The 57,410-nt window shown below is 65.4% G+C and carries 48 protein-coding genes and 2 tRNA genes (2 of these 50 running past the window's edge); 24 read left to right on the top strand and 26 right to left on the bottom strand.

Annotation, left to right across the window (positions count from 1 at the left end):
- From rsxE to nifJ, 5 genes are all read left to right on the top strand, one after another.
- Positions 1-190 carry the end of an electron transport complex subunit RsxE gene (gene rsxE, locus DND132_RS14470; RefSeq protein WP_014323497.1) on the top strand. Its footprint begins 488 nt before the window's first position, so the window shows 190 of its 678 coding nt (coding positions 489-678); its start codon lies beyond the left edge, outside the window; the stop codon is at positions 188-190.
- A gap of 165 nt (positions 191-355) precedes the next feature.
- Positions 356-931, top strand: a complete 576-nt coding sequence (locus DND132_RS14465) for an electron transport complex protein RnfA (RefSeq protein ID WP_014323496.1) — start codon at positions 356-358, stop codon at positions 929-931.
- Positions 932-953: 22 nt separating this feature from the next.
- Positions 954-3,068, top strand: a complete 2,115-nt coding sequence (locus DND132_RS14460; protein WP_014323495.1) for an FAD-dependent oxidoreductase — start codon at positions 954-956, stop codon at positions 3,066-3,068.
- A gap of 147 nt (positions 3,069-3,215) precedes the next feature.
- Positions 3,216-5,336, top strand: coding sequence for a phosphate acetyltransferase (gene pta / locus DND132_RS14455; protein WP_014323494.1), 2,121 nt, complete (start codon positions 3,216-3,218; stop codon positions 5,334-5,336).
- 108 nt (positions 5,337-5,444) lie between these two features.
- The gene (gene nifJ, locus DND132_RS14450; protein ID WP_014323493.1) at positions 5,445-9,035 is read left to right on the top strand and encodes a pyruvate:ferredoxin (flavodoxin) oxidoreductase; all 3,591 of its coding nucleotides are present in this window, start codon (positions 5,445-5,447) and stop codon (positions 9,033-9,035) included.
- A 461-nt stretch (positions 9,036-9,496) separates the two neighbouring features.
- Here the strand turns inward: nifJ and DND132_RS17810 are convergent, their stop codons facing one another.
- The 5 genes from DND132_RS17810 to DND132_RS14425 all read right to left on the bottom strand — a co-directional run bounded on the left by DND132_RS17810 (position 9,497) and on the right by DND132_RS14425 (position 14,870).
- A complete protein-coding gene (locus DND132_RS17810) occupies positions 9,497-9,856 on the bottom strand; it encodes a NirD/YgiW/YdeI family stress tolerance protein (RefSeq protein WP_014323492.1) in 360 nt (119 codons plus the stop codon).
- A gap of 548 nt (positions 9,857-10,404) precedes the next feature.
- The gene (locus DND132_RS17805; RefSeq protein ID WP_014321949.1) at positions 10,405-11,349 is read right to left on the bottom strand and encodes a hypothetical protein; all 945 of its coding nucleotides are present in this window, start codon (positions 11,347-11,349) and stop codon (positions 10,405-10,407) included.
- A gap of 77 nt (positions 11,350-11,426) precedes the next feature.
- Positions 11,427-12,473, bottom strand: coding sequence for an IS1595 family transposase (locus DND132_RS14435; protein WP_014321948.1), 1,047 nt, complete (start codon positions 12,471-12,473; stop codon positions 11,427-11,429).
- A gap of 135 nt (positions 12,474-12,608) precedes the next feature.
- Positions 12,609-14,090: a helicase HerA-like domain-containing protein gene (locus DND132_RS14430; protein ID WP_014323491.1), complete on the bottom strand. Its 1,482-nt coding sequence runs from the start codon at positions 14,088-14,090 to the stop codon at positions 12,609-12,611.
- 126 nt (positions 14,091-14,216) lie between these two features.
- Positions 14,217-14,870 (bottom strand): TetR/AcrR family transcriptional regulator, encoded by a 654-nt coding sequence (locus DND132_RS14425; RefSeq protein WP_014323490.1) that lies wholly within the window; start codon positions 14,868-14,870, stop codon positions 14,217-14,219.
- 87 nt (positions 14,871-14,957) lie between these two features.
- Here DND132_RS14425 and DND132_RS14420 point away from each other — a divergent pair, with 87 nt between their 5' ends.
- Positions 14,958-16,238 (top strand): efflux RND transporter periplasmic adaptor subunit, encoded by a 1,281-nt coding sequence (locus DND132_RS14420; RefSeq protein ID WP_081475948.1) that lies wholly within the window; start codon positions 14,958-14,960, stop codon positions 16,236-16,238.
- Between the two features lie 7 nt (positions 16,239-16,245).
- Positions 16,246-19,413 carry an efflux RND transporter permease subunit gene (locus DND132_RS14415; protein ID WP_014323488.1) on the top strand — a complete coding sequence of 1,056 codons (3,168 nt, stop codon included), beginning with the start codon at positions 16,246-16,248 and terminating at the stop codon, positions 19,411-19,413.
- Between the two features lie 260 nt (positions 19,414-19,673).
- Here the strand turns inward: DND132_RS14415 and DND132_RS14410 are convergent, their stop codons facing one another.
- From DND132_RS14410 to DND132_RS14390, 5 genes are all read right to left on the bottom strand, one after another.
- Positions 19,674-20,441 carry an ABC transporter ATP-binding protein gene (locus DND132_RS14410; protein ID WP_014323487.1) on the bottom strand — a complete coding sequence of 256 codons (768 nt, stop codon included), beginning with the start codon at positions 20,439-20,441 and terminating at the stop codon, positions 19,674-19,676.
- Positions 20,438-21,211, bottom strand: coding sequence for an ABC transporter permease (locus tag DND132_RS14405; protein WP_014323486.1), 774 nt, complete (start codon positions 21,209-21,211; stop codon positions 20,438-20,440). The genes DND132_RS14410 and DND132_RS14405 overlap by 4 nt, the downstream gene beginning before the upstream one ends.
- A gap of 1 nt (position 21,212) precedes the next feature.
- The gene (locus DND132_RS14400) at positions 21,213-22,169 is read right to left on the bottom strand and encodes an ABC transporter substrate-binding protein (protein ID WP_014323485.1); all 957 of its coding nucleotides are present in this window, start codon (positions 22,167-22,169) and stop codon (positions 21,213-21,215) included.
- Positions 22,170-22,554: 385 nt separating this feature from the next.
- Positions 22,555-22,767, bottom strand: coding sequence for a hypothetical protein (locus DND132_RS14395; protein ID WP_014323484.1), 213 nt, complete (start codon positions 22,765-22,767; stop codon positions 22,555-22,557).
- Between the two features lie 203 nt (positions 22,768-22,970).
- Positions 22,971-23,630 (bottom strand): RHS repeat-associated core domain-containing protein, encoded by a 660-nt coding sequence (locus DND132_RS14390; protein ID WP_238528174.1) that lies wholly within the window; start codon positions 23,628-23,630, stop codon positions 22,971-22,973.
- 401 nt (positions 23,631-24,031) lie between these two features.
- Between DND132_RS14390 and rsgA the strand changes: the two genes are divergently transcribed.
- Positions 24,032-25,141: a ribosome small subunit-dependent GTPase A gene (gene rsgA, locus DND132_RS14385; protein WP_014323483.1), complete on the top strand. Its 1,110-nt coding sequence runs from the start codon at positions 24,032-24,034 to the stop codon at positions 25,139-25,141.
- A gap of 238 nt (positions 25,142-25,379) precedes the next feature.
- Here rsgA and DND132_RS14380 read toward each other — a convergent pair whose 3' ends face one another.
- The 8 genes from DND132_RS14380 to DND132_RS14350 form a co-directional block, all read right to left on the bottom strand.
- Complete coding sequence (locus DND132_RS14380) at positions 25,380-26,405, bottom strand: molybdopterin-binding protein (protein WP_014323482.1); 1,026 nt, start codon at positions 26,403-26,405, stop codon at positions 25,380-25,382.
- Positions 26,406-26,611: 206 nt separating this feature from the next.
- On the bottom strand, positions 26,612-28,048 hold the full coding sequence (locus tag DND132_RS14375; protein WP_014323481.1) for a B12-binding domain-containing radical SAM protein: 1,437 nt from the start codon (positions 28,046-28,048) through the stop codon (positions 26,612-26,614).
- Positions 28,049-28,214: 166 nt separating this feature from the next.
- Positions 28,215-30,362: an aldehyde ferredoxin oxidoreductase N-terminal domain-containing protein gene (locus DND132_RS14370; protein WP_014323480.1), complete on the bottom strand. Its 2,148-nt coding sequence runs from the start codon at positions 30,360-30,362 to the stop codon at positions 28,215-28,217.
- A gap of 24 nt (positions 30,363-30,386) precedes the next feature.
- A complete protein-coding gene (locus DND132_RS17800; RefSeq protein WP_014323479.1) occupies positions 30,387-31,052 on the bottom strand; it encodes a 4Fe-4S dicluster domain-containing protein in 666 nt (221 codons plus the stop codon).
- 905 nt (positions 31,053-31,957) lie between these two features.
- Positions 31,958-32,953, bottom strand: coding sequence for a hypothetical protein (locus tag DND132_RS18075; RefSeq protein WP_014323478.1), 996 nt, complete (start codon positions 32,951-32,953; stop codon positions 31,958-31,960).
- A 509-nt stretch (positions 32,954-33,462) separates the two neighbouring features.
- Positions 33,463-33,539: transfer RNA gene (locus tag DND132_RS14360), tRNA-Asp, on the bottom strand.
- A gap of 45 nt (positions 33,540-33,584) precedes the next feature.
- Positions 33,585-33,660: transfer RNA gene (locus DND132_RS14355), tRNA-Val, on the bottom strand.
- A 179-nt stretch (positions 33,661-33,839) separates the two neighbouring features.
- Positions 33,840-35,123 carry an RsmB/NOP family class I SAM-dependent RNA methyltransferase gene (locus tag DND132_RS14350; RefSeq protein ID WP_014323477.1) on the bottom strand — a complete coding sequence of 428 codons (1,284 nt, stop codon included), beginning with the start codon at positions 35,121-35,123 and terminating at the stop codon, positions 33,840-33,842.
- A 210-nt stretch (positions 35,124-35,333) separates the two neighbouring features.
- Between DND132_RS14350 and DND132_RS14345 the strand changes: the two genes are divergently transcribed.
- The 8 genes from DND132_RS14345 to DND132_RS14310 all read left to right on the top strand — a co-directional run bounded on the left by DND132_RS14345 (position 35,334) and on the right by DND132_RS14310 (position 44,092).
- Positions 35,334-36,989: an FG-GAP repeat domain-containing protein gene (locus tag DND132_RS14345; protein ID WP_014323476.1), complete on the top strand. Its 1,656-nt coding sequence runs from the start codon at positions 35,334-35,336 to the stop codon at positions 36,987-36,989.
- Between the two features lie 51 nt (positions 36,990-37,040).
- On the top strand, positions 37,041-38,048 hold the full coding sequence (locus DND132_RS14340; RefSeq protein ID WP_014323475.1) for a TRAP transporter substrate-binding protein: 1,008 nt from the start codon (positions 37,041-37,043) through the stop codon (positions 38,046-38,048).
- Between the two features lie 55 nt (positions 38,049-38,103).
- Entirely contained in the window at positions 38,104-38,595 is a 492-nt protein-coding gene (locus DND132_RS14335; RefSeq protein ID WP_014323474.1) for a TRAP transporter small permease, read from the top strand.
- Entirely contained in the window at positions 38,595-39,896 is a 1,302-nt protein-coding gene (locus DND132_RS14330; protein WP_014323473.1) for a TRAP transporter large permease, read from the top strand. The genes DND132_RS14335 and DND132_RS14330 overlap by 1 nt, the downstream gene beginning before the upstream one ends.
- 141 nt (positions 39,897-40,037) lie before the next feature.
- Positions 40,038-42,446, top strand: a complete 2,409-nt coding sequence (locus DND132_RS14325; RefSeq protein WP_014323472.1) for an intermembrane phospholipid transport protein YdbH family protein — start codon at positions 40,038-40,040, stop codon at positions 42,444-42,446.
- Between the two features lie 11 nt (positions 42,447-42,457).
- Positions 42,458-42,667, top strand: a complete 210-nt coding sequence (locus DND132_RS14320) for a hypothetical protein (protein ID WP_014323471.1) — start codon at positions 42,458-42,460, stop codon at positions 42,665-42,667.
- Positions 42,657-43,016 carry a YdbL family probable chaperone protein gene (locus DND132_RS14315; RefSeq protein WP_014323470.1) on the top strand — a complete coding sequence of 120 codons (360 nt, stop codon included), beginning with the start codon at positions 42,657-42,659 and terminating at the stop codon, positions 43,014-43,016. Before DND132_RS14320 ends, DND132_RS14315 begins: the two co-directional genes overlap by 11 nt.
- Positions 43,017-43,174: 158 nt before the next feature.
- Positions 43,175-44,092 (top strand): RluA family pseudouridine synthase, encoded by a 918-nt coding sequence (locus DND132_RS14310; RefSeq protein WP_014323469.1) that lies wholly within the window; start codon positions 43,175-43,177, stop codon positions 44,090-44,092.
- 2 nt (positions 44,093-44,094) lie between these two features.
- Here the strand turns inward: DND132_RS14310 and DND132_RS14305 are convergent, their stop codons facing one another.
- Together DND132_RS14305 and DND132_RS18585 are read right to left on the bottom strand one after the other, a co-directional pair.
- Positions 44,095-44,640: a hypothetical protein gene (locus DND132_RS14305; RefSeq protein ID WP_014323468.1), complete on the bottom strand. Its 546-nt coding sequence runs from the start codon at positions 44,638-44,640 to the stop codon at positions 44,095-44,097.
- 9 nt (positions 44,641-44,649) lie between these two features.
- Entirely contained in the window at positions 44,650-45,072 is a 423-nt protein-coding gene (locus tag DND132_RS18585) for a hypothetical protein (protein ID WP_014323467.1), read from the bottom strand.
- Between the two features lie 131 nt (positions 45,073-45,203).
- Here DND132_RS18585 and DND132_RS14295 point away from each other — a divergent pair, with 131 nt between their 5' ends.
- Both DND132_RS14295 and DND132_RS14290 read left to right on the top strand, forming a co-directional pair.
- The gene (locus DND132_RS14295) at positions 45,204-45,764 is read left to right on the top strand and encodes a BON domain-containing protein (RefSeq protein ID WP_014323466.1); all 561 of its coding nucleotides are present in this window, start codon (positions 45,204-45,206) and stop codon (positions 45,762-45,764) included.
- 5 nt (positions 45,765-45,769) lie between these two features.
- Positions 45,770-46,291, top strand: a complete 522-nt coding sequence (locus DND132_RS14290; RefSeq protein ID WP_014323465.1) for a C40 family peptidase — start codon at positions 45,770-45,772, stop codon at positions 46,289-46,291.
- Here DND132_RS14290 and DND132_RS14285 read toward each other — a convergent pair.
- From DND132_RS14285 to DND132_RS14275, 3 genes are all read right to left on the bottom strand, one after another.
- Positions 46,288-47,655 (bottom strand): DUF697 domain-containing protein, encoded by a 1,368-nt coding sequence (locus DND132_RS14285; protein ID WP_014323464.1) that lies wholly within the window; start codon positions 47,653-47,655, stop codon positions 46,288-46,290. The genes DND132_RS14290 and DND132_RS14285 overlap by 4 nt on opposite strands.
- 102 nt (positions 47,656-47,757) lie before the next feature.
- Positions 47,758-48,291, bottom strand: a complete 534-nt coding sequence (locus DND132_RS14280) for a hypothetical protein (protein ID WP_014323463.1) — start codon at positions 48,289-48,291, stop codon at positions 47,758-47,760.
- Positions 48,292-48,323: 32 nt separating this feature from the next.
- Positions 48,324-48,557: a hypothetical protein gene (locus DND132_RS14275; RefSeq protein ID WP_041916175.1), complete on the bottom strand. Its 234-nt coding sequence runs from the start codon at positions 48,555-48,557 to the stop codon at positions 48,324-48,326.
- A 180-nt stretch (positions 48,558-48,737) separates the two neighbouring features.
- On the opposite strand from DND132_RS14275, the gene DND132_RS18580 reads away from it, so the two are divergent.
- Positions 48,738-48,911, top strand: a complete 174-nt coding sequence (locus DND132_RS18580) for a transmembrane spermine/spermidine synthase family protein (RefSeq protein WP_014323461.1) — start codon at positions 48,738-48,740, stop codon at positions 48,909-48,911.
- On the opposite strand, the gene DND132_RS14270 is transcribed toward DND132_RS18580, so the two are convergent.
- Positions 48,908-50,410, bottom strand: a complete 1,503-nt coding sequence (locus tag DND132_RS14270; RefSeq protein WP_014323460.1) for an alpha,alpha-trehalose-phosphate synthase (UDP-forming) — start codon at positions 50,408-50,410, stop codon at positions 48,908-48,910. The two genes, DND132_RS18580 and DND132_RS14270, sit on opposite strands and share 4 nt — an antisense overlap.
- 203 nt (positions 50,411-50,613) lie before the next feature.
- Here DND132_RS14270 and DND132_RS14265 point away from each other — a divergent pair, with 203 nt between their 5' ends.
- The 5 genes from DND132_RS14265 to DND132_RS14245 all read left to right on the top strand — a co-directional run bounded on the left by DND132_RS14265 (position 50,614) and on the right by DND132_RS14245 (position 55,464).
- Positions 50,614-50,874 (top strand): co-chaperone GroES, encoded by a 261-nt coding sequence (locus tag DND132_RS14265; RefSeq protein WP_014323459.1) that lies wholly within the window; start codon positions 50,614-50,616, stop codon positions 50,872-50,874.
- Between the two features lie 173 nt (positions 50,875-51,047).
- Positions 51,048-52,634, top strand: coding sequence for a chaperonin GroEL (gene groL / locus DND132_RS14260; RefSeq protein WP_014323458.1), 1,587 nt, complete (start codon positions 51,048-51,050; stop codon positions 52,632-52,634).
- A 458-nt stretch (positions 52,635-53,092) separates the two neighbouring features.
- Positions 53,093-53,641, top strand: coding sequence for a tetratricopeptide repeat protein (locus DND132_RS14255; protein ID WP_014323457.1), 549 nt, complete (start codon positions 53,093-53,095; stop codon positions 53,639-53,641).
- Positions 53,642-53,684: 43 nt separating this feature from the next.
- The gene (locus tag DND132_RS14250) at positions 53,685-54,992 is read left to right on the top strand and encodes a right-handed parallel beta-helix repeat-containing protein (protein WP_014323456.1); all 1,308 of its coding nucleotides are present in this window, start codon (positions 53,685-53,687) and stop codon (positions 54,990-54,992) included.
- A gap of 190 nt (positions 54,993-55,182) precedes the next feature.
- Positions 55,183-55,464, top strand: a complete 282-nt coding sequence (locus tag DND132_RS14245) for a DUF2325 domain-containing protein (RefSeq protein WP_014323455.1) — start codon at positions 55,183-55,185, stop codon at positions 55,462-55,464.
- Positions 55,465-55,515: 51 nt separating this feature from the next.
- Here the strand turns inward: DND132_RS14245 and DND132_RS14240 are convergent, their stop codons facing one another.
- Together DND132_RS14240 and DND132_RS14235 are read right to left on the bottom strand one after the other, a co-directional pair.
- Complete coding sequence (locus DND132_RS14240) at positions 55,516-56,475, bottom strand: chemotaxis protein (protein WP_014323454.1); 960 nt, start codon at positions 56,473-56,475, stop codon at positions 55,516-55,518.
- 426 nt (positions 56,476-56,901) lie between these two features.
- A protein-coding gene (locus tag DND132_RS14235; RefSeq protein ID WP_014323453.1) for an N-acetylneuraminate synthase family protein crosses the window boundary here: on the bottom strand, positions 56,902-57,410 show its final stretch. 583 nt of this gene lie beyond the right edge of the window; only the last 509 of its 1,092 coding nucleotides appear in the window; its start codon lies beyond the right edge, outside the window; it ends in the stop codon at positions 56,902-56,904.

Genomic DNA, 57,410 nt, shown 5'->3' with positions numbered 1-57,410 from the left:
GGCCTGGGAGGGCTTTCAGCCCATCGGCATCATGGTCAAGGCGCCGGGCGCCTTCGTCACGCTCGGCATCCTCCTGTGCATCATGACCTTCGTGGAGAACGTCCGGCGCAGGCGAAAGGGGCTGGCGGCCGTCCAGGCCCCGACCCACGACTGCGGCGCATGCGGCGGCTGCGGCCACAAGAACTGCTGACGAGTATCCAAAAAATCAAAATTGGAGGCTGTTCAAAAATGGTGAGATGCTAGGCGCGAAAAAAGTTCAAGGCCGAAGCGTACTTCCGGTACGCGAGGGTTTGGACTTTTTGAAGCAACGACGCAGATCGCCGTTTTTCAACAGCCGCGGATCAAGGAAACGATAATGCAGGAATACTTCCTTCTCTTCATCGGGGCGATGTTCGTCAACAACATCGTCCTGGCCCAGTACCTGGGCAACTGCCCGTTCATCGGCACCTCCAGGGACACGGGCGTGGCCGTCGGCATGGGCGGGGCCGTGGTCTTCGTGGCCGTCATGGCCGCGGCCATCACCTGGCTGGTCCAGGAGTACGTCCTGGCCCCCTTCGGCCTGGACTTCCTCCAGACGCTCGCCTTCATCCTGGTCATCGCCGCCCTGGTCCAGTTCGTGGAGATGTTCCTCAAGAAGGTCGTCCCGCCGCTGTACAAGTCCCTGGGCATCTTCCTGCCGCTGATCACCACCAACTGCGCGGTCATGGGCATCGCGCTCATCTGCCAGCGCGAGGAGTTCGGCTTCGTCAAGACGGTCCTGTTCGCCTTCGCCTCGGGGTTGGGCTTCATGCTCGCCCTGGTCCTGCTGGCGGGCATCCGCGAGAGGCTGGCCGTGCGGCGGCTGCCCATGGCCATGCGCGGCACGCCCATCGGGCTGATCATGGCCGGGCTCATGTCCCTGGCCTTCTTCGCCTTCAAGGGCATGATCTAACGGACAAGCACGGGACGACATCATGATACTGACATCGGGACTGACTCTGTTCGGCATCGGCCTGCTGGCGGCGGCCATCCTGGGCATCGCCTCGAAGCTCCTCTTCGTCAAGGAGGACCCGCGCATCGCGCTCATCGAGGACAACCTGCCCGGGGCCAACTGCGGCGGCTGCGGCTTCCCGGGCTGCTCGGGCGCGGCGGCCGCCATCGTGGCGGGCAAGGCCCCGGCCTCGGCCTGCATCGTGGCCGACTCCGAGGCCATCGCGGTCATCGCCGCCCTCATGGGCCAGGAGGTCGTCGAGCGCGAGCCCGAGCTGGCCGTGCGCGACTGCACCGGCGGGCTGCGGGCCGAGGACGCCTTCCACTACGAGGGCGCCCTGGACTGCCGGGCCGCCCACCTGCTCTACGGCGGGTCCAAGTCCTGCCCCGAGGGCTGCCTGGGGTTGGGCTCCTGCGTGCGCGCCTGCCCCTTCGACGCCATCCACATGGGACCCGAGGGGCTGCCGGTCATCGACCCGAACCGCTGCAAGGCGTGCGGCAACTGCGTGGACGCCTGCCCGCGCGGCGTCATCGCCGTGTCCGGCATGTCCGCCCGGCTGCTGCACCTCAACCAGACCACCGACTGCCTGGCCCCGTGCCGCCAGAAGTGCCCGGCCCAGATCAACATCCCCAGGTATATCGAGCAGATCAAGGCGGGCGACTACGACGGCGCGGTCATGACCATCAAGGAGCGCAACCCGCTGCCGGTCACCTGCGGCCGGGTCTGCCCCCGGCCGTGCGAGACGGTCTGCCGCCGCCAGCACGTGGACGCCCCGGTGGGCATCAACATGCTCAAGCGCTTCGTGGCCGACCGCGAGCTGCGCTCGGGCGTCCACCTGCCCGTGCCCTGCGCCAGGGACACCGGCAAACGCGTGGCCGTCATCGGCGGCGGCCCGGCCGGGCTGTCCTGCGCCTATTTCCTGCGCCGCCTGGGCCACCACCCGACCATCTTCGACGCCATGCCCAAGCTCGGCGGCCAGACCCGCTACGGCATCCCGGAATACCGCCTGCCCAAGGCGGACCTGGACTGGGAGATCCAGGGCATCCTGGACCTGGGCATCGACACCCGCATGAACACCCGGTTCGGCCGCGACTTCACCCTGGAATCCCTGAAGGCCGAGGGTTTCGACGCCACCTTCATCGGCATCGGCGCGTGGCGGGCATCCGGCATGTACGCCGAGGGCGAGGACCTGGACGGCGTCATGGGCGGCATCGAGTTCCTGACCGCCCACGCCCTGGGCCAGAAACCCGAGACCGGCAGCAAGGTCATCGTGGTCGGCGGCGGCAACACGGCCATCGACGCGGCCCGCACCTGCGTCCGCCTGGGGGCCGACGTGACCCTCATGTACCGGCGCACGCGGAACGAGATGCCCGCCGCCGAGGAAGAGATCGACGGGGCCGAGGAGGAGGGCGTGAAGTTCACGTTCCTGGCCGCCCCGGCCCGGGTCATCGGCGACGAAAACGGCCGGGCCACCCACCTGGAATACTACGAGATGGAGCTCGGCGAACCGGACGCCTCCGGACGCCGCCGCCCGATCAAGAAGGAGGGCTCCGAGCAGCGCATGGAGGCCACCCTGATCATCCCGGCCATCGGCCAGAAGCCCGACCTCGCCTGCCTGTACGAGGACAATCCCGAGGGAACCTGCGCCCTGGAGACCACCAAGTGGCAGACCATCGCGGCCGACCCGGACACCTTCGAGACGGCCATCCCCGGCGTATTCACGGCGGGCGACGTCTACACCGGCCCGGACCTGGTCATCTCGGCCATCGGCGACGGCCGCAAGGCGGCCCGGTCCATCCACTACCACCTGACCCAGGCCGCCATCCCGGTCCCCGAGACCACCCAGAAGGGCATGATCCCCTATACGTTGTTCAAGGAAATCGACCACGTGGAACGCAAACAACGGGCCGTCCTGCCCCTCCTGTGCCACGGCGACGACCGCACCTGCACCTTCAGCGAGGTGGAGGGCCCCCTCGACGAACCCCAGGCCCTGACCGAAGCCGACCGCTGCCTCCGCTGCGGCCTGGTCTGCTACGACCGGGACGAACCGTTCCTGGCCGAGGAATCCCCTGTCGAGGAGACCCAGGCCGGAAACTGACCAACCAAGCCATACCCCATGCCCTACGGAGCATAGCGGATGCCGTCGTCAACAGCCCCGACGTCACCCACGGCATCCGGCCGGGAGAAGGCGCTCCGACAACCGCCTTCTCCCGGTTCTCCACCGGGCCGGTCCAAGGAGACCGACATGTCCAAGAGCCTCTACATAGCAGCCACCGAAGCCCGCAGCGGCAAGTCCGCCATCGTCCTCGGGGTCATGCATCTGCTGCGCGCCAACCTCCAGAACGTGGCCGTGTTCCGCCCGGTCGTCAGCGACCCGCTGGAGGGACGACGCGACCACGACATCGACCTGCTGCTGCGCCACTTCAAGCTCGACCAGCCCTATGAGCGGACCTACGGCTACACCCTGAGCGAGGCCCGCAGGCTGATCAACAGCGGCAACAAGGCCCTGCTCCTGGAGAACACCCTGAACAAGTTCAAGGAGCTGGAAAAGGAGTACGACTTCGTGCTCTGCGAGGGCACGGACTACATCGGCGGCAGCGCCACCCTGGAGTTCGAGATCAACGTGAGCATCGTCTCCAACCTGGGCTGCCCGGTCCTGGTCGTGGTCAACGGCCTGGACCGGACCGACGACGAGCTGTGCGGCTCGGCCCAGCGCACGGTGGAAATCTTCGAGGAGCGCGGCCTGGAGGTCCTGGGGCTGATCGTCAACCGCGCCCGGCCGGACTTCTCCCCCGGGATGCTCAGGGACCTCAAGGCCCGGACCCGAACGGCCCAGCCCCTGCTGACCTACGCCATCCCGGACGACAAGCGGCTGGGCAACCCGACCATCCACGACGTCATCAAGTGGCTGGACGCCAAGGTCCTCTACGGCCACGGCAGCCTGGACACCCCGGTGGACAGCTTCCTGACCGCGGCCATGCACATCACCCATTTCCTGGAATACATTGAGGACGGGGCCCTGATCATCACCCCCGGCGACCGCATGGACATCATCCTGGCGGCCATCTCCTCGCGCCAGTCCGCGGCCTACGGGAACATCGCGGGCATGGTCCTGACCGGCGGCATCCAGCCCTCCGTGTCCATGCACCGGCTCATCGAGGGCTGGACCGGCGTGCCCCTGCCCATCCTGAGCGCCCGGGACCACACCTACATGGTCACCCAGACCCTCCAGGCCCTGCACGGAACCATCGACCCCGAACACCCGGCCAAGATCGCCGCCTCCATCGGCCTGTTCGAGGCCCAGGTGGACATCGAGGAGCTGCGCGACCGGCTGGTCGCCTCCCGGACCACAAAGATCACGCCGATCATGTTCGAATACAACCTCATCGAGACGGCCAGGGCGCAGCGCATGCGCATCGTCCTGCCCGAGGGCACGAGCGAGCGCATCCTCCGGGCCACCGAGATATTGCAGCGGCGCAACGTGGCGGACATCACCCTGCTCGGCGACCCCGAGGCCGTGGCCGCCCAGGCGGCGGGCCTGGGCGTGGAGCTGAACGGCGCCCGCGTGGTGGACCCGGCCTCCTCGCCGCTCTTCGAGGACTACGCCGAGCGCTACTTCGAGGCCCGCAAACACAAGGGCATCCGCATGGCGGACGCCCGCGACCGCATGGTGGACCCGACCTATTTCGGGACCATGATGGTCCACGCGGGCCAGGCCGACGGCATGGTCTCCGGCTCCGTGACCACCACGGCCCAGACCATCCGGCCCGCCTTCGAGTTCATCAAGACCAAGCCGGACGCCGCCATCGTCTCGTCCGTGTTCCTCATGTGCATGGGCGACCGCGTGGTCTGCTTCGGCGACTGCGCGGTCAATCCCAAGCCCGACGCCCGGCAGCTGGCCGAGATCGCGCTGAGTTCGGCCCAGACCGCCCGGCTCTTCGGCATCGACCCGTTCGTGGCCATGCTCTCCTATTCCACGGGCGGGTCCGGCTCGGGCGCGGACGTGGACAAGGTCGTGGAGGCCACGGCCATCGCCAAGGAACTGGCCGGGGAGCGCGGGCTTTCCCTGCCCATCGAGGGGCCGCTCCAGTACGACGCGGCCGTGGACCCGGAGGTCGCCCGGACCAAGCTGCCCGGCTCCGAGGTGGCGGGCAGGGCCACGGTCTTCATCTTCCCGGACCTGAACACCGGCAACAACACCTACAAGGCCGTGCAGCGGGCCGTGCCCGGCTCCGTGGCCATCGGCCCGGTCCTCCAGGGGCTGAACAGGCCGGTCAACGACCTGTCGCGCGGCTGCCGCGTGCGGGACATCGTCAACACCGTGGCCATCACCGCCATCCAGGCCCAGGGCCAGAGGAACCTCTAGCATGCGCATCAGTTCCGGCGAGGCCGGAGATCGTCCGCGCCACACCGGCCCTTGCCGGGGCGCGACCATATACCGAACCGCAACGAGCAGAAAAAAACGGAGCACGATATGTCCAAAATGAAGACCATGGACGGCAACACCGCCGCCGCCTGGGTGGCCTACGCCATGAGCGAGACCGCCGCCATCTATCCCATCACCCCCTCCTCCACCATGGGCGAGATCGCCGACGAATGGGCCGCCCAGGACAAGAGGAACGTCTTCGGCCATCCCCTGAAAATCCGCCAGATGCAGTCCGAGGCGGGCGCGGCGGGCGCGGTCCACGGGTCCCTGGCTGGCGGCGCGCTGACCACCACCTTCACCGCCTCCCAGGGCCTGCTGCTCATGATCCCGAACATGTACAAGATCGCGGGCGAGCTGCTGCCCTGCGTCTTCCATGTCTCCGCCCGCGCCGTGGCCGGGCACGCCCTGTCCATCTTCGGCGACCACCAGGACGTCATGGCCTGCCGCCAGACCGGCTTCGCCATGCTCGCCTCGGCCTCGGTCCAGGAGGTCATGGATCTCGCCCTGGTGGCCCACCTGGCCACGGTCGAGTCCTCCGTGCCCTTCGTCTCCTTCTTCGACGGCTTCCGCACCTCCCACGAGATCCAGAAGATCGAGACCATCGACTACGCGGACATGCTGCCGCTCCTGAACAGGGACAAGGTGGCCGAGTTCCGCAAACGGGCCATGAACCCCGAGCACCCGAACATCCGGGGCACGGCCCAGAACCCGGACATCTATTTCCAGGGACGCGAGGCGGCCAACCCCAACTACGCGGCCATCCCGACCATCGTCGAGGAGTACATGGTCCAGGTCTCGGCCCTGACCGGTCGGGCCTACAAGCCCTTCGACTATGTCGGCGCGCCCGACGCCGAGCGGGTCATCGTCTCCATGGGCTCCTCCTGCGAGACCATCGAGGAGGTGGTCAACCACCTGGTCGCCAACGGCGAAAAGGTCGGCCTGATCAAGGTCCGGCTGTACCGCCCGTTCTCGGCCAAGCACTTTCTGTCCATGTTGCCCGCCGCCTGCACCAGGCTCGCGGTCCTCGACCGGACCAAGGAGCCGGGCGCCCTGGGCGACCCCCTGTACCAGGACATCTGCGCCGTGTTCCTCGAGCAGGGCGGCGGCCCGGCCGTGGTCGGCGGACGCTACGGCCTGGGCTCCAAGGAATTCACCCCGGCCATGGCCAAGGCCGTGTTCGACAACCTGGCCCAGGCCGCGCCCAAGCGCCGCTTCACCGTGGGCATCGACGACGACGTGACCCACTCCTCCCTCGTCCCGACCGGGACCCTGGACACGACCCCCAAAGGCACCGTGCAGTGCAAGTTCTGGGGTCTCGGTTCGGACGGCACGGTGGGCGCGAACAAGCAGGCCATCAAGATCATCGGCGACAACACCGACATGTACGCCCAGGGCTACTTCGCCTACGACTCCAAGAAATCGGGCGGCATCACCATCTCCCACCTGCGCTTCGGCGACGAACCGATCCAGTCCACCTACCTGGTGGCGGCCGCCGACTACGTGGCCTGCCACAACCCGAGCTACGTGCACCTCTACGACGTGCTGGAGGGCATCAAGGACGGCGGGACCTTCGTGCTGAACTGCCCCTGGACCGGCGGCGAGATCGAAAACCAGCTCCCGGCCGCCATGCGCCGGACCATCGCCCAAAAGAACCTCAAGTTCTACACCATCGACGCGGTCAAGATCGCGGGCGAGGTGGGCCTGGGCGGCCGCATCAACATGGTCATGCAGACCGCCTTCTTCAAGCTGGCCGACGTCATTCCCTTCGAACAGGCCGTCAGCCTGCTCAAGGACGGCATCGACAAGGCCTACGGCAAGAAGGGTCCGAAGATCGTCGAGATGAACTGCGCCGCCGTTGACAAGGCCCCGGCCGCCCTGGTCAAGGTGGATGTCCCCGCCGCCTGGGCGAGCCCGGCCGACGAACCCGCCGCCCAAAACGACGAGCCCGACTACGTCAGGAACGTCATGCGCCCCATGCTGGCCCAGAAGGGCGACAGCCTGCCGGTGTCCGCCTTTTCCAAGGACGGGACCATGCCGACGGCCACCTCGAAATATGAAAAGCGCGGCGTGGCCATCAACGTGCCCCAGTGGATCGCGGACAACTGCATCCAGTGCAACCAGTGCGCCTTTGTCTGCCCCCACGCCGCCCTGCGCCCGGTCCTGCTGACCGAGGCCGAGCTGGCGGGCGCGCCCGCGACCTTCGCCACGGTCGAGGCCAAGGGCAAGGACGTCCAGGGCATGCGCTACCGCATGCAGGTCAACACCCTGGACTGCCTGGGCTGCGGCAACTGCGCCGACATCTGCCCGGCCAAGGACAAGGCCCTGGTCATGCGGCCCATCGCCACCCAGACCCCGGACCAGGCGCCCAACTTCGACTTCACCGAGACCGTGTCCTACAAGGACGCCTTCAAACGCGACTCGGTCAAGGGCTCCCAGTTCCGCCAGCCGCTCATGGAGTTCTCCGGGGCCTGCGCGGGCTGTGGCGAGACCCCCTACGTCAAGGTCCTGACCCAGCTCTTCGGCGAGCGCATGGTCATCGCCAACGCCACGGGCTGCTCGTCCATCTGGGGCGCAAGCGCCCCCTCCACCCCCTACTGCGTCAACCGTGACGGGTTCGGCCCGGCCTGGGGCAACTCCCTGTTCGAGGACGCCGCCGAGTTCGGCTACGGCATCAACATGGGGTTGAACAACCGCCGCGAAATCCTCGTGGCCGACTGCGAAAAGGCCCTTGAGACCGCCACGGGCTCCGTGAAGACCGCCCTGACCGCATGGCTGGCCGCCAAGGACGACTCCGAGGGGTCCGCCGCCACCGGCGCGACCCTCAAGGCCGCCCTCGAAGGCGCTGCCGACCCGACCCTCAAGGCCATCGCGGCCAACGCCGACCTGTTCACCAGGAAGTCCGTGTGGATCTTCGGCGGCGACGGCTGGGCCTACGACATCGGCTACGGCGGCGTGGACCACGTGCTCGCGTCCGGCGAGGACATCAACATCCTGGTCCTGGACACCGAGGTCTATTCCAACACCGGCGGCCAGTCCTCCAAGGCCACGCCGCTCGGCTCCATCGCCAAGTTCGCGGCCGCGGGCAAGCGCACCGGCAAGAAGGACCTCGGCCGCATGGCCATGACCTACGGCTACGTCTACGTGGCCTCGGTCTCCATGGGCGCGGACAAGCAGCAGCTTCTCAAGGCCTTCCGCGAGGCCGAAGCCTACAATGGGCCGTCACTGATCATCTGCTACGCCCCGTGCATCAACCAGGGCATCAAGAAGGGCATGGGCAAGACCCAGCTCGAACAAAAGCTGGCCGTGGCCTCCGGCTACTGGCCCCTCTACCGCTTCGACCCCGAACGGGCCGACAAGGGCGAAAACCCGTTCCAGCTCGACTCCAAGGGGCCGGACGGCACGCTCCAGGAATTCCTGTCCGGCGAAAACCGCTACGCCATGCTGGAGCGGTTCCACCCGGACCTGTCCAGGACCTACCGGGCCCGCATCGAACAGGACTACGACAGGCGCTACGCCATCCTCAGCCGCATGGCCGAGGCCGCGCCCGTCACCCCCGAATCCGAAGACCCCGCCGCCTGCGACGCCGGCATCTCCGCCGAGAGCCCCGGCTCCGGCGAACCGTGCGACGACGGCCGCTAACCGACAATAACGCGGGTGGAGTTTTGTGACCGCAACTTACAAAATATAACTCCTAAGGAATCACCCCCGCGTTATGGGCCTCCCGCCACCGGCGGGAGGCCTTCTTTTTTGATGCCTCCGGCGGCCAGGGGGGAAACTTTTGAATAAGTTTCCCCCCTGGACCCCCCTTCCAAACGTTTTATGTGCCTTCGGCAAAGGCGTATGGACGCGGAAGGGCAGATCATTTTTGCGGGAAAATGAGGAAGACAACGCAGATTCCGCCCGAGCACGACTTCCCATGCTCGCACCCCGCGAAGCGGCGATAAAAAGTTTAGGAGGGGAGAGGGGATGGGGGTCCGGGGGAAGGGGGGAGGGGAAGCCCTTTTCCAAAGGGTTCCCCTCCCCCCTTCCCCCGGCCGCCGGAGGCACAAAAAAAGGGACGCCCTTTCGGGCGTCCCTTTTGGGTGAATATATGGATGGAATTACTTGTCCAGGGTCACGGAGTCGGCCTGGACTTCGGTGTACATGAGGTCGCCGACGATCTTGCCGTTGATGTCCACGTCGGCATGGGTGAGGGCGGCCGGGTTGGTCTCGGCGTTCTCAATGTGCACGAGCAGTTCGCCGGTATTGTCGGAGAACAGCACGCTGTCGTTGTTGATGACCTTGACGATATGGCCGTGCAGGGCCACGCCGGTGTCCATGCCCGAGGCGTTGGCGGCGGCCACGGTGTGGGCCCGCATGTCCTGGGACTGGAACGAGCCGGCAAAGGTGTTGGCGGCGGCGAAAGCGGTGGCGGCAAAGACGGTAAACACGAGCATCAGGGCAAAGGTGAAACGCTTCATGACAATATCCTCTCTGTAAATTTGTTGGCTTCTCACTGCCGGTTCCCAACCGGCGATGCCTTTCATCTACCACAGTGTAACAAAATGTGAAGTAAAATTTTGCACTTTAACTTATTGTTTTAACTTTATTTTTAAAAAATCTTCACATTTTAATTGATCGGTCAATCAAAACATAAGCCCTTTTCGGGGGCTGACAAGGGGGAAAGGGGCAAAAAAATACCACCGGGTCAGGGACCGAAAAAGGGGTCGTCACTCCTTGTTTCCGGTCCCTGCCGGGGAGTGTTTCGGGGGTGCGATGAGGGGTGGCTCGGATCGGCCGGAGAGGGATGCGGTCGGGGTTGGCTCTGGGGAACTACCCGGGTCGGTCGAAAAGAACGACCGAAGGCGCCGGAGGCGATTCGACTTTTCGACTCGGGATGGGCCGGGCTCCGAAAAAACACCGGGAACGCCGCCGCGAAAGGGCCTTCACCGCCCGGTTTCCCCTCCCCTGCGCCCTGCATATCCTATAAAAAAACGGGATTTTAAAACATTCTGTTGTTTTTCAGCGATTAGGTGTCGTAGCCAATGATTTTCACGACGATCTTGCTGATACCGCTGGTCAGCCAAGCCCCGCCCTTGTACCAGCTCTTCGAACGCAAGTTTCCGCTGACACTGGATGTCTCACGCATTCCGCTTGCATCCCACTGTCTTTCCTTGGTTCTGCCGTCGGCATAATGTTCTTGGATGACGGCACCCTGCTTGAGAAGAAGGCGCTTGAATTCCTTGGTGTCGCCCGGCACATATTCGATGGGTAGGGTCTGCCCGGTTTTGCGTGGGGCAGATTGCGCTGGAGCGGCAGTGGCCTTTGCGGGACGCGGAACACGGTCTTCAAACAGCCCCACGAGCTGGGCCGCTCGCAGATATAGTTCGCTTGTGTCGGCCACCTGCTTTTGGAGCGGGGTCACATCGTCGAGTACGATGTTTTTGAAGCCTTGGTTGATAATGGTCTGGAACCGGAAGCCGTCCCGGCGTCCACGGAAGAAGGATTCCATCATCCGGGCAGCTTCCTTCACGCCCTGGATAGTAGCGTTGTTGACCTTTGGGGACAGGAAAAGGATCTCGGCGGGCACGCCGGGGAAATGGATGTCGATGGTCAGAGCCGTCCGAAACAGCTTCTTGACGATCCGGGCGGCGGTCTCGGCTTTAGGGCCGTATTGCAGCCCGTTCGTGTGAAAGGCAATGTCGGCGGCGATGACTTTCCTTGCCATCCCTTGCACGAACTGCACGCCGAGTACGTCGATTTCGGCCTGGCCGAGGAACTGGGAAAGGCTGGATGTCTTTTTCAAGACTTTTCCCGAGAACTCGGCGGCGCCTTCCCTGTACCACTGTTCGTGTTCGGCAGTGATCTCCCCAGGCCATATGGGGGACGGCTTCCAGTTCAGTTCGGCCAGTTGGCACCCCCTGCAATGGCGTACCCACGTCCTTACCAGCGATTCGCCTATTTCGACCTTCATATCCGCTCCTGATGAGTTTTCACCTCATACGACAATGGCGCATGGCGGTCCACCCCGGAGCGAAACATTTTGGCCGGTTACGGCTCCTGGCCGACCTTGAATGCCCGGAAGTCCCTGACGGGCGCATAGGCGGTCTTGCGGCAAGCCTGACGGTAGAATTCCTCCAGCCTGCTCTTGGATTCCAGCTTGGTCACGATCCGCAACAGGTTGAACCACGCCATGTAGTGGTCGAGGAACTTCGAGGCCACGCCGCAGAACCGGCGCATCCATTCCTTGAGACCCGCGTGGTAGTTGTTGACGTGCTGGATGTGGTGGACACCCTGGGTGTACACGCCCTGACGGCTGTTCAAGCGGACATGCCGGATGCCCTCGCGCTTGGCGTAGGTGGCGAAGCCGGACATGGAGTCCGTGACAAGCGTGCTGTCCGGCATGATGTTGCCGCCGATGGCCCGCGCGACCTGATCGGCCGACAAGCGCCCCCGGCCAGCGGCATGGCTTAACACGTCACCATCGCGGCTGAGCCCCACCAACACGGCCACTTGTTCGTTCGAGATACCGCGTTTCCGTGCGACGCCCCGGTGCTTCCTCGGAGGACGGTGCTTCAGGTTGCGGCTTCCCTTGTTGGATTCGACGAAAAAGGTTTCGTCCATCTCGACGATGCCGGACAGGATATCCCGGGCATGCAACGCCTTCAGGCCACACAGGATCTTGTGCCGCCAATAGAAGGCCGTGGGGATGGAAATCTCGAGCCGCTTGGCGGTCCGGGGAAGGCTCAACCCCTCGATCATGCATCGGATGTAGCGGGACCACAGCTCGGGCTTGTGGGTCCCCGCCATCGGCGTCCCCGTCAGTTCGGTAAAGGTGCGTCCGCAATCCTTGCACATGTACCGCTGGCGGGCCATGTAGGCGTTCTTGTCGCTGTACGCGCCCCAACGCTTCACATCGACGCTTCCGCACCTGGGGCAGTGCCTGCCATCAGCGAAACGCGCCTCGACGATGGTATCCCTGAACCCCTTCAACCCCTCGATGTGCTCGTGGAGATAGGCTTCGATGCGGCGGGCGCAGGCTTCCTGCTGGTCTTTATTCAACGATCTGAACTGGTTGATAACGGCCTGAATAGACATTGCGCTTTGCCTCCTTTTAGTCCATACTAAATAGTTAGACTTTTTTCGGCAAAAGCAACATTATTTTTTAAAATGCCGTAAAAAAAAGGATGCAGGCATCCACCCGCATCCCTTTTCCGTGATCCTGCGGGGGAATTATTTCAGGAGGCCGCCGAGCACGCCGCGCACGATGCGGCGGCCGAAGGCGGAACCGATGGAGCGGATGGCGGATTTGGCGAAGGCCTCCACCAGTCCCTGGCGGTTGGAGTTGGAGCGGCCGGCCCGGGCGGCCTTGCGCTCCTCCTTTTCGCGTTCCTGCTGCTGGAGCTGGGCCTGGCGCTGCTCCTCCTGTTCCTGGCGGCGGGCGGTCAGGATCTCGTAGGCCGACTCCGGGTCGATCTCCTGTTCATAGTGGCCGTAGAGGACCGAGCCCCGGATGAGCTGGTCCTGTTCCCCCGGTTCGAGCACGCCCAGGCGGCTGCGCGGGGGCAGGATAAAGGCCCGCCGGACCATGGCGGGCGCGCCCTTGCGTTCGAGAAACGAGACCAGGGCCTCGCCCACGCCCAGGTCGGTCACGGCCGCCTCCACGTCCAGGTCCGGGTTGATGCGGAAGGTCTGGGCCGTGGTGCGCACGGCCTCGCGGTCGCGCGGGGTGTAGGCGCGCAGAGCGTGCTGCACGCGGTTGCCGAGCTGGCCGAGCACCTCGGGCGGCAGGTCCGTGGGCATCTGGGTGACGAAATACACGCCCACGCCCTTGGAGCGGATCAGGCGGACGACCATCTCGATCTTGTCCACCAGGGCGCGTGGGGCGCGGTCGAAGAGCAGGTGCGCCTCGTCGAAGAAGAAGACCAGCCGGGGCTTTTCCGGGTCGCCCACCTCGGGCAGGGCCTCGAACAGCTCGGACAGGAGCCACAGGAGCATGGTCGAGTAGACGCGCGGCGAGCGCAGCAGCCGGTCCGCGGCCAGGATGTTGATCATGCCCTTGCCGCCCTCGGTCTGCATCAGGTCGTCCAGGTTCAGGGCGGGTTCGCCGAAGAATTCGTCTCCGCCCTGCTCCTCCAGGGCGAGCAGGCCGCGCTGGATGGCCCCCACCGAGGCCGCCGAGATGTTTCCGTACTGGGCCCGGAACCGCTTGGCGTTCTCGGCCAGGTAGACGAGCATGGCCCGCAGGTCGTTCAGGTCCAGGAGCAGCAGCCCCTCGTCGTCGGCGATGCGGAAGGCCATGGACAGGACCCCGCTCTGGGTGTCGTTCAGATCGAGCAGCCGGGCCAGGAGCAGCGGACCCATCTCCGAGACCGTGGTCCGCAGGGGGTGTCCCTTGGCCCCGAACACGTCCCAGAAGGTCACCGGGTAGGCCTGGTAGGTGAAATCGGCAAGCCCGAGCTGCTCCACCCGCTCCCTGACCTTGGCGTGGTCGCCGCCGGGCCGGGCCATGGTCCCGAGATCGCCCTTGACGTCGGCCATGAAGACCGGCACGCCGATGTCGCTGAAATGCTCGGCCAGGACGCGCAGGCTGACGGTCTTGCCGGTTCCGGTGGCCCCGGCGATGAGGCCGTGGCGGTTGGCCATGTGGGGCAGGATGCCGAGGGGGAGGTCGCCGCTCACGGCCACCTCGAGCAGGGGAAGATGTTCGCTCATGAAAGTCTCGCGCTGGGTTGTCGGGGTTCGCGCCGGGCGAACCCGGAATGATTCTCGTTTGATCCCAACATACCGCAATTCCGGCGGGAGTAAAGGCGAAAGCGGCCCCGGTCGGCGGGCGGCGGATCAGTCGTCGGCGGCGCGCTTCCCGGCGGGCAGGGCCCCTTCCAGAAATATGGCGATGCACTGGCGGAAGTGGGCGATGCGCTCCTCGCGGTCGCTCCAGCTGAACCCGCCCAGGGCGTCGAAGATGACCGCGCCGGTGAACACGTCCAGGAGCATGTGGGCGGCGTTGTCCGTGTTCTGGATGGCCAGCCGCCCCTTGCGGCATTGCCGGTCCAGCCACTCCTTGAGTTCCATGCGGTTGCGGTGCCCTCCGTGGCGGCGCAGGATGTCCCGGATCTGGGGGTGCTGCAGGGACTCGATGTTGGCGGTGCGCAGGAACGCCGCGCGGATTTCGTAATTCTGCTGATCGATGTCGATCATGAACATGCGCGCCAGGGCCTGGTCCAGGGGGAGGTCGTCGTACCCGTCCCCGAAGTCGATCATCTTCAGGCGGTGGGATTCGACCACGGCCGCAAACAGGTCGAGCTTGCCGGGGAAAAGGCGGTACAGGGTCTGCTTGGAAATTCGGCAGCAGGCCGCGATCTCTCTGGTGCAGGTACCGGCGAACCCCTTGCGCACGAAAAGCTTTTCCGCCGCCTGGACAATCTGCCGACGGCGCTCCGCGTCGGGCACGGTCTTGGGGCGGCCGCGTCTGGCCTTGACATCCGTTCCCACCCGGCTTCCTCCGTTTAACATATTTTCACAATTTACCGGATTGACAGCAGAGCCCGTCATCCTTATGAGTACTGCCTGGTACCGTAAATGATCCCGCTTCCAAGCGTCAAGGAGGAATCCGCATTGCAGATCCTGTCCCACAGCCATTTCCACTTTGCAACGGGCCGCGCCGCGACCGTGCCGCTGGTCCTCTTCTGCCTCCTGGTCCTGACCGGCCTGGCGGGCTGCGAGGACAAGACTCCCGAGGCCAAGGCCAACCGGGCTCCGGTTGAGATCGGCGTGGAAATCCTGCACCCGCAGTCCGTGCACCTGACCACCGAACTGCCCGGCCGGACCACGGCCTCGCTCGTGGCCGACGTCCGCCCGCAGGTGGACGGCATCATCCGCGAGCGACTCTTCCGCGAGGGCAGCGAGGTCAAGGCCGGGGACGTGCTCTACCGCATCGAGCCGTCCTCCTACCGCGCGGTCTACGACAGCGCCGTGGCCACCCTGAAAAAGGCCCAGGCCGCCCTGCCCAGCTCCGAGAACAAGGCCAAGCGCTACTCCGAGCTGATCAAGGACAAGGCCATCAGCTCCCAGGACTACGAGGACGCCAGGGCCATCTACGAGTCCGACCTGGCCGCCGTGGCCTCGGCCAAGGCCGAAGTGGAGCGCGCCCGCATCAACCTCGGCTACACCGAGATCAAGGCCCCCATCAGCGGCCGCATCGAGAAGTCCGACCTCACGCCCGGCGCGCTGGTCACGGCCAACCAGAGCGTCCCGCTGACCACCATCCGGCGGCTCGATCCCATCAACGTGGACATGACCCAGTCGAGCACCAGCCTGCTCAACCTGCGTCAGGCCATCGCCTCCGGGCGCATCCACGTGTCCGGCACGATCATGGCGGTGAAACTGAAGCTCGAAAACGGGACCATCTATTCCCACCCCGGCTCCCTGGAGTTCTCCGAGACCAAGGTGGACGAGTCCACCGGCACCTTCACCGTGCGCGCCGAGTTCCCCAACCCGGACCGGCTGCTCCTGCCCGGCATGTACGTCCGCGCCATCATCGAGGAAGGCGTGATCGACAACAGCTACCTGGTCCCCCAGCGGGCGGTCAGCCGGAACACCAAGGGACAGCCCGTGGCCATGTTCGTGGGCCAGGACAACAAGGTCGAGGAGCGGGTCCTGTCGGTCAGCCGCAACGTGGGCAACTCCTGGCTGGTGGAGTCCGGCATCGGCGACGGCGACAAGCTCGTGGTCGAAGGCTCCCAGTTCGTGCGCGCCGGCCAGGTGGTGACCACCAAGGAAATGACGGTGGAGGACGCGACCGGCGAGGTCAAGCCCGTGCAGGACGCACAGCCCGCCCAGGGCGCAGGAGCGGAAGGCTAGCCCGATCATGTCCGAATTCTTCATCAAGCGGCCCATCTTCGCCTGGGTCATCGCCATCGTCATCATGCTCGCGGGCCTGCTGGCCCTCGACACCCTGTCCATCTCCCAGTACCCGGACATCGCGCCCACCTCGGTGCGTGTCAGCTGCAACTACCCCGGCGCGGACGCCAAGACCGTGGAGAACTCGGTGACCAAGGTCATCGAGCAGGGCATGACCGGTATCGACAACCTGGACTACATGACCTCCACGTCCACCTCCACGGGCCAGTCCGACATCACCCTGACCTTCACCAACGCGGCCAACCCCGACGTGGCCCAGATGCAGGTCCAGAACAAGCTCCAGCAGGTCACCTCCCAGCTGCCCGACGTGGTCGAGAGCAACGGCGTCAGCGTGACCAAGTCCTCGGCCAGCTTCCTGATGGTCATCGGCTTCGTGTCCACGGACGGGAGCATGTCCTCGGTGGACATCGCCGACTACGTGGACAGCTCCCTGAACGACACCCTCAAGCGAGTGGAGGGCGTGGGCGACACCCAGCTCTTCGCCTCGGCCTACGCCATGCGCATCTGGCTCAACCCGGACAAGCTGGCCGGGTACTCGCTCATGCCCGGCGACGTGGCCGCGGCCATCCAGGCCCAGAACACCCAGATTTCCGCCGGACAGCTCGGCGGCCTGCCCTCGGTCAAGGGCCAGCAGCTCAACGCCACCATCACCGCGCGCAGCCGGTTGCAGACCCCCGAGCAGTTCCGCAACATCATCATCAAGAGTTCGGCCAACGGCTCCATCGTCCGCCTGTCGGACGTGGCCGAGGTCGAACTCGGGGCCGAGAGCTACACCACCAACGGCCTGTACAACGGCACCATGCCCTCCGCGGGCCTGGCCATCAAGCTGGCCACCGGGGCCAACGCCATCCAGACCGCCGAGGCCGTGGAAGCGGCCATCGCCAAGCTCTCGCCCACCTTCCCCCGAAGCATCAAGGTGGTCTACCCCTACGACACCACCCCGTTCGTCAAGCTGTCCATCTCCGACGTGATCGAGACCCTGATCGAGGCCATCATCCTGGTCTTCCTGGTCATGCTCATCTTCCTGCAGAACATCCGGGCCACCTTCATCCCGACCATCGCCGTGCCCGTGGTCCTGCTCGGCACCTTCGCCGTGCTCTCCATCGCGGGCTACTCCATCAACACCCTGACCATGTTCGCCATGGTCCTGGCCATCGGCCTGCTCGTTGACGACGCCATCGTGGTCGTCGAGAACGTGGAGCGCGTCATGGCCACCGAGGGGCTGAGCCCGCGCGAGGCCACGCGCAAGTCCATGAAGGAGATCTCCGGGGCCCTGGTGGGCATCGCCACGGTCCTGTCCGCGGTCTTCGTGCCCATGGCCTTCTTCGGCGGGTCCGTGGGCGTCATCTACCGCCAGTTCTCCCTGACCATCGTCTCGGCCATGATCCTCTCGGTCCTGGTGGCCCTGATCCTGACCCCGGCCCTGTGCGCCTCCATCCTGCGTCCCGTGAACCACCACAAGCCGTTGTGTTGCTTCCGCTGGTTCAACCGCTGGTTCGACCGCTCCACCGACGCCTACCACGACGGCACGGCCTGGATACTGCGCCGCACCGGCCGCCTCCTGATCGTCTTCCTGCTCCTCATCGCGGCCATGAGCTGGATGTTCGCCAAGCTGCCCAGCTCGTTCCTGCCCATGGAGGACCAGGGCATCCTCATCGCCAGCGTCCAGCTCCCGGTGGGGGCCACCCAGGAACGCACCCAGCGGGTCATGGACAAGGTCTCGAGTTATTTCCTGAATCATGAGAAAGAGGCCGTGGAGGGCGTCTTCACCACCGTGGGCTTCAGCTTCAGCGGCGCGGGCCAGAACGTGGGCATCGCCTTCATCCGGCTCAAGCCCTTCGAGGAACGGCACGAGCCGGGCCTGTCGGCCCAGGCCGTGGCGGGCCGCGCCATGGGCGCCTTCTCCCAGATGCGCGAGGCGCGCATCTTCGCCCTGGCCCCGCCCGCCATTCACGGCATGGGCACGTCCAACGGCTTCGACTTCTACCTCCAGGATATCAACGGCGCCGGGCACCAGAAGCTCATGCAGGTGCGCAACCAGTTCCTGGCCCTGGCCGCCCAGAGCCCGCTGCTGTCCAACACCCGGCCCAACGGCCAGGAGGACCAGCCGCAGTACCACATCGACATCGACCAGGAGAAGGCAAGCGCCCTGGGGCTCTCCTTCGCGAACATCAACACCACCCTGTCCACGGCCTGGGGCAGCGACTACGTCAACGACTTCATCGACCGGGGCCGGGTCAAGCCCGTGTACCTCCAGGCCGAGGCCCAGTTCCGCATGCAGCCGAGCGACGTGAACCGCTGGTTCGTGCGCAACGACACGGGCGGCATGGTCCCGTTCGCCTCCTTCGCCTCGGGCCGGTGGACCTACGACTCCCCCCGGCTGGAGCGCTACAACGGCTCGTCCGCCGTGGAGATCCAGGGCCAGGCGGCCCAGGGGGTCAGCTCCGGCGACGCCATGAAGGAGGTCGCCCGGATCATCGGCGAACTGCCCGCGGGCTTCAACCTCCAGTGGACCGGCCTGTCGGCCCAGGAGGAGCTGTCCGGCAACCAGGCAGCGCCCCTCTACGCCCTGTCCATCCTGGTGGTCTTCCTCTGCCTGGCGGCGCTGTACGAGAGCTGGTCCATCCCGTTCGCGGTCATCCTGTCGGTGCCCGTGGGCATCTTCGGCGCGCTGCTGGCGGCCACCCTGTTCGGCCAGAGCAACGACGTCTACTTCAAGGTCGGCCTGCTGACCACCATCGGCCTGGCCGCCAAGAACGCCATCCTCATCGTGGAGTTCGCCGTGGCTCAGCAGGAACACGGGGCCGGGGTCATCGAGGCCACCCTGACCGCCGCGCGGCTCAGGCTGCGCCCCATCCTGATGACCTCGTTCGCCTTCATCCTCGGCGTGACCCCCCTGGCCGTGGCCTCGGGCGCGGGCTCCGGCGCGCAGAACTCCGTGGGCATCGGCGTCATGGGCGGCATGATCGCGGCCACCATCCTGGGCATCTTCTTCATCCCCATGCTCTACGTGGCCCTGCGCAAGGTCTTCAAGTTCAAGCCCGCCGTGCACTTCGACGACGACCTCGAACCGGCCAGGCCGACCAAGCCGGTCAACCCGGACGGCGCGGCCTAGCCGCCCCGCACCACGCACAACACGGCCGCGTCCCGACATCCGGGGCGCGGCCTTTTTTTCGTCCGCAGCCGACCCGTCGGTCCTGGTTCCCGAGACGGCGGGCATCGCGGAAGGCTGCCCCTCCGTCCCAAGGGGGGGCGACAGAACGGCACGCGGGTGCTCATCACGCCCGCGCAAGGGCGGGCCCGGAGGTCCGCGGGGAACAGTCACAAAAAACCCCGGCGCAGGGCCGGGGCGATCATGTCTTGAAAGGCTTTCGGCTAACCCGCCGCGATCTCCTCCCAGAGGAGGTCCATGATCTGCGACTTGACCCGCGAAAACGCCGGGGTCAGCGAGGCCTTGTGGTCGCGCGGGCGGGGGATGTCCACGGGCACGCGGGCCTTGATCCGGCCCGGCCGCCTGGACATGATGTAGACGTTGTCGGCCAGCAGGATGGCCTCGTCGATGTCGTGGGTGATGAACAGAATGGTGCTCGATTCCTTGCGCCAGACGTCCAGGAGCAGCTCCTGGAGGAGCAGCCGGGTCTGGGCGTCCAGGGCCCCGAAGGGCTCGTCCATGAGCAGCATGACCGGCTTGTTGGCCAGCACGCGGGCGATGGCCACGCGCTGCTTCATGCCGCCCGAAAGCTCCTTGGGCAGGGCGTTCTCGAACTCGGACAGGTTCACCAGGTTGATGTACTTGCGGGCGATCTCGGCCCGCTCGGCCGGGGGCACGCCCTTGAGGCGCAGGCCGAACTCCACGTTCTTGCGCACGGTCAGCCAGGGGAAAAGCGTGTACGACTGGAAGACCATGCCCCTGTCCGCGCCCGGCCCGGTGATGGGGCTGCCCTCGAGCACGGCCGCGCCCGAGGTGGCGCGTTCCAGCCCGGCCACGATGTTCAGCAGGGTGGACTTGCCGCAGCCGGACGGCCCGACGATGACGGCCAGCTCGCCCCGGTCCACGGTCAGGTTGATGTCCTCGAGCGCGGTCACCTCCCCCTTGTTGGAGTCGAAGACCTTGCCCAGATGGTCGATGGACAGCATGGTCATCGTTTTTCGCTCCAGGGGGTTATGATGCGCGTCAGCAGCTTGAACAGGTAGTCGGTCAAGAGCCCGAGCACGCCGATGATGATCAGCCCGGCGAAGATCCGGTCGATGGCCAGGAACCGCTGGGCGCGCAGGATCATGTAGCCCAGCCCGGAGTTGGCGGCCACCAGCTCGGCCACCACCAGGTAGGTCCAGGCCCAGCCCACGGTGATGCGCAGATCGTCCATGATGCCCGGCAGCGCGCCGGGGAACAGGACCAGCCGGTAGGTCTGCAGGCGGTTGGCCCCCAGGGTGGCGGCGGCCCGGCTCAGGTCGGCGGGCACCGTGGCCACGCTGTCCGCGACCATCAGGACCAGCTGGAAGAAGGTGCCCAGAAAGATGATGGCGAACTTCTGGGCGTCGCCGATGCCGAAATAGAGCAGGGTCAGCGGGACCAGGGCGACCACGGGCAGGTAGCGGGCGAACTCCATGACCGGGGCGACCATGTGCGAGGCGCGCCGGGACGTGGCGATGAGCAGCCCGAGCGGCACGGCGATCACGGCCGCCAGGGACCAGCCGACCATGACCCGGTACACGCTGTCCCAGGTATAGGAAAAGAGGATGCCCTCGCGGTACATCTCCCCGAAGGACAGGAAGACCTTGTGCGGCGCGGGCAGGAACAGGGGCTTGACCGAGCCGGAGTAGGCCAGGACCGCCCATATGCCGAGAACGGCGGACAGGGACGCGGCAGCCAGCCACGCCCCTCTCCGCACGGTCGGATTTCCCTGTTTCATGCTACTCGGCGTTGACGTAGTCGGCGCTGATCAGCGCGTCCACGGACACGTCCTTGGTGATGATGCCCTTGGACTTCCAGAAGGAGATGGCCCGCTCGGCGACCTCATAGACGCTGTTGGGCTGGGACTTGTCGAAGAACGCCTTGTTGTCGGCCTGGCCGATGAAGGTCACGCCCGAGGCCATGTCGGCCATTTCCTGGGTCTCGAGGCCCATGGCCTTGGCCATGATCTCGTTGCCCTTGTCCGGGTTCTGCACGTACCAGGCGATGGCCTGGTTCCAGCACTTGGTCATCTTGGCGGGCACCTCGGGGTGCGCCTTGACGTAGTCGGCGTTGAGCACGAACACGTCCACGATGGTCTTGGGCATTTCCTTGGACGAGACGAGCACATGGCCGCCCTCGCGCTGGCCCGCATTGGTCAGCCAGGGCTCCCAGGTCACGGCGGCGTCGATGCGCCCGGCCACGAAGGCCGCGCCCGCGTCCGAAGCGCCCATCTCGGTGATGTTGACGTCCTTCTCGTCCACGCCGTTCTTGGCCAGGATGGACAGGAAAAAGAAATAGGAGGTGGAGGACTTGTCCAGCCCCACGGTCTTGCCCTTGAGGTCGGCCACGGTCTTGATCTCGCCCGAGGCGACCACGCCGTCGCCGCCGGTGGACTCGTCCATGCCGAAGATGACGACCTCGGGGGTGCCCTTGGCGTAGTGGATGACCTCGCGGTCGAGCACGTTGCCCAGGCCGTCGATGTTGCCCGAGGCGAGCGCCGCGGCATACTGGGCCTCATCCTCGATGATGACCAGGTCCACGTCCAGGCCTTCCTTTTCGAAGTAGCCGAGTTCCTTGGCGATATACAGCGGCCCGTAGCCGACCCAGGTGGCGTGGGCGACCTTCACCGGCGTACCGGCGAAGGCGGTGGAAGCACAGAGCGCCAGCGCGCAGACCATCATCATAATGCGTTTCATGATATACCCCTCCAGGGCGTTCGGGACGGGAAATCCCCCACGGCCGCCCGTCGCCGGAACCCCTCCTCGCGCGTATCGGCCCGGATTTCCAGCAACCCGCATTTCGTCGTCACCTGATAGTCCACTTCCGTCACACACGCAACAATTTCGGCCACGCCGCCCCCCCCGGCGGCCACGGCCGCAGGACCGGAAATGACGGATTCCGCATTTCGCGGCCCAAGCCGGTCAGGCGGCCAGGTCCGATGGGCTCGCGAAAACGGATTTTCCCCATGCGGGCAAGTGGGGCGCAGAAAAAGGGCTGCCGCAGCAGCCCTTGCGCAATACGTCAGTACGCCGAGATTGGAGGCATCCCAACGATCTATTCCGTTGGAACTCCCCGCAGTCGTTATTGTTTTTTCCGGGATCGCAGGTACCAGGGGACCACAAGCCAAACAATCCCGGCAATCAGGCAAGCGGCGCTGAAGACTTCCGGGTATGGGATAGGAACATCGTAATGAAACAATTCCTTTTCGCCCATGCCCATCATGCCCATAGAGACCAGTATAATCCCCACGGCTAGCTCTGCTGGCTTAATCCTCATTTCTTCCTTTTCCATCATCGAACTTCCCCTCGTCATGCTTCGTGGGACGACGTAGAAACCATGCAAGAGGAATTATCGATATACCTACTGCGGCGTAAGCGTAAGCCGCCCAGGAAGGGATGGGCCATCCCTTGAAGCTGAAGTCTTTGGTTACTATCATGCCGACTCCATGAGCGGTCATGACAATCCCCATGAATACTTCCCACGCTTTTATCCTCATATCATCTTCCATATTTCTCTTTATACCAGTCATATCCAGCTCTAGCAGCTGCACCTGCAGCACCCGCCCGGGTCATGGGTGCCGGCCCTTTATCGAATGCACCGGAAGCAAAGTCCGCTGCCGCTTTTGAACCCGCAGCAAGTTTATCCGGATGCTGCATCGCGGCCGCCGCAGCCGCGGGAGCCGCCTTTGCCGCACCTGCCGCTCCGACAATGCCGGAGTTGATCCCGATAACCTTGCCCATGGCATCATGGACGCCCTCGGTGGCCGTCGGCTTGCCCTTGCCGTAATCCTTGTCGGTCTTTTTGCCAAACCAATCTGTGGCCTTGGCCGCCAAGTACGATCCGGTGGCGCTGATGGCGGTCGCACCTGCCATGCCTGCCGCAAAGGGCAGAAGAAACGGCAGCAGTCCTGTCGGATCGTTGGCATTGACCGGATCATCCAAACAATAACCATACCAATCCGGATCACCGCCCCTGTCCCCGATGGGATCGGGCGCGGTCCACCTGCCGGTGAAGGTGTCGTAGTCCCTCCAGCCGAAGCGGACGAATCCCAGCTCCCGGTCGTGCAGGCCGCCCGCGAAGCCGATGGGCACGTGCAAGGCCGGATTGGTGTCTTCGATGATCCCGCCGAAGGGATCGTACAGAATCTCCTTTATCACGTCGCCGAACGTCTCGGCAACTGCGGGCCGGCAACCGCCCTGATTTCCGTGCAGCCCCCTACCCCCGGCCGATGCCGGACGCCTTGACAAAGTCCGGCCTTCGATTCAGCATCCGGTTGTTCTTCATCAAAAGGAGCTTGGATGACTTCCCGGTACATGGATCTTGCCGCCCGCCGTATGGACAAGGGCAGCCCGCAGGTCTAAGCCGCTCGGCCGCATCGACGCGGCCTTCGAATGCCCGGTCGGCCGGTCCCGGCCCCGCTTCGCCCGAAGCGGGTCTGTTGGGACGCCCTTGCTCCATATCCCCCTCCCGTTCCCTGTTGCCCTCCGGCCGCGACTCCGGCCGGTCGTGATCAAGCGCCCTTGAGGCACGCCCTCTGGGCAAGAACAATGGAAGCAAGATGAAGACACCGATACATGCCGCACATGGCTGCGAGGCGACGGACAGGCTCCGCCGACTCGGCTGGAACGAACACTTCGACGGCCTGATGACGAACCCGGGATTCGACCCGGACCGGGTGGCCAGGGTCGTCAGCGCGCAACGCGACCTGTTCCTGGTCGCCGACGGACGCGCCGAATGGATCTGCACCCCCTCGGGCAAACTGCGCCGTGCCCGGCGGGAGGACTACCCCGTGACCGGGGACTGGGTCATCGTCGACGAAAGCGTCGTGCAGCGCGTGCTCCCGCGACGAAACACCCTGCGCCGGGGCGAGGCGGGCTCGCGGGGAAAACAGGATGGCGCGGCCCCGCGCGAGCAGCCCATCGCCGCCAACCTGGACACGGTCCTCATCGTCAGCGGGCTCGACCGCGACTACAACCCGCGCCGGTTGGAGCGGTACCTGGCCCTGGTCTACAACTGCGGGATGACGCCCGTGATCGTCCTGACCAAGGCGGACCTCCTCGACTGTCCGGACGCGTTCCGCGCCGAGGCCGAAGCCGTTGCGCCGGGCGTCCCGGTCGTGCTCACCTCCACCGTGGACGGCAGCGGCGCGGAAGGGCTGCATGGCTATCTGGGGCCCGGACGGACGGCGGCCATGATCGGCTCCTCCGGGGCCGGGAAGTCCTCGCTGGCCAACATGCTGCTCGGCCACGACGTGCGGGCCACGGCGGCCGTCAGCCGGAGCGTGGGCAAGGGGCGGCACACCACGACGTCGCGCGAACTCATCGCCATGCCGCAAGGCGGCCTGCTCATGGACAATCCGGGCATCCGCGAGATCGCCTTCGCCGGTGACGGCGCGGGCCTGGACGCGGCCTTTGCCGACATCCTGGAGCTGGCCGAATCCTGCCGCTTCGCCGACTGCACGCACCGGCACGAACCGGGCTGCGCGGTGCTCCGCGCCGTGGACACCGGCATCCTGCCGCCGGAGCGGCTGGACAATTACCGCAAGATGCAGCGCGAAATGGACTATGTCCGGGCCCGCAGCGAAAAGAGCGCGGACTACGTGGAAAAGGAGCGGTGGAGGGACCGGGCCATGGAGATACGGCGCATCACCAAGCGCGGGAAGCGTTGACGCCAAACCCCGGCCGCGGCCGGAAACCGGGCCTGAAAAATGAAGGGGGGTGGGATGCATCCCACCCCCCTGTCGTCCGGCAGGGACCGAATCCCCGGCCTCCGCCGTGACGGCAGGGACGGCCTGGGCGACGCACCATCAATGCCACCCAGGCCACCCCCGCAAGGAGCGCCCGCCTGCGGTATCGCCCGCCGGACCCTCCTGCGGGCGGACGGACGCCCTCGGCCTCGGGCGGGGGCTACATGCCCTTGCCGAAGCCGCAGACGGGATACCGGCAGGTGGCGCACCCTTCGCAGAACCCGCCGTATCCCAGAGCGAGAATGTCGTCGCGGGTCACCGCTTCGCCGCTGAGCAGCCTGGGGACCACCAGGTCGAAGATGCTTGCCCGATAGTACATGACGCAACCGGGGAGCCCCAGCACGGGGACGTCGCCGATACGCGCCAGCATGAACATGGCGCCCGGCAGGATCGGAGCGCCGTAGGTGACCACCTCGGCCCCGGCGGCCCGGATGGCGGCCGGGGTTCGGTCGTCGGGGTCCACGGACATGCCGCCGGTGACCACGATGAACTCCGCGCCCTCGCTGAGGAAACGGCGGATGGCCTTGGCGGTCATGGCCTCGTCGTCGGACACGAGGCGCTTGCCCAGGACCGTGCAGCCGTAGCTCTCGAACTTGCCCTGGACCACCGGACCGAACTTGTCCTTGATCAGCCCCTTGTACACCTCGCTGCCGGTGACCACGATGCCCACGCGGGCGGGTTTCAGCGCCCGCACCCGGACCATGGGTTCGCCCTCGGCGAGCAGCCGTTCGGCGTCGGCGACCAATTCCTCGGGGACCGCCAGGGGCAGCACCCGGACTCCGGCCAGATGCCGGCCCTTGCGCACGAGCTGGTTGCCGTGGATGGTGGCGAAGAGGACGTCCCCCAGGGAGTTGAGCTTGAGCAGGCGCGTGGCGTCGATATTGACCAGCCCGTCCATGGCGGCGGTGAAGGTGACCTTGCCCTCCACGGGCTCGTTCAGCTCCAGGCCGGGCCCGGCCGCCGCCCTGGCGATGCGGCGGGCCGCGTCGTCCTCGTGGACGTAGCCGTCCGCGAGATCGAGCACGTAGAGATGTTCCTTGCCGATCTTGCGCAGCTCGGACACGTCTTCCGGACGGACCACATGCCCCCGGCGGAACCCCGGTCCCTTGCTCTGGCCGGGGATGATCCGGGTGATGTCGTGACACAATACCGTGCCGATGGCGTCTTCAACGTCGATGACTTTCATGGGTGGCCTCCCTGTCCCCGCCCGGGGCGCGGAACACGATGGTTGGTTTCTGGTGGTATGCGAAAAAGGCGGTCGCGGCCGGGATGGCGGCGGTTCCCTTCACGTCCTGAACGATCCCGGCGCGGCCGGGGGACCGGCGCTCCGCATGGCCGGGCCGGACGCGCCGGAGAGCATGGAAAAACTGCCGCGGCAGGGGGATGGAGCGATCAGGCCGTGCGGGCATGTCCCTTCCCCATCATGCGCCGCAGGCGGAAATAGTCGTCGTCCAGGCCCATGGCGCGCATCTGCTCGTAGACCTCGGGGCAGACGCCCCGGGCCAGCCGGATCTGGAGCTGGATCAGGTCGTCCACCTCGTATTCGCCGGTGTACAGCGGGGGCGCCGCGTCCGTGCGCCAATAGTCGTCGCTGATGAGCCCCTGCCGCTTGGACAGCTCGTACTGTCTGGTCCCCGGCAGGATGGTGGTGATGCCGACGATGGGGGACGTTCCCGGCCGGATCTCCCGGATGAGCGCGATGGTCTCGTCGATGGTCTCCGGGGTCTCGCCGGGGTTGCCGACCATGAGGAAACAGCAGGGCTCCATGCCCGCCAGGTGCGTCATGCGGAAGGCCCGACGCACCTGGTCCGTGGTGAAGCCCTTGTTGATGGCCTTCAGGATGCGCGGGCTGCCGGACTCCACGCCGTAGTAGACCCGGTAGCATCCGGCCTTGCGCATCCAGCCGAGCATCTCCTCGTTGACGCAGTCCACGCGGGTCTCGGCCATCCAGACCAGGTCCAGCCTGCGGTCCAGGATCTCCTTGCAGATGCCGATGGTCCGCTGGGGGTTCAGCGAGAACAGGTCGTCGGAAAAATAGACGTGCCGCACGCCGAGGTCGGCCACCAGCCGCTCCAGTTCGTCGGCCACGTTGCCCGGAGAACGGAAGGCCCACTTGCCCTTGAAGAACCGGTTCACCGAGCAGAACTCGCATTTGAAGGGGCAGCCCCTGGAGGTCATGACGTGGGTTCCCGGCAGGGACTGGTACTCCGGGGGAATCTCCGGGGACTTGTATTCCGCCGGATCGAAGGCGTCGTAGGCCGGGAAGGGAAAGACATCCAGGTCGGTGACGCTCTCCCGTGGCGGGGTCAGGTGCATGGCCCCGTCCCGAACAAAGGCCAGCCCCCGGACGTCGTCCAGTTCGCGGGCCAAAATGCGCTCCATGACGGGACGCCGGACCGGGCCGTTGGTGAAATGCCGGGCCAGCTCCACCATGGTGATCTCCCCTTCGCCCAGGGCCACCAGGTCCACGTTGCCGTCGGCCAGGATATGGTCCGGGAAAAAGGTGGCGTGTGGGCCGCCCATGATCACCGGGACCTCGGGGAGCAGACGCTTGGACAGGGCGGCCAGTCGCATGGCATTGCCCCGGCCGAAGGTGAAGCAGCTGATGCCCACCAGGTCGGGATCGCTTTCGGTCAGCAGGGCCTCCACAAGGGACCAGTCCCAGTCGTGCAGGTCCCGGTATTCCGCCGGGAACCCGCCGACCCGCAGGGCCGAGGCCAGGGAGGCGACGCCCAGGGGCACCCAAGTCTTGGGCGGCAGCAGGTCCGCCACGAAGGTGGCCGGGTTCATGAGCCGTGTTGCAGGGGGAGCCAGGAGCAGAATCTTCATCTGAGCCTTCCTTCCGTCGCGGAGGACGCAGGGCCGGGCCGCCGCGAGGCGGCCCGGCTTGCGTTGGGGGAAACCCCGACCAACCGAGGGGCTGAAAACCTCGGGAGGTCGGGTTTCACGGTTCCTAATGGACGGAGGTGTTCTTCACTATCCATTGTGGATTTGGTTAACTCGGCAGCTTGAAGGCCTGGGCCTCGAAGGAGGCCAGCACGTCCTGCATGCCCAGCTTCTTGAGCAGGCTGCGGGTCGGCAGCCCGGTCTTCACGTCCCAGCCCATGAGCTTGTAGTACTCCGTCTTGGTCGCCTCGAAGTTCTCGCGGATCAGGGGCGGGTGCGGCGGATCGGCCGGGGGATAGGCGGGCAGGAGCCGGGTGTCCACCGGGGCGAAGAAGTGATCCGGAATCTGGTCGTGCTCTTCGCGCATGTTCACCGCCTTGCCGTCATTCCACTCCAGGACCGTCAGAAGGCGGTGCAGGGTCCAGGTTCTGGCGGCCTGCTCGTTCAGTTTCTCCTGGGTCATCTTTTCCCCGGTGACCAGCCCGACGAGCTTGTACTCCACCGAGATGTCGCCGGCATACCCACGGTCCTCGCGGCCGCTGACCATCACGGGATAGACCCAGTCGCAGCCCGTCAGGCTGTCCTTGATGCAGCCCCGATAGTGGATGAACTGGCTCAGGTAGGCGTTGGCCTTGGCCGACTTGTCGCCGTTCCAGGTCAGGGGGGTGGTGCGGTCGCGGTGGATGTCGTTCAACCCGTTCTCCGCGACGTCCTTGCCCCAGTGCCGGATGGCCACGGGCATGGCCTGCTCAAAGGAGAGCCCGGTCCATTCGATCAGGTTGGTCATGGAGTGGCGCATGGGGTCGCAGTTCTCCATGGCGAAGTTGACGGCCCAGTAGTAGCCGAAGGTCCTGGGGTCGTAGTGGGCGGACATGCCCCAGCCGCCGTTGCCGCCGACCACGCCGCCCATGATGCCTTCCATCTTGACGAACTTCATGACGCCGTCGGCGACGTCGGGCATCTTGAGCCGCTTGAACTCGTCCGAGAGGATGTCCATGGCCCGGCGGAAGCCCTCGCCCAGGGCGTCGCCCAGGAAGTCCTCGCGATAGGCCATCATGGTCAGCATGCCTTCCAGTCCGGCGGAACCCAGGTCGCCGCCCCCGCGGGGGTAGTGCGCGGCCTCCAGGACGTCGAGGTTCTTCTTGCTGACCAGCTTCTTGTCGTACATGTGCCGGAGCAGGCTCTTGCCGTTCACCTCTTCGTCCTGCAGGAACCAGATGAACTGGATCATGGGGAACATCTCGAAGGAGTCCAGCCCCAGCTTGTTGACCAGCTGGCTCGCCTGGAAGGTGGCCTCGTCCCGGTTGCCCATCCACGCGTAGAACCACTGGGTGCAGCTCACCGCGCCCATGCCTTCCTTGGGCGTCTTCATGTACGTGTAGCAGCCCTGGGGACAGGAGTAGCAGGACTGGGTCTTGAGGTGGTATTTCATCAGCCAGGGCGCATTGCTCTCGGTCTGGTTGAAGCGCTGCGCCTGATGGTTGATGTCCGCGGGATCGATGTGCTTCCCGGTCCAGCTCAGGGGACCGCTGGACAGCGGGGTGGCGCCCAGAGGGGCGGGCTGGAAGCTGCGCACGACCTTGACGTATTCGATGAGCCCCTTCTCGTCCGCCACCTTGACGCCCTTGTTGCCGCGCACGGCAATGGCCTTAAGGTTCTTGGAACCCATGACCGCGCCGAAGCCGCCCTGCCGGGCCACGTTGCCGAGGCGATGGATGATGGGCGCGATGCGGACCATCCGTTCACCGGCGGGGCCGATGGTGGCGATCTGGATGTCCTCGTCCTTCTGCAACTGCTTGATGGCTTCCTGGGCGGCCAGGCCGTCCTTGCCCCACACGGACGAGGCGTCCTCGATGGTCACCTTGTCGTTGTTGATGTTGATGTACACCGGTTTGGGGGCCTTGCCCTGGACGATGACCGCGTCATAGCCCGCGAACTTCAGCTCCGCGCCCCAGTAGCCGCCGAAATTGCTTCGAGAGGCCATGGAGTGCTTGGCCTGCGTCGCATAGGAGTGCGGCGAAATGCTGATCACTTCCGGCCGCGAGGTGGAGGGCGCCATGGTGCCGGTCAGGGGGCCGATGGCGAAGATCAGGCGGTTTTCCGGGTCAAAAGGACCCGCCTTGGGCGCCTCGTCGAAGATGACCTTGTACCCGAAACCGAGGCCGCCCAGGTAGTCCGTGTATTTCTTGGTTTCTTCCGTTGAGATGGTGCCCTTGGTCAGGTCCACCCTCAATATTTTCCCAGCCCATCCATACATTGTAGCTGCTCCTTTGAAAGGGGATTATCCCAGTTGAATGAACTTGATCGCTGCGGCCGGGCAATACTTCACGCATTGCGGGTCGCCGCCGCAGAGGTCGCACTTGCTGTAGGTGTCCTTTTCCTCGTTGTGGACCACCATGCCCCAGGGACAGGCCGCGAAGCATTCGCCGCACGCCTGGCATTTCTCGGGATCGATGACCCGGGCGCCGGTCTTCTTGTCCAGGACCAGGGCGTCGTACTCGCAGGCCAGGTAGCAGTCCGCCATGTTGCATTGCTTGCACTCAAAGGGCATGGCGATGAGCTTTTGCAGGGAGTGCAGGGGGTCGTACCTGGTGTGGATGCGGGCGAGGGCCGGCTGGCAGATGCCGTCGTGCGACAGGGAGCAGACGATCTCGCAGGTCCGGCAACCCACGCAGGCGGTCGGATCGGTCGCGAGCCAGGCCCTGGCATTGGGAAGCTTGTCCGGGGTGATGCCCCGGTTGGTGCATTCCGGCTTGAAGTTCCTGGGCGCGGCCATCACCTCGGTGGCGACCAGGGCTCCCGTGGCTATCTGGATGCCCAGAAAGCCGAGCATCTTTCTCCGGGAGACGACCAGTTTGTCCTCGGGCGGCTGCGCCTTCTCCCGGTACTCTTCGGGAAAAGACGTCGCCATGGAATCAGGCAGGTTTTGGATTGAACTCTCGCTCACAGTGTCCTCCTTGGTATGGGCGATTTCGGAACCAGTATTATGCCCAAATAGGCAAGATAGGTGCCAGGGATGCGATTCCCCCGCCCGACATTTTCGTCCCCTCCCGAGGCCGTGACGATAACGTCGCCAAGTTGAAGGTGATTACATCTTACCGACGGGACGAAACTCGCCCCAAAAGTCACGCGAAAGGGGTAAAAAGAGGACGTTGAGTGTTTGAAGGATCGTGTCGGAATGACCCAGACATCCCTTTTCATGGGTCAAACAGGGCCAATTTCCGCCTCCGACGGTCATCATTTTTTTGATTGAACATATGTTCATGTTTTGACGTCTACATCCCATCCAAGCGCCCGCACTCCCCCCCGTCCGCCGACTCGCAGACGACCGCCCACGCGGGTCAACCGATGTTCCCCGGTGTGCCTGGGGCGGGCAAGGCGCACACGTCCCCCTGCGGGTGCGGCCAATTGGGCTGCAGCGGAAGCGTCGCAACGGCAGGGCGAATCCCGCTTGAGGAGAGGGAGGCGCCCCGGTCATGGTCCTGGGTGAACACGGCCCCCGCCCCCGCGCCGCATGGCCGAGGGCGACCGGGAGGCCTGTACGATCGGCTTGATGGGTCCAGGAGAGAGACGAAATCCGGTTGGGAAATGGCAACATGCAAAGAGCCCCGGACACGGCCATGTCCGGGGCTCTTCCCCTTTTCGGCGGGGGTGCGTTCTGCCGTCGAAACGGTGCCCACATGAAAAAGGACACCAACTTGCGTTGATGTCCTTGTTCTTTACCGGCGGAGCCGAAGGGACTCGATCCCTCGGCCTCGGGCGTGACCGGAATGAAGCCGCCCGACGCGGCTCACGCATTCCATTGGTCGGCGTTCCGGGATTGCTTGGGGCCTGTCGGATGAGGCTGAAACACTACATAATATGTCTGATCAGTGGCATTTGGATTGCGTCCTGTGATATAGGCATATCGCACAACGATATACCCAGAAGAGGACTTCTATAAAATGGGCTGGAAAGGCTTTTATCCAATTCCGACTGAATCACACTATACCCCTCCAGATTGAAATGACACAATGTGTTATTGATCTCATCCCACTCTGATATTTTCACTTCATCATTATATGGGAAATTATCGAAATTTTTCCTTGCTATGCTTACATAGTGCAGAGAGTCAAATGCCTTTTCAAACTTTTTGTCAATTGATCTCATGTAACCATTTGACATGACCTCGTGCAATACATCCATGAGATCTGTTTTCAACGAACCTTTAACAATATTCAATACCGTGCTGCTGGCGAGCCAGGATGCGACATCGCTACATGCAGTCCTTCCGCATCCGCAACCAAGCATCTTTACCGCGTCAGGTACGACAGGTGTACCCCGCTCAATATGCTGAGGACCATCTGAGATGCAATACCGGAATTGATCGCTCAATCTCCCATGTCTTTCTTTTGCTACCGTTCTCAGCAGTAGCCCCGCTTCAACAAAATGTAACAACAAAGCTGGATCAACAACCATTCTGCCCAGATCTTCAGAGTATCGGTCACCAGCACACTCACGTACCTGCCTCTTGAACCAAAGCGGAATACTGTCAGTAATGCCGTAATCTTCATTAATCAATCGTGTATTCAGGATGCAAACGTCTATGTGCCGGGGGTTTACCACAAGATCCCCGAAATCCGCGATTTGGCAATTGTCGGAATACCTTCCAGCCAATAAAACGGTCAACTCCAGCAATTTCGCATAGCTTAAGGCAATAAGAGGCAAATGTTTGCCATCGGAATTCTTGGATATGTCCTCCAGCTCGACTTGCCTTGAAGTGATAAATTCCTCATCCAAACTCCTTGGATCCAGTGTTGCATCCAGGAACTCATTGAATCTTGTCAAATCAGCAATTGTCATATCCATCGTTCACTCCGTATGCCCAGCGGATACATTCTGCCTCACACTCCTCCCACCAGTTGATCGCTCCGGAAAAAGCCTGTGCGCCTGCCGGCCATCGTTGCCCCGTGTCCTTTCCGAGCAGGAGACACGCATGAGGGCACTAAGGTCGCCCGGCATATGCATCCGCCTCCTCAAGTCGAACAACGACACAGGGGCCACACTGAATAACAATAAGAAGACAATAGAATTGAGGGCCTTGCAGACTGCATGACGGCTCCGTCATGGCAAGATAAGTGGAATAGCGACGTCAAGTATAGCCGACGAGACTTATGCCCGATTTGACACAATGCTCTTCCTGCACACATTCGGCGGCACAAAAGCGATCAGCCGGGGGGGCCGCAAGAAAACAGATAGTCCAACCCACCGTGATGGCTACCTGAAAATTGAAATATATCCGATTACTGTGTCCGAGGCTTTTCGGACGACGAAAACGAAAAAGGACACCAACTTGCGTTGATGTCCTTGTTCTTTACTGGCGGAGCCGAAGGGACTCGAACCCTCGGCCTCCGGCGTGACAGGCCGGCGTTATAACCAACTTAACTACGGCTCCGCTCTATTATATAAAGGGCGTTAAGTGGACCCCTTATGTCAAATATGGTGGGCGCGACAGGGCTCGAACCTGTGACCCTCGGCTTGTAAGGCCGATGCTCTCCCAGCTGAGCTACGCGCCCGCAGGAAGAGAGTCTTTAGCTTGAGCCGGTGCGCTTGTCAACCACTTTCGGCAGTGGCGACGCGCTGTTGGCCAAGCCCCCAACCGCGTTCAGCGAAGGGCATACTGCCCATACGGCCGCCATTTGTCAACGCTTTTCGACAAAATTTTTATATGGCACAACCATCCGGAATAACACGGTTATTTTGCAGACCAGAGGACCCGCCCGCCCTTCCGGGCCAGCCAGCCCACGGCCAGGCCGCGATAGTACAGCCCCACGCTCCCCCCGCCCTGCCTAAACGGCACGCTCTGGCCGGTCAGGAGCCGCTCCAGAATCCCGGTGTCGTCCGCCTCGAACACGTCGCAGGCCGCGCGGGCCGGGTCTTCGGCCAGGAGCATGCGGGCCAGGGGGCCGGGGGTGAACTTGGCCCGGTCGCCCTTGCCCGCCACCTTGCCCAGGGGGAACCCCTGCCAGCGCAGGGAATCGGGCATCAGGGCCAGGGCCCGCTCATGCAGAAAGAATGCCTTGCCGCCGAAATCGTAGACCTCGCCGCGAGGCAGCCGGGTCAGGTCCAGCCCGTCGCCGCCGACCATCTTCGCCAGGTTCAGACGGGTGCCGGGCAGGTCCTTTTTTTGCGCGGGCGCGACAGGGGTTGCGCTCGGCGCGCCCCGCTTCGTGAACCGGGCCAGGAAGAACCCCTGGCCGTCCGAGTCCTCGGCCACGCGCAGGACGCCGTCCAGGCCGGGCCGGTGCGGCGGCTCGAAGACGAACCCCGCGGGCTCGGCAAGGGGCGCCAGATCGAGATCGAGCGTCTCCAGGGCCCAGGCCGTCTGGTCCTCGTTCTCCTCTATGTTGGTGGTGCAGGTGGAGTACAGAACCACGCCGCCGGGCCGGAGCAGGGCCACCGCCTTCTCAAGGAGCGTCTTTTGCAAGGCCACCAGCGGGGCGGTCTTGGACCCGGACCAGACCTCCATGACCTTGGGGTTCTTGTCCACGGTGCCCCAGCCGCTGCACGGCGGGTCCAGCTGGATGTGCCCCCAGGTCCCGTCCGCAAAAGGCAGGTCCTGGGCCATGGCCTTGGCCGTGGCCGTGTTGACCGAACCAGTGCGCCGCAGGTTGGCGCGCAGGGTGGCCAGCCGGTCGGCCGAGGGCTCGGAGGCGAAGACGAATCCCTGCGGGCCCACCAGGCGGGAGAGCAGCCCGGTCTTGCTGCCCGGCGCGGAGCACATGTCCAGGACGCTCGCCCCGACAGGCGGGGCCAGGGTCAGGGGCGGCAGCATGGAGGAGCGGTCCTGGATATAGACCAGGCCGAACCGGGCGGCCAGACTCTCGCCCAGTGGGAACGGCTCACGGACCAGCCTGCGGGCGTGGACGAAAAACGGCTCGGGCTCGAAGTCGAAGCCCTGCGCGCGGAGCAGTCCCTCCACCACGGGGACGGCCGGATCGTCGCAGACCAGCCGAAAGGTACGTCCGAATGGGGTCATGTTCTCTCCCTGGGGCGGCCCGGACACCGGACCGTCACCATGCCGGCCGGCCCGTCCGCCGACGGCAGCAATAGCGGCTATGGCCCGCCGGATCAACCGTCTTCGCCCTTTGCATCCGGCCGGGAAACTGGTACAAGGGGCTCCCGTGCGCAACCGCACGCCCACACAAGTCACACAAGCAGGTCATCACCTACCTTACCGGAGGAATACATGGCAAGAAGACCCGTCATCACCGTCTTGACCGCCCTTGCGGCGACCCTGCTCCTGGCCCTTCCGGCCATGGCCCAGGGGGCCAAGACTTATGCGGTCCTGCCGTTCGTCTACAACGGCCCCCAGAAATACGAATACTTTTCCAAGGCCGTCCAGGCCAGCCTGGAGAACGACCTGGAATGGATCGGCCACGTGGAGCCGACCACCAAGAGCCTTCAGTCCGTGACCGTGCCCAAGGACAGGGGCGCGGCCCTGAACGCCCTGCGCGGCCTGGGCGTGGACTACCTCATGTACGGCGAGATCGCCATCCTCGACCAAAAGGCGCACATGCGCATCGATGCGGTCTCCGCCGACGGCAAGGCCTGGCAGAAAAAGGGCGAAGTGGATATCGACGAGATGACCAACTGGCTGGATTCCCAGGCCAGGGCCCTTCAGGGCGACGTCTTCAACCGTCCGGGCTACGGCACGGTGGAGCAGGAAAAGGTCGCCCAGGACACGGTCCAGACCATGGCCCCCACCGAGAGCCCGTTCATCACCGGCGACGGCCAGCCCTTCCAGGCCGAGACCCTGAACCCGCAGTTCCGCTATGAAGGCGGGACCGAGACCACCGGCCGCTGGCGGAGCCAGACCCTGCCCTTCTACTCCTTCGGCATGTTCATCGCCGACGGCGACGGCGACGGCCGCAACGAGATCTTCATCCTCCAGGAATCGGCCATCTCGGCCTACCGCATCAAGGAGGGCAAGCTCCAGCATCTGAACACCTTCGACCTCCCGGCCAACGTCATGAGCGTCCGCCTGGAGATCGCGGACCTGAACCGCGACGGCAAGCCCGAATTCGTGGTCGGGGCCTACCAGTTCCAGAGCCAGGGCGGCATCAAGGCCCCGCGCGGCACGCCCCGGTCCAGCATCCTGTCCTTTGAGGGCGGCAAATTCAAATACCTGGTCAAGAAGGTGGACCGCTTCCTCGGCGTGCTCCGTCTCCCGCCGACCTACATGCCCATCCTGGTGGCCCAGAAAAAGGGCCAGCGCGACCTCTTCGACAAGCACATGAACGAGGCCTTCATCAAGGGCGACGACATCGAGATAGGCCAGCCCATCCCTGTGCCGCCCTTCGGCAACGTCTACAACCTGACCTATCTGCCCGACGGCCTGGGCTACAAGTGCGTCGTCGTCAACAACAGCCACAAGCTGGTGGTCTACAGCCAGACCTTTGAGCGCCTCTACGAGAGCGACGAGACCTACAACAGTTCCGGCGTGGTCATCGAGACCGCCGACAAGATGGTCGGCATGGGCGGCGGCAAGACCGAGGAGCACGGCGTGACCTACAACATCCCCATCCGGGGCATCACCGCGCCGCTGACCTCGAACAAGCGCTACGAGCTGCTGGTCAACAGGGACCTGTCCGCCACGGCCCAGGTGTTCCAGAACTACAAGTACTTCACCCAGGGTGAAATCCACTCGCTGGTCTATGACCAGGTGGGCCTGAACCTGGCCTGGAAGACCCGGCGCATCAAGGGCCAGGTTTCGGACGTGGCCCTGGCCGACCTGAACAACGACGGCAACAAGCAACTGTGCGTGCTGGTCAACACCTTTGTGGGCTACGGCTACGGCAACCGCAAGACCGTGGTCCTGGCCTACGACCTGAACGTCAAATAGGGAGCGGCCGCCCGGCTGTTCCCAACGATACGCATTATTAAGGAGAGAGTGATGCGAAAACCGATGACCGTGCTGGCCGCCAGCCTGGCCCTGCTCTGCCTCATGGCGGCCACGGCCCTGGCCGGGACCATGGTGACCTATGCCAACTTCCCGCCCTCCAAGACCTTCCCCTGCGTCCAGATGGAGCGGTGGAAGACCGAGGTGGAGAAGCGCACCGGCGGCGCCCTGACCGTCCAGACCTTCCCCGGCTCCACCCTGCTCGGGGCCAAGAACATGCTCCGCGGCGTACAGACCGGACAGGCCGACATCGGCTGCATTTCCATCGCCTACTATCCCGGCGTGTTCCCGCTCATGTCCGCGGTCAACCTGCCCGTGGCCTTCACCTCCACCGAGGCGGCCAGCCTGACCATGTGGGACCTCTTCCAGAAGTACCAGCCCGAGGAATTCAAGGACGTCAAGGTCCTGACCCTGTTCACCTCGGCCCCGTCCCAGATCATGAGCAAGGTGCCGGTCAAGACCCTCGCCGACCTCAAGGGCATGCCGCTGCGCGCCTCGGGCACCATCCTGCGCGTCCTGAGCGGCCTGGGCGCCCAGGGCGTGGGCATGCCCATGTCCGAGACCCCCGAGGCCCTGCAGAAGGGCGTGGTCAAAGGACTGGTCTCCTCCTTCGACGTGCTCAAGGACTTCAACTTCGCCGAGAGCTGCCGTCACGAGACCATCACCAACCTGCCGGTCTACCCCTTTGCCGTCATCATGAACAAGGCCAAGTGGGAGTCCCTGCCCGCCGACGTCAAGGAGGTCCTCGACGACCTGGCCCGCGACCAGGCCCAGTGGACCGGCAAGTACCTGGACCAGCACATCGACGACTCCCTGAACTGGTCCAAGGAGCAGTACCAGGTGGAGGTCCACACCCTGACCCCGGTCGAGCACGCCGAGCTCAAGAAGCTGGGCCAGCCCCTGGTGGACGACTGGAAGGCCGAGTGCGCCAAGGCCGGCATCGACGCCGAGCCCGTGCTCAAGGACCTCCTGGAGCTCCAGGCCAAATACGAATCCATGTAACACGATCCTTCGCCGCCCCCGCGTCCGCGCGGGGGCGGTTTTTTCGGGGCCTCCCATGATGCAATTCCTCGATCGCGCCAGCGAGCTGGTGGCCAGGGCGCTGGCCGTGCTCGCGGGCCTGTTCCTCATTTCCATGATGCTGCTGGCCTGCGCCAACATGGTCCTGCGGTCCGTCTTCGGCATGCCCGTGCAGGGCACCTTCGAACTGATGGGCTTCCTCGGCGCGGTGGTGGCCGCCTTTTCCCTGGCCTTTGCCCAGCGGCGCAAGGCGCACGTCTCCGTGGGCATCCTGCTGGCCCGCTTCCCGGCCTGGTTCCGGCGGCTGGCCGACGCGTCCACCAACGCCCTGTCCTGCGGCTTTTTCCTCCTGGCGGGCGTCGAGACCTGGAAGTGGGCCCTGTTCCTGGTCCAAACCGGCGAGGTCTCCGAGACCCTGCAGATCGTCTTTCATCCCTTCGTGTTCGCCTCGGCCGCCGGGTGCATCGCCCTGGCCTTCGTCCTGGCCGTGGACACGCTCAAGGCCCTGACCCAGAAGAAGGTGGCGTAATGGACCCGATCACCACCGGCATCGTCGGCACCTTCCTGCTCCTGGTGTCCATCTTCCTGTTCCGCATCCCCGTGGCCTTCGCCATGGGGATCATCGGCTTCGGCGGCTTCGCCTACATCCTCAATTGGAACGCGGCCACGGGCATGCTCGGCACCGAGCTGTGGAACGTCTTTTCCAACTACGGCCTGACCGTCATCCCCCTGTTCATCCTCATGGGCCAGATCTGCTTCTACTCCGGGGTCAACGAGCGGCTGTACAAGTCCGCCTACGCCTGGATGGGCCAGATCCGGGGCGGCATCGCCATGACCACGGTCCTGGCCTGCGCCGGGTTCGCGGCCATCTGCGGGTCCAACTCGGCCACGGCCGCGACCATGTCCACCGTGGCCCTGCCCGAGATGAAGAAATTCAAGTACAACCCGATCCTGTCCACGGGCTCGGTGGCCGCGGGCGCGACCCTCGGCGTGGTCATCCCGCCCTCGGTGGTCCTGATCATCATCGGCCTGCAGACCAGCCAGTCCATCGCCGGGCTGTTCGTGGGCGGCATGATCCCCGGCATCCTGCTGACCACCCTGTTCCTGGCCACCATCTGGTACCTGTGCCAGATCCACCCCGACTGGGGTCCGGCCGGACCGAAGACCACCTTCGCCGAAAAGCTGCGCTCCCTGCCCGGCTCCATCGAGATGGTCACCCTGTTCATCCTGGTCATGGGCGGCCTGTTCATGGGCTTCTTCACCCCCACCGAGGCGGGCGCCGCGGGCGCGGCCCTGGCCCTGCTCATCGCCACCATCTCGGGCAAGATGACCTTGGAGAAGGTCCGCCTGGCCATCAGCGACACCCTCAAGATTTCCTCCATGATCATGGTCATCATGCTCGGCGCGGTCATCTTCGGCCGTTTCCTGGCCATCTCCCGGCTGCCCTTCGAGGCCGCCACCTGGGTGGCCGGGCTGCCCATCCCGCCGGTGGTCATCATCATCGTCATCTGCCTGATCTACGTCATCGGCGGCATGGTCATGGACGCCCTGGCCCTGCTCCTGGTGACCATCCCCATCTTCTTCCCCGTGGTCACGGCCATGAACTACGACCCCATCTGGTTCGGCGTGCTCATCACCGTGGTCACCACCCTGGGCGCCATCACCCCGCCCGTGGGCGTGAACCTGTTCATCGTCGCCTCCATGGCCCCGGACGTGTCCATGACCGACGCCTTCAAGGGCGTGGCGTATTTCGTGGCCGCCTATGTGGTCTGCGTGGCGTTGCTGCTGATGGTCCCCCAGTTGGTGACGTTCCTGCCTAACTTGATGTAGGGCGGGGGGCGGCTTTCGAGCGCGGAGAGCCGCTGTCGGGCGCTGCGCACGCGATTCGCTCCAGGGGTGGGGCGGTTGTTGCGGTCCTGACGAAGAGCTCTCTTCTTGCCAATAAGTCAGCGGAACCTGTATGGTTCGCCCATGTCCGCTCCCCTTGGCCGAAAGATCGTCAAATGGTCCCTGCTGATCCTGCCGTGGCTGCTGGCCGTGCTGCTGGCCGCCGGGTGGTGGCTGACGGTCTGGACGCCGGGCTATCTGGAGCGGCTGGTGCCGAGGCTGGCGGCGGACATGGGGCTGACGCTCACGGAATTTCACGTGCGCAACGCCGGGCTGTTCTCGGCGGACATCGGGCCGGTGCGCCTGGGGTCCGGGACGGACGGGCTGACCCTGGCCAACGTGCACGTGACCTATACCCCGGCTTTGCTCAAGGCGGGGCGGGTCCACGCGGTCCGGCTGGACGGCCTGCGCCTGGCCTGCTCCTGGGACGGCGAGCGGTTCCGCATGCCGGTCCTCGACCTGCTGCCCGCATCCGATGGCGGGGCAAAGGGAGGGACGGCGAGTGAGGCCCAGGGCGGCGCGGCCATCCCCTCCCTGCCCCTGGACAGCCTGACCCTGCGCGACGCGGTCCTGGACGGCGAGTTCCTGGGCCGCAGACTGGCCGTGCCCGTCGATGCCGAGATCACGCCGGGCGAGACCCTGGCCTTCCGGGCCGACCTGGCCCCGCGCGATCAGGTTGTCCACGTGGAGGGCAGCCTGGGGCCGACCCTGAACGACCTTTCCCTGACCCTGGCCACGGACGGACTGCGCGTGGGGGCCTTCGACGACTTCCTGCCCGTGCCCGTGGACGGCGCGGCCCGCATTGCGGCCACGGCCCGCCTGAACCCGGCCGACCCGGCCAACGCTGCGGCCGAGTTCACCCTGGACCTGACCGGAACCGACCTGCGCGCCCTGGGCGTGACCCTGGCCGACGACGCGGCCGTGACCGTCAAGGGGCGGCTCGAACAGGGCGTGATCCGCTTCTCGGTCAGCCGCGTGGCCGTGCAATCGCCCTACCCCGCGTCCGTGACCGTCCCGTCGGGCAGCCTCGCCGAGAACGAGCTGTTCGTCCAGTTCTCCCTGGCCGGGGCCGGGGTGGAGATGGGCGGCCGGTTCGACGCCGCGCGCCGGGCGGACGACAGCGGACTGTGGGACGTGTCCCTGACGGCGGCCAACCCGGACCGGCTGGTCGTCCGCACCACGGGCAGGACCATCCGACTGAACGGCTTTATCTTTTCCCTGCACGGCGCGGCCGGGCCGGGGTCGGCGGACGTGGTCCTGGACTGCGGCACCAACGGCACCGGGCTGGAGAATACCGGCTTTTCCTCCGGCCCCATGCGGCTGACCCTGCCGCTCAGGTGGCCCGCGCCCAAGACCAACAAGGCGGGCTCCATCAGCCTGTCCGGGCTCGCCCTGGACAAGCGCAGGCTCGGCAACGTCAAGGCCCGGATACGCCAGCAGGGCACGGACCTGGCCTACGGCGGGACCCTGTACACCGAGCTGCTGCCCGGCCTGCGGGTGCCCTTTTCCGGGACCTCGTCCATGGTCCGCAACGAGTCGGACGTGACCTTCCGGATCGAGAACTACGCCCTGCCCGAGGGGTTCGACCCGGCCACGCTGGCGCCGGGGCTCAAGGGCGTCACGCTGGCCGGGACCATCCGTGCGGACGGCGGCGTCACCGTGAACGAGCGCGGCATGGACAGCCGGGCCGGGGTCTTCCTGAACCACGGCAGCCTGACCATGAACGACGGCGGCACGGTGGTGGAGAACATCGACCTGACCTACTACACCCCGGACCTGTTCACCCTGCGCAGCGCACCGGCCCAGAGCCTGACCTTCGACTCCCTCAAGGCGGGCGACATCCTCCTGACCGGGGGCCGGGTGGTCTACCAGTTGGAGTCCATGGGCTCCATCCTGGTGGAGCAGGCCGGGTTCGACTGGTGCGGCGGGCACGTGTCCAGCCGGGCCTTCCGCATCGTGCCCGAGTCCAAGGAGTACGCGGTCACCCTGTTCTGCTCGGAGCTGAAGCTCTCGGAGATCCTGGGCCAGCTCGGACTGGCCCAGGCCCGGGGCGAGGCGGCCCTGTCGGGCGAGCTGCCCGTGACCTGGAAGAACGGGAAAATTTCGTTCAGCAACGGATTTTTGCACTCCACGCCGGGCGAGGGCGGGGTCATCCGGGTGGAGGCCATGCAGGACCTGGTGGACGCCATCCCCGAGGGCACGCCCGAGCGCGGCCAGCTGGAACTGGCCCGGGAGGCGGTCCGCGACTTCGAGTACAAGTGGGTGCGCATCAAGGCGGACACCGTGGGCGAGGACCTGCTGGTGCGCCTGTCCGTGGACGGCAAGCCCGCCTCCACCCTGCCCTTTGTCTACAGGCGGGAGTTCGGCGGCTTCGTGCGCGTGACCGGCGACGTCAAGGGGTCCAATTTCCAGGGATTGCGCCTGGACGTGAATTTCAGCGTACCGCTGGACCGGATTTTGCTGTATAAGGACATCACACGCATGATCGAATAGGGAGAAACGCCATGAACCGATACATCGCCGCAGCCGTCTGCCTCCTGCTGCTTTCCGCACCGGGCTGTTCCACCAGCCACAAGGTGGAGGTGGCCCCGGTGGAGGTCAAGCCCATCCACATCACCATCGACGTGAACGTCCGGGTGGACAAGGCCCTGGACGACTTCTTCTCCGACATCGATGATGCCCCAGCTCAACCGGAGGCGACCAATGCGCAATAGAACACTGATATTGACCCTGGCCCTGGCCCTGTGCCTGGCCGCGACCACGGCCCTGGCCGATTCCGTCAAGGACCGGATCATCGCCCGCAAGCCCGCCGTGACAGCGCTGCTGGCCGACGGCACCGTGGGCGAGAACAACCAGGGCTACCTCGAATTCCGGGGTGCCAAGAAGCAGGCCGACGTGGTGGCCGCCGAGAACCAGGACCGGGCCGCGGTCTATGCGGCCATCGCCAAGAAGGCCGGGACCACCCCCGCCCTGGTGGGCCAGCGCCGCGCGGCCAAGATCGCCCAGCAGGCCCCGTCCGGCACCTGGCTCCAAAAGCCCGAAGGCGCCTGGTACAAGAAATAACCCCAACCGACTCCGCCCCCCCTCGCCCTTCGCCGAAGGCGACCCCAAAAGTTTAGGGAAGGATAGGGGATGGGGGTCCGGGGGAAGGGGAGAGGGAACCCCTTTTCTCAAAGGGGTTCCCTCTCCCCTTCCCCCGGCCGCCGGAGGCCCCCCAAATCATGCCCGAAACGCAGTCCGTCGTCGTCAGCCAGGCCGAATCCGGCCAGAAGCTGTTGCAGTTTTTGGAGCGCCGCCTAAGCGGCGAGGTGCCCCGTTCGGCCATCCAGAAGTGGATTCGGACCGGACAGGTGCGCGTGGACAAGGGCCGCAAAAAGCCCTTCGACCGTCTGGAGGCCGGGCAGACCGTGCGCATCCCGCCCTACGCGCCGGGCCAGGACAAACAGGTCTCCGAGGCGGGCGGTCTGGCCGTCGCCTATGAGGACGCCGAGCTGCTGGCCGTGGCCAAGCCCGCCGGGCTGGCGGCCCACGGCGGCGACGGGGTGGACGACTCGGTGGTCGCCCGGCTGCGGGCCATGTATCGGAACGCGGACTTCATGCCCACCCTGGCCCACCGGCTGGACCGCGACACCTCGGGCCTGCTCCTGGCGGCCAAGAGCTACGCCGTGCTGCGCGAGCTCAACGACCTGTTCGCCTCGAACGGCGTGGCCAAGGTGTACCTGGCCTGGGTGGACGGGCGCTGGGACGAGCCGGACGGAACCCTGCTCGAGGACGTCATGGAGAAGCGCGGCGCGCCGGGCGCGGAGCGGGTGCGCACAGGGTCGGGCAAGACGGCCCTGGCCAGGGTCACGGGGCTGGTCTCGAGCCGGGACCGCTCCCTGGTGGCCGTGCGGCTGCTCACCGGGCGCACGCACCAGATCCGGGTGCAGCTGGCCTCGCGCGGCCATGCGGTCATCGGCGACAGGAAGTACGGAGCCCCGTCGGCACGCGGCAAGGGGTCGTCGCGCGGGCCCATGCGGCTGCACTGCTTCGCCCTGCGCGCCGGGGAGCGGACCATCAGCCTGCCCCCGGCCTGGTCCGGCGGCTGGGCCGTGGACCGGGACGCCCTGCAAAAAGCCCTCGGCCTGCTCTTCGACTGACCCTACCAGCTTAGGGCGATCTCCCGCTCGGCCGTGCGGTCGAAGGCGGCCACCTCGTCCAGGTGGGCGGCCATGTAGGCCTCGTCGTCCACCGAGCCGTCGCACTCACCGTCGGGCTGCGGGCCGAACTTGACCGCGGCCACCACGTCGCCGTCCATGGAGACCACGTAGGCCCGGACCAGCTGGCACAGTTTCGGCAGCCAGGAGGTCTGCGGCGGATAGGCCTTGATCCCGGTCCTCGGCGCGTCGATGGGCCGGCCGATGAGGTCCTCGAACTTGCGCCGGTCCATGCTCGAAACGAGGACCGAGGTGCCGTCATCGGCGCGGTACAGCCAGCCCTCCACGGTCGTGCCCATGAACTCGCGGTGCACGCGCTTCTCGTACTTGAGGTCGGGCCCCAGGGTCACGGTCACGGCGCGGCCGGTGTCGATCCGGGCGTAGGTGATCACGTTGTCGGCGCGCTCCTCGGTGAGCGGGCCCCTGGCGGCGCACCCGGCCATCCAGAGCATGAGCGTGGCCAGAAAAACGAGCGAAAGCGGACGGTTCATGATCTTCTCCTATTTCCAGCCGATGACTTCATAGCCCTTGTCGCGCAGGCACCGATTGACGAAATTCTGGTGGATGGCCGAGGGGGTCCCGGACTTGAACCCCTCGTTGACCGCGCTCCCGGCGGCCGCCGCGCCGCCCGTGGCCGCTGCGGCCCGGCCCACGTTGTTGCCCATGATGGCCGCGAAGACCGCTCCGGCGGCCGCGCCCACGGCCCCGGACTTGGCCACGTTTCCGGCGGCCGCGCCCGAATCGGTGGCGTTGGCCCCGGCGGCCTCGGCCTTCATGATGCAGTCGTCGATGTCAGCCTGGGCCACCTGCATGCCCACCTCGTCCAGGTGCGCGTTGGGGTAGAGCACGGGCCGCTTGGGCCCGCACCCGGCCAGGATCAGGACCGCCGCGACGGCCCAGAGCGCGTAGTGGATTCGTTTCATGACGCCACCTCCCGGGGCAATACCGGAACTATGCGAAAAACCCCCGGCCGGGTCAATGGCCCGCCCGCTGTTGCCTACCGACCGCAAAACCGGTATATAGACTAAATCTAGAAAATCTCAGGGGGAGTCCCATGCACCGCAACAACCTTTTCCTTTCGCTCCTGATGCTCCTGGCCCTCGGCCTGTTCGCCAACGGCTGCACGGTCTACGACGTGGCCGTGGAGGAGCGCAACGTGGGCGACTACGCCAACGACGAGAAGATCGCCTTCGTCATCGAGAAGGATTTCCTGGCCGACGACCTGGTCAAATACATGGATTTCGACGCGTCCAGCTATGAAGGGCTGGTCTACATCGTGGGCGAATACGAGTCCCGCGCCCAGGTCAACCGGGCCATCGAGATCGCCAAGTCCGTGGGGGGCGTGCGCTCGGTGACCACCTACCTGCTGCCCAAGAAGGAAAACGACACCTGCGGCACCACCGACAACCTGAACCTCTACGCCAAGGTCAAGAGCCTGCTGGTGGACGACAAGGACATCTGGTCCACCAACGTGGAGATCAAGACCGTGCAGTGCAACGTGGTCCTGCTCGGCATCGTGGGCTCCGCCGCGGAGCGCGACAAGATCATCGCCCACGCCAAGTCCGTGCCGGGCGCGCGCTCGGTCAAGTCCTTCCTGCGGATCAAGCGGAGCTAGCGCCCATGGCGGCGCGCACGGGAATAGGACGGTCGGGCGCGCCCGGCCCGGCCTGCGCCCTCCTGTGCTGCGCCCTGCTGCTGGCGGCCTGCGCCGGGACCACGCCCGCGCCGGTCCCGCCCGAGGCCGTGGTTCCCGCCCAAAGCGCCTCGCCCCGCGCCGAAAAGGTCATCCGCACGGCCCGCGCCCTGGTCGGCACCCCGTACAAATGGGGCGGCTACTCGCCGGGGACAGGCTTCGACTGCTCCGGGTTCATCTGGTACGTCTACCACCAGAACGGGGTCAACCTGCCGCGCATGTCCTGGCAGCAACTGGGCGCGGGACAACCGATCCGGCGCGCCGACATCCGGCCCGGCGACCTGGTCTTCCACCAGGTGGACAAGGACGGCAAGTCCCTGCACGTGGGCATCGTCACCGACCGGGGCACCTTCGTGCACTCCCCCAGCTCCGGCAGGCGGGTCATGGAATCGAGCCTCAATTCGCCCTTCTGGGCGGAACACTACCTGGGCGCGCGGCGCGTGCTCTAATCCTGCTTCGCCCCGTCCCGCGCCCCGTCCTTTGACGGGTCCTGCGGCGACCCCTTGGTCCTTTTTCCGCGACGCAGCACCTTGTCGCGTACCGAGCGCACCGTGCCGCCCACGGTCCGGCCCGTGGCCCGCAGTACCCCCCCGGCCGATCCGGCCGCGCCGGAGACCGTCTTCCCGGCCTGTTTGGCCAGCCGTCCGGCCCCGCCCGCCGCATCGAGCACCGAGCGCGCCGAGCGTCGGGCCGCTCCCAGGGCCGCATCCGCGACCTTGTCCACGGCCCGGTCCACGCCGTCCACCACCGTGCGGGCGGAATCCGAAACGCCGCGCCCCACGGTCTTCGCCCCGTTGCCCACGGCCCTGGCCCCGCTGCCCACGGCACCGGCCGCGCCGGACACGCCGCGTCCCACGCTCCCGGCCGCGCCGGAAACGCCCTTGCCCACGGAGGTGAAGGCCTTCTTGGCTCCACCCCGGACCGCCCGCGACGAACCCTTGACCAGCAGCTTGGTCACCTGGGTCACGGTCTCGCCCGAGATGGACATGAACATGCGCGCCGCCTCCAGGGTGGCCGAACGGCGCATGGCCCCGCGCCGATCCAGGTCCAGGCTCATGTAGTTACGGGCCACGATGCCGCAGCGCATGGCCAGCAGCGCATTGGTGGAGCCGCTCAGGATGGAGCTGGTCACGGTGGAGGCCACGGCCTCGGCCCCGGGCATGACCCCCAGGGCGGACCCGGCCACCAGCGGCCCCATGAGTTCGTGGATGTACTCCTCGATGCCGAACTCCTCGATGGAGCCCGCCAGGAACGAGGTCACCGCGATGTTCACGTACAGGTTGACCAGCTCGCGGTAGTGCGGCCGCTGGGCGTAGAGCTTGGAGATGCGCCAGGCCAGGCGCGAGATGAGAAACAGGACCACCAGGGAGTCGAGCCGCCCGTTCTGGGAGATGGCCGAGCCGATGAAGACCCGCTTGGCCGTGGAGCGTATCTCCTCGTCGGCCCGCTTGCGCAGGACCGTCAGGCCCAGCTCCAGGCCAGACTCGTCGCGCACGGACACGCCCGAGTCCAGGAGGATGCGGTTCCTGGACAGCCGCTTGACCTGCTCCCGGCGGAACCCGGCCATCTCCTCGGGCGAAGGATCGGCATGGACCAGCAGCGGTCGGGGCCGGATCAGGATGAGCGACGCCCACCAGGCCAGCGAGCCGCCGACCACGGCCAGCAGGGTCCAAAAGACCCACGGGCCCAGGGCCGGGTTGAAGCGCGCGGCGAAGTCGGCCAGCCCGGCCACGCAGTTATAGAGAAAGACCAGGAAGGCGGCCAGGATGATGATCCCGGCGACGGTCAGAAAGTTCTTCATCTGTTTCGACATGGCGGTCCTCCTCGCACAGGATAAGGCCCCGACGGCGAAAGGCAAATATTGAAAAAGGCCGCCCCGCGCGGGACGGCCTGGCAGCTCGTGACGGGAAAACCGTTATTCCTTGGGGATCAACGGCTTGTAGTACATGCCGATCTTGATGCGATCCGTGGTGAACTGGCTCTTGAGCTTGACCTTGAGGTCGTCGGTCTCCCAGCGGTACTCGTCCCAGCCGTCCGACTGCTTGTGGTCGGGCAGGCCGTAGGAGTCCATCAGGGTGGCCACCACCTGCTTGACGTCCTTGGCCTTGTCGATCTCCACCAGCACCGTGTAGAGCTTGCCCTGGCGGAAGCCGTAGGTCACGTTGGCGCCCTGGATGTTGAACACCCCGCAGGGCTCGACCTTGTTGACGTTGTAATACTTCACCCCGCCCACGGTGCGGGAGTAGGTGATCTCCTCCACGGCGGAGATGGGCGCGCCCCAGGGGATCGCCTTGCACTCCTCCACCGGGGACGAGGCGGCCGGTTGGACGGCCTGTCCGGACTCGGCGGCCAGGGCCGCGGAGGCCAGGCACAGGATCAGCATCAGGGCCGGGATCAAGAGGCGGATTTTCAAGACGAACTCCTTGTTCATGCGTTCCACGTAACTCATTTACATACTTTTTCCGAAAGGGCGACCGTCTGTCAACCGTTGGTTTTCGTGCCCGCGCAGGTGAAGGCGTTCCTGTCCATGGTGTAGAAGCTCCCCCGGTCGATGCCCACGGCCCGGCCGCAGGGGCAGAAGACCTTGCCGTCCCGCTCCTCCATGTTCCAGACCTTGCGGATGCGGTCCTTGTGGCAGCGGTGCAGCTCCCCCTGGCCGATCTTGTGATACTTCCAGAGCTTGCGGCGGCAGTCGGCGCACTTGAGAATCAGCATGCCGCACACTATCGCGGAGAGCCCGAAAAGCAAAGCCGCAGGGGCCGCCGCCCCTTTCAGCCGGAAATCGACCGGTTTTTGTTGAAATGGGCCTCCGCTCACCCTATTCTTGAATCATTCGACGAATCCGGGAGGCTGCCGGGCCCCCGAAACCCCTTTCGCAACACAGCAGGGTCCATCATGGTCACATATATCGCAATCGCTTCCCTCTCCTTCCTGGCGGGCGTCATCGCCGTGCTGCTCGCGTGCAGGCGGCGGCGTAAGGATTCGGGCAGTATCAGCCTGGACGGCTTCAATTTCGACAAGCAGAAAAAGTACGAGAAGGACGGCAGGAAGTACCCGTTCTCCTATTAGACCCGGTTGAAGTGGACCGTCTCCACCTCGGGGAAGTCCTCCAGGGACTTGGCGATGCCCGCCCGGAGAAAGGAATCCACCCAGCGGAAGATGTTGTTGCGCCGGATCTGCTCGCGCAGCCTGGACATGTGCGCCTTGCGCTCCTCGAGCGGCCAGTGCAGGGCGCGGTGCAGCGCCTTGGCGATGCCCTCCACGTCGTAGGGGTTGACCAGGTAGGCGTGCCGCTGTAGCTGGGCCGCGGCCCCGGCGAACTCGCTCAGCACCAGGACCCCGTCACCCTTGTTGTTGCAGGCGCAGTACTCCTTGGCCACCAGGTTCATGCCGTCGCGCAGGGGCGTGACCAGCCCCACGTCGGCGGCCGCGTAGTAGGCCACCAGGTCGTCGTGGGGCAGGCTGCGGTAATGATAATGGACCGGTACCCAGCCCGGAAAGGAGAACTCGCCGTTGACCCGGCCCACCAGCCGCTCGATCTCGGTACGCAGCTCCTTGTACTCCCCCACTTCCTCGCGGCTCGGCACCGCGATCTGGATGAAGTTGACCGTCCCCTGGAGGTCCGGATAGCGGCGCAGCAGGGTCTGGATGGAGCGGATGCGCTCGGGGATGCCCTTGGTGTAGTCCAGCCGGTCCACCCCGAGGATGATCTTGCGGTGCCGGAGCGCTTCCTTGAGATCGACGGTCTTCTGGACCACCTCGGGCCTGGCCGCCATCTCCGAGAACTGTGTGTAGTCGATGGAGATGGGGAACGCCCCGGCCCGAAACGAGCGGTTGCCCATGTGCACGGTGACCACCGCGCCGCGCCCCTCGACCCGGGCCTCGGGCATGAGCCGGTGCAGGCTGCCCACAAAGTTGCGCCGGTCCTGGACCGTCTGGAAGCCCACCAGGTCGAACTCGGTCAACGCCTGGATGAGCTTGGCCCGCCAGGGCAGCTTCATGAAGATGTCCGGCGGAGGGAAGGGGATATGCAGGAAAAACCCCGTGTTGCGCCGAACCCCCATGGACTTCAGAAAAAAGGCCTGGTGCATGAGGTGGTAGTCCTGGATCCAGATGTAGTCCTCGGGCGAGGAACGCCGGGCCACCACCTCGGCGAACTTGAAGTTCACGTCCAGGTAGGTCCGCCAGTAGCGGGGATGGAAACGGCAGCGGCTTTGCAGGTCGTGAAACAGGGGCCAGACGATCTCGTTGGAAAAGCCGTAGTAGTAGCCGTCCACCTCCTCCTCCGTCAGGGGCACGGTGCACAGCTCATAGCCCGCCTCCTCGGTGAAGTCGGCGAAGAGCGTCTCCATGTCGGTCCCGCCGACGGTCCCGCCGCCCGCCCCCTCTTCGGGCTCGGCCGCGCCGGACCAGCCGATCCACATGCCGCCCCGGTTCCTGAGCACCGGGGCCATGGCCGTGACCAGGCCGCCCGATCCCTGCTTGAGCTTCCAGCCGTCCTCTTCCCTTTTCAGGGCGACCGGAAGCCGGTTGGAGACCACCACCAGCCGTTGCAACGCGGGTTCCATCCTGTACCTGCTCCTGTTTTTCCGATTTTTCCTCTATCTACCTGAGTAACGCGCTTTCCGGGGGATTTCAACCGCGCCCGGCAACGCCCTGGAAAAATTTGACGCGCCCCCTGTTGACACCGCCCGCGCCATACTTATCTCTAGCCCCAGTCGAAAAACACGCCGCCACTGCTTGCGGTGAAGACATCATAAGGAGACTTTTCATGGGTTTGAAACCGCTCAATGACCGCGTCATCGTCCAGAGGAAGGAAGGAGAGGAGAAAACCGCCGGGGGCATCTACATCCCGGACTCCGCCAAGGAAAAGCCCCAGAACGGCATCGTCGTGGCCGCCGGCCCCGAGTGCAAGACCGTCAAGGAGGGCGACATCGTCCTGTTCGCCAAGTACGCGGGCAGCGAGTTCAGCATGGACGACGACGATCTGATTATCATGCACGAGGACGACATCCTCGGCGTCTTCGCCTAAAACCGCCCATAAAGGCCCGATTGCTTCGTTGCTGCAAAAGAATCAAATCCTCGCGTAGGAAGACTACGCTTCGGCCTTGATCCTTTTTTGCGCCTCGCACTCGAACCTTTCTGAACGGTTTTCGAAGCCGAGCAACACTAACAGACAACAACTTTTCATAGGGATTCGGAACAATGTCCAAAGCAATTGATTACAAAGCCGTCGCCCGCGAGGGCATGCAGCGCGGCGTCAACACCCTGGCCGACGCCGTCAAGGTCACCCTTGGACCCAAGGGCCGCAACGTCATGATCGAGAAGACCTGGGGCGCGCCCCAGGTGACCAAGGACGGCGTGACCGTGGCCGAGAAGATCGACCTCGAGGACAAGCTCGAGAACATGGGCGCCCAGATGGTCAAGGAAGTGGCCAAGAAGACCAACGACATCGCCGGTGACGGCACCACCACCGCCACCATCCTGGCCCAGGCCGTGTTCAACGAGGGCGTCAAGCTCCTGGCCGCTGGCCGCAACCCCATGTCCCTGAAGCGCGGCATCGACGCCGCCGTGGCCGCCGTGGTCGAGGAACTCGACGCCATGGCCAAGCCCATCAAGAAGACCTCCGAGATCGCCCAGGTCGGCGCCATCTCCGCCAACAACGACCCGACCATCGGCGCGATCCTGGCCGAGGCCGTGGACAAGGTCGGCGACAACGGCGTCATCACCGTGGAGGAATCTCAGGGACTGACCACCGAACTGGACGTGGTCGAGGGCATGCAGTGGGACAACGGCTACCTCTCCCCCTATTTCGTCAATAACCAGGAAGACCAGAGCGTGACCTTCGAAAAGCCGTTCATCCTCCTGGCCGAGAACAAGATCTCCGGCATCAAGCCCCTGGTGCCCATCCTCGAGGCCGTGGCCAAGGCGGGCCGTCCGCTGCTGATCATTGCCGAGACCGTGGAAAACGACGCCCTGGCCGGACTGACCATCAACGCCATGCGCGGCGCCCTCAAGGTCTGCGCCGTCAAGGCCCCCGGCTTCGGCGACCGCCGCAAGGAAATGGTCCGCGACATCGCCATCATGACCGGCGCCACCCCGGTGTCCGAGGACACCGCCGTGACCCTGGAATCCATCCGTCCCGAGCACTTCGGCACCGCCAAGAAGATCGTGGTCGAGAAGAAGAACACCCTCATCGTGGGCGGCGCGGGCGACAAGAAGGCCATCCAGGGCCGCTGCGACGAGATCTCCAACATGATCAAGAACGCCACCAGCGACTACGACCGCGAGAAGCTCCAGGAGCGCCTGGCCAAGATGGTCGGCGGCGTGGCCGTGGTCAAGGTCGGCGCGCCCACCGAACTCGAGATGAAGGAGCGCAAGGACCGCGTGGACGACGCCCTGAACGCCACCCGCGCGGCCGTAGATGAAGGCATCGTGGCCGGCGGCGGCACCGCCCTGGTGCGCGCCGGAAAGGCCCTCAAGAACCTCAAGGGCGCGGACGACACCGAACAGGCGGGCATCGAAATCATCGCCCGGGCCATCGAGGAACCGCTCAAGCAGATCGCCAACAACTGCGGCCTCGAAGGCACCGTCATCGTCGAGAAGGTCAAGGCCCTCAAGGGCAACAACGGCTTCAACGCGGCCACCGGCGAATACACCGACCTGGTCAAGGACGGCGTCATCGACCCGAAAAAGGTCACCCGCATCGCCCTCCAGAACGCCGCCTCCGTGGCCAGCATGCTCCTGACCACCGAATGCGCCATCTCCGACTTCGTCGCCGAAGAAGACTAATCACCCGGTAATAAGCACCCCAAAGGGTGGACGCGCCAACGCGTCCACCCTTTTTTTTGCGCCTCCGGCGGCCAGGGGGAAGGGGAGAGAGGGCACCCTTTGGAAAAGGGCTGCCCTCTCTCTCCCCTTCCCCCCTGGCCGCCCCAACCCCTCTCTCCCCCTCCTAAACTTTTTATTGCCGCTTCGCGGGCGGTGCGAACGCGGGAGATCACCGTCTTCCCGTCGTCCCGACACGCCTCCTGGCAATTTCCCTTGTCCTCCGCCCCTTCCGCGTCCAGCCCCGAGCGCAGCTCGGCGATGGGGGTGCAGGGGGCCTTGCTCCCTGCCGGGTGCAGGGCAGCGCCCTGCCCGCCGGAGGCGCCCGCCCGGCGAGGGTCCGCCGGGGGCATCCCCCGCACGCATGCCCTGCCCGCTCATCCCCCTTGTCCTCGCCGCGGCAAACCGCTACCATCGGCACCATGTCATTCCTTTCCAGACTGGTGCGTCCCGAGACCAGGGGCAGCAAAAACTTCGAGCGGGGCCGGGCGGCCGAGGCGCGGGGCGATTTCGGCAAGGCCGAGACGTACTTCGCCGAGGGCGCGGCGGCCTATGACGCGTATTTTGCCGGGCGGAAGGACGAGGTCCGGCCTTCGCACCTGGTCATGGCCGGAGTCTGCTACACGCGCTCGGGCCGGTACGAGGACGCGTTGCGGGTGTTGTCCGAGTGCGTGGCGCGCAAGGAGATACCGGACGCGTTCGTGAACGCGGGGTACGCGGCGGCCAAGCTGGGCCGGGGCGAGGAGGCGGCCGGGTACTGGTCGCGCTATCCGTCCTGGGCGGGCCAGCGCAAGGTGGCGTCGGCCCTGGCGGAGCAGGTCAAGGCGATCCGCGCGGACGGTGCGGACCTCGACGGGGCATGCGAGGCCGTAGCCGTGGCAGTGTACGAACAGGACAAGCTCAATGCGCGCGACCGGCAGTTCCGCAAGTCGGGCGGGCAGCGGACCTCCGAGTTCCGGCAGGGATATTGAGACGGGTTCGCACGGTCCGGACAAGACGGGTGATTTTTCCTTCATGAAAACGATTGGTGCAAATATCCTGGCGTGTTGGCTGGTGCTGGGCATGGTGCTTCCGGCCCTGGCCGCGGAGACCGTGGTAACGGGCACGGGCGATCCGGTCCGGGACGTGGCCAGTGTCCAGGCCGCCCTGGACAAGGGCGGCACGGTCCGGCTGCGCGGCCGTTTCGACTTCGGGGCCGAGGGCCGGGCCAGGATCACCAAGGACGTGCGCATCCTCGGGCAGGAGAACGGCTCGGGCGACCCGGTGACGATCATCTCGGGCGGGACCTGGACCCTGTATTCGCCCCTGCCCATGGACACCACCCCGCCCGCCAAGGACGGGCCGCTGATCGCGGTCCGCGACCTGCATTTCGACGGGGCGCGTGGCACGCCCCTGCACTTCGCCTACGCAGGCGGGCTGGAGGTCGGCGGCTGCCTGGTCACCAATGTGGAGCCGCAGCGCGCGGGCATTCCGTGGGAAGGCGGCGAGAGCCGACCGCTCCAGGCCGGGATCGTGGTCGGCAACCGGCTGGTCCACGCCAAGGGCATGCTGGAGCGGGCGGTCACGGGCACGGTGCTCATTGAGGGCAACCGGCTGGAGATGATCAACGATGACCCGGAGGAGACCGCCGGGTACGGGATCATCGCGGACTGGACCTGGGGCGCGGACCTGACCATCCGCGACAACGAGATCCACCGCACCTCGCGCAACGGCATCGAGGTCCTGGACAACCAACTGGACGGCAAGGGCAAGGGTGCCATCCTGATTCGGGACAACCGTATTGTCACGGACAACGAGGGCATCGCCTACCCCAACAAGTTCGGACCCAACGGTATCGTCGCAGGATGGTATTTCGACACCACCGGCGGGGCCGATTTTTCGCGCAACAACCGCATCGGCATCACCGGCAACCGCATCGAGGGTCGCGGCGAAAACTCCACGGGCCTGCTGCTCTACGCCAACGACATGGTGGTGACCTGCAACGACATCGTCATGGCCGGGGGACAGAGCGCGCGCGGCGTGGTCCAGACCGGCTCGCGCGGATTCTTCGCCAACAACCGGGTGCGCGGCCGGGCCAACTACGCGCTGTTCTGCTACCCCTTCGAGGCCCTGACCGCCACGGCCAACACCTTTGCCTGGACCGACCTCGGCCTGTTCACGGGCTTCAAGGGACAGGTCCTGCTCGGCGGCCGGGTCAACCTGGTGGTCGGCGCCATCCAGGCCCTGACCGACCACGGCCAGGGCAACCGCGTGGTGGACTGCGCCCCCTGCTCCCTGCCCGAAGCCGATCCCGAGAGCGACGGTTGGCAATCCGGGAACTGATCCCACCCCTTCCTGGCCGTAGGCAAACCGGTCGGCCGGAACCGGCACGACAGCGAGCCGCTGCGCGAATCCTCAGACGATTCGGATGGTTGAAATACACGACGCGATATTCTCGCGCCGCTGTTGACAGCACCCAGGCTCCCCTGTATTAGTTGAAAACGATTTTCAATTTCAAAAGAGGAAGGGCACCATGTGCGCAGCGTTGATCGGTGGAATGGACCGGCTGAAAAATGAATACGTGAGCGAGGCCAGACGCAGCGGGGTCAAGCTCAAGCACTTCACCGGCAAGGAGCGGAAGATTTCCAAGGCCCTGGGCGAGGTGGATTTCGTGGTCATGTTCACCAACAAGGTGTCCCACAAGGCGCGCAAGGACGTGCTCGACGCCGTGCGCGGCAAGGACGTGCCGGTCTACATGCACCACTCCTGCGGCGTGTCCACCCTGCGCAGGCAGCTCGACGAGGTGGTCGGCTAGCCGTCGGGCGGTTATCGACAAGGTATCGGTCGGAGGACCGGTCGAGACCGGTCAGGAAACGGCCGTCCCCCGGTCCCAGTTGCGGATCAGGTTGATGACCTTCTCGGTCAGGCCGTGGAACTCCGGCTTGGTGACCTGCTCGTCGGCCATGACCGCCTTGCCCTTGTGCAGCACGGACTTGGAGATGAGCGAGGAAAACAGGACCACCGGCAGGACCTTCAACACCGGGTCCTCCTTGATCCTGCGGGTCAGGGTGTAGCCGTCCATCTGCGGCATCTCCACGTCCGAAACCACCGCGTCCAGATAGTCCAAGGGACTGCCGCCGTCGGCCGCGCACCGGGCCTTGATCCCCTCAAGCACCGACCACGCCTCGGCCCCGTCCCGGACCATGGTCACCTCGAAATTGGCCTGGCCGAAATTGCCCTCCAGCAACTGGCGCACCGACGTGGAATCGTCCGCCACCAGCGCCCGGTACCGCTCATCGGAGACCACGTGGCTCATGCGTCCCTTGGTCTGGCCCGACTCGTCCAGGTCCGCCAGGACCTGCTCCAGGTCGAGCATGAGCACGAACCGGTCCTTGATCTTCACCGTCCCGGTGATGCAGTTGGTGGCCATGGACGACACGTACTTGCTCGGCGGCTCCACGTCCGCCCAGCACACCCGGTGGATCTGCGTCACCCCGGAAACCAGAAAACCCGTGATCATGCCGTTGAACTCGGTCACGATGATCGGCTCGTTGGCCGCGGGCGACCGCTCCATGTCCAGCCAGACGCTCAGGTCCACCACCGGCAGGATCAGGTCGCGCAACGGAATCGTGCCCAGAAAACTCGGATGCGCCGCCGCCTCGGAACCCTCCAGCCCCCTGGGGGCCTCCACCACCTCCAGGACCTTGGCCACGTTCACCCCGAAATACTGCCGCTCCACGCCTGCCGGGGTCACCTCGTCAAGAAAGAACTCGATGATCTCAAGTTCGTTCGTCCCCGTCTCCAACAGAATCTCCGTCTGACTCATTCGCCCTCCTCCGGCACCTTGCGGCCTTGACCTCTCGTACCACGCCCCATGCCCGAGATGAATGATAATCTGCGGGGACGGAAGATGCCTCCGGCGGCCAGGGAACCCTTTGGAAAGGGTTCCCTGGACCCTCCCAAACTTCTTGGGTGCCTTCGGCAGGTGCGTACGGAAACGGGATGGCGGCGTGTTGAAACTTGGGAGGACAAAGAAGGCAACTTCCCGCGCTCACACCACCCGCGCAGCGGCGACAAAAAGTTTGGGAGGGTGAGAGAGAGGTTGGGGGGTCCAGGGGGGAAGGGGAGAGAGAGGGCAGCCCTTTTCCAATGGGTGCCCTCTCTCTCCCCTTCCCCCCCGTGGCCGCCGGAGGCGCAAAAAAAGGGCGGGCGCGCTTTGCGCGTCCGCCCTTTTCTTCGAGCATGGGTGCATCTACGACGAGGCGGCTCCGGCGCAGACGGGTTGGTTGAGGCTGAGGGTATCCCATTGCACGGGTTCCTCGTGTTTGACGGGCCGGTTGAGACCTGCGCCGAGGACTTCGTCCCAGTGGACCGGGGAGATGCCCACGCGCGGGCAGCGGGTGGTCAGGTCGGCCTCGGTGAGGATGTGTCCGGCGGGCAGGTCGCGGGAAAAGACGATGCATTTGCGCAGTTTCTTGGCGGCGGCCTGTTCGTCGGGGAACACGACCTTGCCCTTGACCTGGACGGCCTTTTCGACCTCGCGGATCATGGTCACCATGGCGGCCAGCTGTGCGGGTTCGAGGGAGGCCTGGTGGTCGGTGCCCTTGAGGGTCTTGTCCAGGGTGAAGTGGCGTTCCACCACGCAGGCGCCCAGGGCGGCGGCGGCCACGCTGGGACCGATGCCCTTTTCATGGCCGGAGTAGCCCACGGGCACGCCGTAGCGCTCGCGCAGGGCGTCCATGACGGGCAGGCCGATGTGTT

This window comes from Pseudodesulfovibrio mercurii (assembly GCF_000189295.2).
GTDB lineage: Bacteria > Desulfobacterota > Desulfovibrionia > Desulfovibrionales > Desulfovibrionaceae > Pseudodesulfovibrio > Pseudodesulfovibrio mercurii.
The sequence above is the reverse complement of the archived record's forward strand: the minus strand, read 5'-3'. Positions and strand labels throughout refer to the sequence as shown.

Bases quoted from the DNA above. Each gene is read 5' to 3' on its own strand.
- DND132_RS14465 (WP_014323496.1), top strand. From the start codon at position 356: ATGCAGGAATACTTCCTTCTCTTCATCGGGGCGATGTTCGTCAACAAC.
- DND132_RS14460 (WP_014323495.1), top strand. From the start codon at position 954: ATGATACTGACATCGGGACTGACTCTGTTCGGCATCGGCCTGCTGGCG.
- pta (WP_014323494.1), top strand. From the start codon at position 3,216: ATGTCCAAGAGCCTCTACATAGCAGCCACCGAAGCCCGCAGCGGCAAG.
- nifJ (WP_014323493.1), top strand. From the start codon at position 5,445: ATGTCCAAAATGAAGACCATGGACGGCAACACCGCCGCCGCCTGGGTG.
- DND132_RS17810 (WP_014323492.1), bottom strand. From the start codon at position 9,856: ATGAAGCGTTTCACCTTTGCCCTGATGCTCGTGTTTACCGTCTTTGCC.
- DND132_RS17805 (WP_014321949.1), bottom strand. From the start codon at position 11,349: ATGAAGGTCGAAATAGGCGAATCGCTGGTAAGGACGTGGGTACGCCAT.
- DND132_RS14435 (WP_014321948.1), bottom strand. From the start codon at position 12,473: ATGTCTATTCAGGCCGTTATCAACCAGTTCAGATCGTTGAATAAAGAC.
- DND132_RS14430 (WP_014323491.1), bottom strand. From the start codon at position 14,090: ATGAGCGAACATCTTCCCCTGCTCGAGGTGGCCGTGAGCGGCGACCTC.
- DND132_RS14420 (WP_081475948.1), top strand. From the start codon at position 14,958: ATGATCCCGCTTCCAAGCGTCAAGGAGGAATCCGCATTGCAGATCCTG.
- DND132_RS14415 (WP_014323488.1), top strand. From the start codon at position 16,246: ATGTCCGAATTCTTCATCAAGCGGCCCATCTTCGCCTGGGTCATCGCC.
- DND132_RS14410 (WP_014323487.1), bottom strand. From the start codon at position 20,441: ATGACCATGCTGTCCATCGACCATCTGGGCAAGGTCTTCGACTCCAAC.
- DND132_RS14405 (WP_014323486.1), bottom strand. From the start codon at position 21,211: ATGAAACAGGGAAATCCGACCGTGCGGAGAGGGGCGTGGCTGGCTGCC.
- DND132_RS14400 (WP_014323485.1), bottom strand. From the start codon at position 22,169: ATGAAACGCATTATGATGATGGTCTGCGCGCTGGCGCTCTGTGCTTCC.
- DND132_RS14395 (WP_014323484.1), bottom strand. From the start codon at position 22,767: ATGATGGAAAAGGAAGAAATGAGGATTAAGCCAGCAGAGCTAGCCGTG.
- rsgA (WP_014323483.1), top strand. From the start codon at position 24,032: ATGAAGACACCGATACATGCCGCACATGGCTGCGAGGCGACGGACAGG.
- DND132_RS14380 (WP_014323482.1), bottom strand. From the start codon at position 26,405: ATGAAAGTCATCGACGTTGAAGACGCCATCGGCACGGTATTGTGTCAC.
- DND132_RS14375 (WP_014323481.1), bottom strand. From the start codon at position 28,048: ATGAAGATTCTGCTCCTGGCTCCCCCTGCAACACGGCTCATGAACCCG.
- DND132_RS14370 (WP_014323480.1), bottom strand. From the start codon at position 30,362: ATGTATGGATGGGCTGGGAAAATATTGAGGGTGGACCTGACCAAGGGC.
- DND132_RS18075 (WP_014323478.1), bottom strand. From the start codon at position 32,953: ATGGATATGACAATTGCTGATTTGACAAGATTCAATGAGTTCCTGGAT.
- DND132_RS14350 (WP_014323477.1), bottom strand. From the start codon at position 35,123: ATGACCCCATTCGGACGTACCTTTCGGCTGGTCTGCGACGATCCGGCC.
- DND132_RS14345 (WP_014323476.1), top strand. From the start codon at position 35,334: ATGGCAAGAAGACCCGTCATCACCGTCTTGACCGCCCTTGCGGCGACC.
- DND132_RS14340 (WP_014323475.1), top strand. From the start codon at position 37,041: ATGCGAAAACCGATGACCGTGCTGGCCGCCAGCCTGGCCCTGCTCTGC.
- DND132_RS14335 (WP_014323474.1), top strand. From the start codon at position 38,104: ATGATGCAATTCCTCGATCGCGCCAGCGAGCTGGTGGCCAGGGCGCTG.
- DND132_RS14330 (WP_014323473.1), top strand. From the start codon at position 38,595: ATGGACCCGATCACCACCGGCATCGTCGGCACCTTCCTGCTCCTGGTG.
- DND132_RS14325 (WP_014323472.1), top strand. From the start codon at position 40,038: ATGTCCGCTCCCCTTGGCCGAAAGATCGTCAAATGGTCCCTGCTGATC.
- DND132_RS14320 (WP_014323471.1), top strand. From the start codon at position 42,458: ATGAACCGATACATCGCCGCAGCCGTCTGCCTCCTGCTGCTTTCCGCA.
- DND132_RS14315 (WP_014323470.1), top strand. From the start codon at position 42,657: ATGCGCAATAGAACACTGATATTGACCCTGGCCCTGGCCCTGTGCCTG.
- DND132_RS14310 (WP_014323469.1), top strand. From the start codon at position 43,175: ATGCCCGAAACGCAGTCCGTCGTCGTCAGCCAGGCCGAATCCGGCCAG.
- DND132_RS14305 (WP_014323468.1), bottom strand. From the start codon at position 44,640: ATGAACCGTCCGCTTTCGCTCGTTTTTCTGGCCACGCTCATGCTCTGG.
- DND132_RS18585 (WP_014323467.1), bottom strand. From the start codon at position 45,072: ATGAAACGAATCCACTACGCGCTCTGGGCCGTCGCGGCGGTCCTGATC.
- DND132_RS14295 (WP_014323466.1), top strand. From the start codon at position 45,204: ATGCACCGCAACAACCTTTTCCTTTCGCTCCTGATGCTCCTGGCCCTC.
- DND132_RS14290 (WP_014323465.1), top strand. From the start codon at position 45,770: ATGGCGGCGCGCACGGGAATAGGACGGTCGGGCGCGCCCGGCCCGGCC.
- DND132_RS14285 (WP_014323464.1), bottom strand. From the start codon at position 47,655: ATGTCGAAACAGATGAAGAACTTTCTGACCGTCGCCGGGATCATCATC.
- DND132_RS14280 (WP_014323463.1), bottom strand. From the start codon at position 48,291: ATGAGTTACGTGGAACGCATGAACAAGGAGTTCGTCTTGAAAATCCGC.
- DND132_RS14275 (WP_041916175.1), bottom strand. From the start codon at position 48,557: ATGCTGATTCTCAAGTGCGCCGACTGCCGCCGCAAGCTCTGGAAGTAT.
- DND132_RS18580 (WP_014323461.1), top strand. From the start codon at position 48,738: ATGGTCACATATATCGCAATCGCTTCCCTCTCCTTCCTGGCGGGCGTC.
- DND132_RS14270 (WP_014323460.1), bottom strand. From the start codon at position 50,410: ATGGAACCCGCGTTGCAACGGCTGGTGGTGGTCTCCAACCGGCTTCCG.
- DND132_RS14265 (WP_014323459.1), top strand. From the start codon at position 50,614: ATGGGTTTGAAACCGCTCAATGACCGCGTCATCGTCCAGAGGAAGGAA.
- groL (WP_014323458.1), top strand. From the start codon at position 51,048: ATGTCCAAAGCAATTGATTACAAAGCCGTCGCCCGCGAGGGCATGCAG.
- DND132_RS14255 (WP_014323457.1), top strand. From the start codon at position 53,093: ATGTCATTCCTTTCCAGACTGGTGCGTCCCGAGACCAGGGGCAGCAAA.
- DND132_RS14250 (WP_014323456.1), top strand. From the start codon at position 53,685: ATGAAAACGATTGGTGCAAATATCCTGGCGTGTTGGCTGGTGCTGGGC.
- DND132_RS14245 (WP_014323455.1), top strand. From the start codon at position 55,183: ATGTGCGCAGCGTTGATCGGTGGAATGGACCGGCTGAAAAATGAATAC.
- DND132_RS14240 (WP_014323454.1), bottom strand. From the start codon at position 56,475: ATGAGTCAGACGGAGATTCTGTTGGAGACGGGGACGAACGAACTTGAG.